Source organism: Xanthomonas sp. fls2-241-TYG-148 (assembly GCF_030208815.1).
GTDB lineage: Bacteria > Pseudomonadota > Gammaproteobacteria > Xanthomonadales > Xanthomonadaceae > Xanthomonas > Xanthomonas campestris.
This window is the reverse complement of record NZ_JARVTE010000009.1, coordinates 115,200-172,870: the sequence shown is the minus strand read 5'-3', so window position 1 is coordinate 172,870 and position 57,671 is coordinate 115,200. Positions and strand designations below refer to the sequence as shown.

Annotated in this window: 40 protein-coding genes and 2 other RNA genes (2 of these 42 cut by a window edge); 23 read left to right on the top strand and 19 right to left on the bottom strand. The window is 66.9% G+C overall.

Annotated features, from left to right (window positions below; genetic code table 11):
* The 7 genes from QRM60_RS11470 to QRM60_RS11440 all read left to right on the top strand — a co-directional run.
* Nucleotides 1-364: the 3' end of a glycoside hydrolase family 3 protein gene (locus QRM60_RS11470; protein WP_115557457.1), read on the top strand. The gene continues 2,303 nt to the left of window position 1, outside the view; only the last 364 of its 2,667 coding nucleotides appear in the window; the start codon falls outside the window, past its left edge; its stop codon occupies nt 362-364.
* A gap of 174 nt (nt 365-538) precedes the next feature.
* On the top strand, nt 539-1,969 hold the full coding sequence (locus QRM60_RS11465) for a glycoside hydrolase family 125 protein (RefSeq protein ID WP_161962936.1): 1,431 nt from the start codon (nt 539-541) through the stop codon (nt 1,967-1,969).
* Nucleotides 1,970-2,105: 136 nt separating this feature from the next.
* Complete coding sequence (locus QRM60_RS11460; protein WP_285446235.1) at nt 2,106-4,451, top strand: GH92 family glycosyl hydrolase; 2,346 nt, start codon at nt 2,106-2,108, stop codon at nt 4,449-4,451.
* Between the two features lie 250 nt (nt 4,452-4,701).
* Nucleotides 4,702-6,543: a beta-galactosidase GalC gene (gene galC, locus QRM60_RS11455; protein ID WP_285446234.1), complete on the top strand. Its 1,842-nt coding sequence runs from the start codon at nt 4,702-4,704 to the stop codon at nt 6,541-6,543.
* A gap of 469 nt (nt 6,544-7,012) precedes the next feature.
* Nucleotides 7,013-7,228: a hypothetical protein gene (locus QRM60_RS11450; protein ID WP_076038560.1), complete on the top strand. Its 216-nt coding sequence runs from the start codon at nt 7,013-7,015 to the stop codon at nt 7,226-7,228.
* 252 nt (nt 7,229-7,480) lie between these two features.
* Complete coding sequence (locus tag QRM60_RS11445) at nt 7,481-8,002, top strand: DUF695 domain-containing protein (protein ID WP_161962762.1); 522 nt, start codon at nt 7,481-7,483, stop codon at nt 8,000-8,002.
* Nucleotides 8,003-8,258: 256 nt separating this feature from the next.
* The gene (locus QRM60_RS11440; RefSeq protein WP_115556530.1) at nt 8,259-9,326 is read left to right on the top strand and encodes a sialidase family protein; all 1,068 of its coding nucleotides are present in this window, start codon (nt 8,259-8,261) and stop codon (nt 9,324-9,326) included.
* A 127-nt stretch (nt 9,327-9,453) separates the two neighbouring features.
* Here QRM60_RS11440 and QRM60_RS11435 read toward each other — a convergent pair whose 3' ends face one another.
* Nucleotides 9,454-10,197, bottom strand: coding sequence for a copper homeostasis protein CutC (locus QRM60_RS11435; protein ID WP_161962763.1), 744 nt, complete (start codon nt 10,195-10,197; stop codon nt 9,454-9,456).
* Nucleotides 10,194-11,258: a N(4)-(beta-N-acetylglucosaminyl)-L-asparaginase gene (locus tag QRM60_RS11430; RefSeq protein ID WP_119959258.1), complete on the bottom strand. Its 1,065-nt coding sequence runs from the start codon at nt 11,256-11,258 to the stop codon at nt 10,194-10,196. Before QRM60_RS11430 ends, QRM60_RS11435 begins: the two co-directional genes overlap by 4 nt.
* 597 nt (nt 11,259-11,855) lie before the next feature.
* Here QRM60_RS11430 and QRM60_RS11425 point away from each other — a divergent pair.
* The 3 genes from QRM60_RS11425 to QRM60_RS11415 all read left to right on the top strand — a co-directional run bounded on the left by QRM60_RS11425 (nt 11,856) and on the right by QRM60_RS11415 (nt 15,886).
* Nucleotides 11,856-13,340: a VWA domain-containing protein gene (locus tag QRM60_RS11425; protein WP_202975404.1), complete on the top strand. Its 1,485-nt coding sequence runs from the start codon at nt 11,856-11,858 to the stop codon at nt 13,338-13,340.
* Between the two features lie 87 nt (nt 13,341-13,427).
* Nucleotides 13,428-14,000, top strand: a complete 573-nt coding sequence (locus QRM60_RS11420) for a sigma-70 family RNA polymerase sigma factor (RefSeq protein ID WP_042594995.1) — start codon at nt 13,428-13,430, stop codon at nt 13,998-14,000.
* A 1,457-nt stretch (nt 14,001-15,457) separates the two neighbouring features.
* Nucleotides 15,458-15,886, top strand: coding sequence for a hypothetical protein (locus QRM60_RS11415; RefSeq protein WP_285446233.1), 429 nt, complete (start codon nt 15,458-15,460; stop codon nt 15,884-15,886).
* 241 nt (nt 15,887-16,127) lie between these two features.
* On the opposite strand, the gene QRM60_RS11410 is transcribed toward QRM60_RS11415, so the two are convergent.
* The 8 genes from QRM60_RS11410 to pilG all read right to left on the bottom strand — a co-directional run bounded on the left by QRM60_RS11410 (nt 16,128) and on the right by pilG (nt 29,201).
* Nucleotides 16,128-16,700 (bottom strand): GNAT family N-acetyltransferase, encoded by a 573-nt coding sequence (locus QRM60_RS11410; RefSeq protein WP_115557459.1) that lies wholly within the window; start codon nt 16,698-16,700, stop codon nt 16,128-16,130.
* 307 nt (nt 16,701-17,007) lie between these two features.
* A complete protein-coding gene (locus QRM60_RS11405) occupies nt 17,008-17,484 on the bottom strand; it encodes a chemotaxis protein CheW (RefSeq protein WP_012437706.1) in 477 nt (158 codons plus the stop codon).
* 34 nt (nt 17,485-17,518) lie between these two features.
* Nucleotides 17,519-18,700, bottom strand: a complete 1,182-nt coding sequence (locus QRM60_RS11400; RefSeq protein WP_115556534.1) for a chemotaxis protein CheB — start codon at nt 18,698-18,700, stop codon at nt 17,519-17,521.
* 7 nt (nt 18,701-18,707) lie between these two features.
* Entirely contained in the window at nt 18,708-25,700 is a 6,993-nt protein-coding gene (locus tag QRM60_RS11395; protein ID WP_285446232.1) for an Hpt domain-containing protein, read from the bottom strand.
* 113 nt (nt 25,701-25,813) lie between these two features.
* Nucleotides 25,814-27,850 (bottom strand): methyl-accepting chemotaxis protein, encoded by a 2,037-nt coding sequence (locus QRM60_RS11390; RefSeq protein ID WP_011038045.1) that lies wholly within the window; start codon nt 27,848-27,850, stop codon nt 25,814-25,816.
* Between the two features lie 39 nt (nt 27,851-27,889).
* Nucleotides 27,890-28,420, bottom strand: a complete 531-nt coding sequence (locus tag QRM60_RS11385) for a chemotaxis protein CheW (protein ID WP_014508568.1) — start codon at nt 28,418-28,420, stop codon at nt 27,890-27,892.
* Complete coding sequence (locus QRM60_RS11380; RefSeq protein ID WP_011038047.1) at nt 28,420-28,782, bottom strand: response regulator; 363 nt, start codon at nt 28,780-28,782, stop codon at nt 28,420-28,422. The genes QRM60_RS11385 and QRM60_RS11380 overlap by 1 nt, the downstream gene beginning before the upstream one ends.
* Nucleotides 28,783-28,799: 17 nt before the next feature.
* The gene (gene pilG, locus QRM60_RS11375; RefSeq protein WP_011038048.1) at nt 28,800-29,201 is read right to left on the bottom strand and encodes a twitching motility response regulator PilG; all 402 of its coding nucleotides are present in this window, start codon (nt 29,199-29,201) and stop codon (nt 28,800-28,802) included.
* A gap of 237 nt (nt 29,202-29,438) precedes the next feature.
* Here pilG and gshB point away from each other — a divergent pair, with 237 nt between their 5' ends.
* Both gshB and QRM60_RS11365 read left to right on the top strand, forming a co-directional pair.
* Nucleotides 29,439-30,389 carry a glutathione synthase gene (gshB, locus tag QRM60_RS11370; protein ID WP_285446231.1) on the top strand — a complete coding sequence of 317 codons (951 nt, stop codon included), beginning with the start codon at nt 29,439-29,441 and terminating at the stop codon, nt 30,387-30,389.
* A complete protein-coding gene (locus tag QRM60_RS11365; protein WP_115556537.1) occupies nt 30,386-31,261 on the top strand; it encodes an energy transducer TonB in 876 nt (291 codons plus the stop codon). The genes gshB and QRM60_RS11365 overlap by 4 nt, the downstream gene beginning before the upstream one ends.
* Before the next feature lie 219 nt (nt 31,262-31,480).
* Here the strand turns inward: QRM60_RS11365 and QRM60_RS11360 are convergent, their stop codons facing one another.
* The 6 genes from QRM60_RS11360 to mrcB form a co-directional block, all read right to left on the bottom strand.
* Nucleotides 31,481-32,404 carry an ADP-ribosylglycohydrolase family protein gene (locus tag QRM60_RS11360; RefSeq protein WP_115556538.1) on the bottom strand — a complete coding sequence of 308 codons (924 nt, stop codon included), beginning with the start codon at nt 32,402-32,404 and terminating at the stop codon, nt 31,481-31,483.
* Complete coding sequence (gene tsaB / locus QRM60_RS11355) at nt 32,404-33,123, bottom strand: tRNA (adenosine(37)-N6)-threonylcarbamoyltransferase complex dimerization subunit type 1 TsaB (protein ID WP_115556539.1); 720 nt, start codon at nt 33,121-33,123, stop codon at nt 32,404-32,406. The genes QRM60_RS11360 and tsaB overlap by 1 nt, the downstream gene beginning before the upstream one ends.
* Before the next feature lie 201 nt (nt 33,124-33,324).
* Nucleotides 33,325-33,399: non-coding RNA, sX9 sRNA (locus tag QRM60_RS11350), on the bottom strand.
* A gap of 198 nt (nt 33,400-33,597) precedes the next feature.
* On the bottom strand, nt 33,598-35,604 hold the full coding sequence (locus QRM60_RS11345) for an ATP-dependent DNA helicase (protein ID WP_115556540.1): 2,007 nt from the start codon (nt 35,602-35,604) through the stop codon (nt 33,598-33,600).
* 479 nt (nt 35,605-36,083) lie between these two features.
* Nucleotides 36,084-36,608: a hypothetical protein gene (locus tag QRM60_RS11340; RefSeq protein ID WP_115573392.1), complete on the bottom strand. Its 525-nt coding sequence runs from the start codon at nt 36,606-36,608 to the stop codon at nt 36,084-36,086.
* A 12-nt stretch (nt 36,609-36,620) separates the two neighbouring features.
* A complete protein-coding gene (gene mrcB / locus QRM60_RS11335) occupies nt 36,621-39,065 on the bottom strand; it encodes a penicillin-binding protein 1B (protein ID WP_115556541.1) in 2,445 nt (814 codons plus the stop codon).
* Nucleotides 39,066-39,160: 95 nt separating this feature from the next.
* Between mrcB and QRM60_RS11330 the strand changes: the two genes are divergently transcribed.
* A complete protein-coding gene (locus QRM60_RS11330; protein WP_285446230.1) occupies nt 39,161-41,260 on the top strand; it encodes a glycosyltransferase in 2,100 nt (699 codons plus the stop codon).
* Between the two features lie 74 nt (nt 41,261-41,334).
* Here the strand turns inward: QRM60_RS11330 and QRM60_RS11325 are convergent, their stop codons facing one another.
* Nucleotides 41,335-42,849, bottom strand: a complete 1,515-nt coding sequence (locus tag QRM60_RS11325) for a hypothetical protein (protein ID WP_161962766.1) — start codon at nt 42,847-42,849, stop codon at nt 41,335-41,337.
* 86 nt (nt 42,850-42,935) lie between these two features.
* Nucleotides 42,936-45,095 carry a bifunctional (p)ppGpp synthetase/guanosine-3',5'-bis(diphosphate) 3'-pyrophosphohydrolase gene (locus QRM60_RS11320; RefSeq protein WP_285446267.1) on the bottom strand — a complete coding sequence of 720 codons (2,160 nt, stop codon included), beginning with the start codon at nt 45,093-45,095 and terminating at the stop codon, nt 42,936-42,938.
* 305 nt (nt 45,096-45,400) lie between these two features.
* On the opposite strand from QRM60_RS11320, the gene pqqA reads away from it, so the two are divergent.
* The 10 genes from pqqA (at nt 45,401) to QRM60_RS11270 (ending at nt 55,176) form a co-directional block, all read left to right on the top strand.
* The gene (gene pqqA, locus QRM60_RS11315; RefSeq protein WP_002812057.1) at nt 45,401-45,481 is read left to right on the top strand and encodes a pyrroloquinoline quinone precursor peptide PqqA; all 81 of its coding nucleotides are present in this window, start codon (nt 45,401-45,403) and stop codon (nt 45,479-45,481) included.
* A gap of 65 nt (nt 45,482-45,546) precedes the next feature.
* The gene (gene pqqB, locus QRM60_RS11310; RefSeq protein WP_115556544.1) at nt 45,547-46,446 is read left to right on the top strand and encodes a pyrroloquinoline quinone biosynthesis protein PqqB; all 900 of its coding nucleotides are present in this window, start codon (nt 45,547-45,549) and stop codon (nt 46,444-46,446) included.
* Entirely contained in the window at nt 46,443-47,195 is a 753-nt protein-coding gene (pqqC, locus tag QRM60_RS11305; RefSeq protein ID WP_115530903.1) for a pyrroloquinoline-quinone synthase PqqC, read from the top strand. The genes pqqB and pqqC overlap by 4 nt, the downstream gene beginning before the upstream one ends.
* On the top strand, nt 47,192-47,470 hold the full coding sequence (gene pqqD / locus QRM60_RS11300) for a pyrroloquinoline quinone biosynthesis peptide chaperone PqqD (RefSeq protein ID WP_115530904.1): 279 nt from the start codon (nt 47,192-47,194) through the stop codon (nt 47,468-47,470). The genes pqqC and pqqD overlap by 4 nt, the downstream gene beginning before the upstream one ends.
* Complete coding sequence (gene pqqE / locus QRM60_RS11295; RefSeq protein WP_115530905.1) at nt 47,467-48,597, top strand: pyrroloquinoline quinone biosynthesis protein PqqE; 1,131 nt, start codon at nt 47,467-47,469, stop codon at nt 48,595-48,597. The genes pqqD and pqqE overlap by 4 nt, the downstream gene beginning before the upstream one ends.
* Before the next feature lie 62 nt (nt 48,598-48,659).
* Nucleotides 48,660-49,172 carry a hypothetical protein gene (locus tag QRM60_RS11290; protein ID WP_115530906.1) on the top strand — a complete coding sequence of 171 codons (513 nt, stop codon included), beginning with the start codon at nt 48,660-48,662 and terminating at the stop codon, nt 49,170-49,172.
* A gap of 261 nt (nt 49,173-49,433) precedes the next feature.
* Nucleotides 49,434-50,921, top strand: a complete 1,488-nt coding sequence (locus QRM60_RS11285) for a PhoPQ-activated protein PqaA family protein (RefSeq protein ID WP_115556545.1) — start codon at nt 49,434-49,436, stop codon at nt 50,919-50,921.
* 342 nt (nt 50,922-51,263) lie between these two features.
* Nucleotides 51,264-52,298: a glucokinase family protein gene (locus QRM60_RS11280; protein WP_285446229.1), complete on the top strand. Its 1,035-nt coding sequence runs from the start codon at nt 51,264-51,266 to the stop codon at nt 52,296-52,298.
* Nucleotides 52,299-52,403: 105 nt separating this feature from the next.
* Nucleotides 52,404-55,040, top strand: a complete 2,637-nt coding sequence (locus QRM60_RS11275) for a TonB-dependent receptor (protein ID WP_285446228.1) — start codon at nt 52,404-52,406, stop codon at nt 55,038-55,040.
* 61 nt (nt 55,041-55,101) lie between these two features.
* Nucleotides 55,102-55,176, top strand: a non-coding RNA gene (locus tag QRM60_RS11270) — sX9 sRNA.
* A 107-nt stretch (nt 55,177-55,283) separates the two neighbouring features.
* Here QRM60_RS11270 and hrpA read toward each other — a convergent pair.
* Nucleotides 55,284-57,671: the 3' portion of an ATP-dependent RNA helicase HrpA gene (gene hrpA, locus QRM60_RS11265; RefSeq protein ID WP_285446227.1), read on the bottom strand. The gene runs 1,728 nt beyond the window's last position; only the last 2,388 of its 4,116 coding nucleotides appear in the window; its start codon lies off the right edge, out of view; its stop codon occupies nt 55,284-55,286.

Here is a 57,671-nt window from a genome sequence, read left to right as displayed (position 1 = left end):
GCCGCGCCTGTCCGCCACCATGCTGCAGGCCGGCAGCCCGCTGCAGGTGACCACGACCGTGCGCAATACCGGTGAACGCGCGGGCGATGAAGTGGCGCAGGTGTATCTGCAGTATCCAGACCGCCCGCAGTCGCCATTGCGCAGCCTGGTTGGATTCCAGCGCGTGCATCTGCAACCGGGCGAGCAGCGCACGCTCACCTTCACCCTGGATGCGCGCGCCCTGAGCGATGTGGACCGTACCGGCACGCGCGCGGTGGAAGCCGGCGATTACCGGCTGTTCGTCGGTGGTGGCCAGCCAGACACCGGCGCCCCCGGCCAGAGCGTGGCGCTCACCATCCAGGGCCGCGCACCGCTGCCAAAGTAAGGCCATTCGCAGCGCGCCGGCGCAGTGCCGGCATGCGCGTCACGAACACCACGCGCCCGCAGCAAGGGCGCGGCATCAGGAGTATCCATGCGTAAGATCCCCACAGACAGCATCACCGAGCCAGCGCGCGATGACAGCACGCAACCCACCACCGCCGGCGTCTCGCGCCGCACGATGCTGGGCATGCTCGGCGCCGCCGCAGGCAGCGCGCTGATCGGCGGCATCCCCGGTGCACGCGCAGCGACCTCGTCGCCGGCCTCGGGCTTTGTCAGCAAGCGTCCGCCCAAGGCGCAGCGCCGCTTCGTCAGCACCGCGGTGGAGCAGCAGATCACCCAGATCAAGGCGCGCATCGCCGACCCGGAACTGGCCTGGCTGTTCGAGAACTGCTACCCCAACACGCTCGACACCACGGTGGAAACCGGCACCCGCAACGGCAAGCCGGACACCTTCGTCATCACCGGCGACATCCACGCGATGTGGCTGCGCGATTCGTCCGCGCAGGTGCATCCGTATGTGCCGCTGGCCAAGCGCGACCCCGCGCTGCGGCGCATGTTCCATGGCCTGATCCAGCGCCAGGCCGCCTGCATCAAGCTCGATCCGTATGCCAACGCGTTCCTGCCCGATGGCCAGACCCAGCGCCTGAAGTGGTCGCTCAACGACATCACCGAGATGAAGCCCGGCGTTGGCGAGCGCAAGTGGGAAATCGATTCGCTGTGCTACCCGATCCGCATTGCGCACGAATACTGGCGCGCCACCGGCGACACCGCGCCGTTCGACGACGACTGGCGCGAGGCGATGCACGTGGTGGTACGCACCTTCCGCGAACAGCAGCGCAAGGACAACCGCGGCCCGTACGTGTTCCAGCGCCCCTCGCCGCTGGCCACCGAGACGCTGGTGCTGGAAGGCTACGGCCAGCCGACCAAGCCCAACGGCATGATCCATTCGATGTTCCGCCCGTCCGACGATGCCTGCGTATTCCCATTGTTCGTGCCGGCCAACCTGTTCGCGGCGGCCTCGCTGCGGCAGCTGGCCAGCATGAGCACGCAGATCCATCGCGACAGCGCATTCGCGGCCGACTGCACCGCGCTGGCCGACGAAGTGGAAACCGCCACGCGCCAGTTCGGGCAGATGCGCGACAGCGATGGCCAGGCGTATTGGGCGTTTGAAGTGGACGGCTACGGCAATCAGTTGTTCATCGACGACGCGAACGCGCCCGGGCTGCTCAGCCTGGCTTACCTGGGCTGTTGCGATCGCGCCGACCCGGTGTTCCTGCGCACACGCCAGCTGGCCTGGAGCGAACGCAACCCGTACTTCTCGCGCGGCAGCGCGGCCGAAGGCGTGGGCAGCCCGCATAGCGGCATGGGCACCATCTGGCCGATGGCGATCGTGCAGTACGCGCTGGTCAGCGACGACGATGCGCAGCTGCGCCAATGCCTGCAGTGGCTCAAGACCACGCATGCCGGCACCGGCTTCATGCATGAGGCCTTCGACAAGGACAACCCAGCCACATTTACGCGTGACTGGTTCGCCTGGGCCAACACCTTGTTCGGCGAACTCATCATCGACCTGCATCAGCGTAAACCGCAGCTGCTGCGCAGTAGTTGATTGTCCGAAGCGCTAGATCTTCCTTTCCAGGCGGAACGACACCGCACTTGATCTTCCCTTCTCCCGCCGGGAGAAGGTGCCCGAAGGGCGGATGAGGGTGCCCCGGCATCGGCCCGCAAACTCCGAGACCAGACACATGGCAACACGACGCGGTTTTCTACAAGGCGCCATCGCAGCAGCCCTCTTCGGTAGCGGCGCTCTGGCCACAAGCCTCGCCCGCGCACGCGCCGGCTCCTACGCACTGCCGGCCGATGCGCGCACCCGCGCCGACCTCACCCGTCATGTCGATGTCTTCATCGGCACCGGCGGCCACGGCCACACCTTCCCCGGCGCGACATTGCCGTTCGGCATGGTGCAGCTCAGCCCGGATACCTACAACGCGGTGTGGGATTCGTGCTCGGGCTACCAAGAGTCCGATGGCTCGATCATGGGCTTTTCGCACACGCATCTGTCCGGCACCGGCATCGGCGACATGCTCGATGTGCTGCTGGTGCCGGCCACCGGCGAGGTCAAGCTGGTACCCGGCCCGCTGGATGATCCCGACGCCGGCTATCGCTCACGCTACGACCATGCGGATGAAGCGGCCTCGCCCGGCTACTACCGCGTGCGGCTCAAGGACAGCGGAGTGCATGCCGAACTCACCGCCACCGCGCGCGCCGGCCTGCACCGGTACCACTTCCCCAAGGGCAAACCTGCGCACGTGCTGCTGGACCTGTGCCATGGCATGCAGGACAAACCCGGCATCGCCACCCGCGTGAGCGATGCGCAGCTGCGCGTGGTCGACGCACAGACCATCACCGGCGGCCGCCGTGTCTATCAGTGGGCCAAGGGCCGCTATATCTACTTCGCCATGCGGCTGTCGCGCCCGTTCGAAAAGGCGCAGCTGTACAACGAAGACCAGCCCCTCGCCGCCGGGCTGCACAGCGCCGATGGCGTGCATCTCAAGGCCGCACTGCATTATCCGGATGCCTCCGAGGCGCCACTGCTGATCAAGGTCGGCATCTCGGCGGTGAGCGCGGACAACGCGCTGGCCAACCTGGATGCCGAACTTCCCGACTTCGACTTCGCCCGCGTGCATGCGCAAGCCGTGGCCGCGTGGGAAAAGGAACTGGGGCGCGTGCGCATCGACAGCGACGACGAGGCGCAACGGCGCATCTTCTACACCGGCCTGTATCACAGCCTGTTGGCGCCCACGTTGTTCAGCGACGTCGATGGCCGCTACCGCGGCATGGACCTGCAGATCCACACCGCACCCAAGGGGTATCACAACTACAGCACCTACTCGTTGTGGGACACCTACCGCGCCGCACATCCGCTGCTCACCCTGGTGCAACCCGAGCGCGTGCCGGACCTGGTGCAGTGCCTGGTGCGCGGCGCCAATGAATGCCCGGATGGCGTGGGCATCTGGCCGCTGCAGGGCGTGGAAACCGGCTGCATGATCGGCTACCACTCGGCGGTGGTGCTGGCCGAAGCGCACACCAAGGGCTTCACCGGCATCGACTACAAAGCCGCCTGGCCGGCCTACCGCAAACGCGCCATGGACGACACCACGCACGGCCTGGCGTATTACCGCGCGCTTGGTTACATCCCCGCCGACAAGGTGGACGAGGCGGTCAGCCGCACCCTGGAATACGCCTACGACGACTGGGCCTGCGCGCACCTGGCGCAGGCCGCTGGCGCCACCGACGATGCACGCGCACTGCGCGAACGTTCGCGCAATTACCGCAACGTGTTCAACCGCGACAGCGGCTTCGTGCAGGCGCGCCTGGAAGACGGCAGCTGGGCCACACCGTTCGACCCGCGCGGCATGGGGCACATCGCCAAGTGGCGCGATTTCACCGAGTCCAATGCCTGGCAGGCCACCTTCCTCAACCAGCACGATCTGTATGGCTATATGGATTTGTACGGCGGCCGCGATGGCTTCCTGGCCAAGCTGGACGAGCTGTTTTCCACCAGCTCCGAGTTGCCGGCCGATGCACCGCCGGATATCGATGGCCTGGTCGGCCAGTACGCGCATGGCAACGAACCCAGCCACCATGTGGCGTATCTGTTCGCCTACGCCGGGCAACCGTACAAGACCCAGGCGATGGTGCGCCGGCTGTTGCGCGAGCAATACCACGATGCGCGCAATGGTCTGTCCGGCAACGAGGATTGCGGTCAGATGAGTGCGTGGTTCGTGCTCAGCGCACTTGGCCTGTACGCCGTGGACCCGGTCAGCGGCAACTATGTGCTCGGCAGCCCGTTGTTCAAGCGCGCCGAGCTGGACGTGGGCAACGGCCGCACGTTGCGCATCATTGCCCGCGACACCAGCGCCAAGAACCTCTACGTACAGTCGCTGACCTGGAACGGCACGCCAATCACGCGCAGCTGGATGCGGCATGCCGATCTGGCCGCTGGCGGCACGCTGGAGTTCCGCATGGGAGCCACGCCCAACCTGGCGTTCGGTGCAAGCAAGGAGGACCTGCCGCCGTCGTTCGCCTGAGCACGCGCGATCGTTGCGTCAGCGCCACGCGTGAGCGGCCACACCTGGTGCGCTGCGCTCGGATGATCGCAGCGCAACGGCGCGCTCCTTCAAGCCGCTTCGCGCGCCATCGCGTCCTCCTGCATGGGGCAACGATAGGCAACCTGCGGTGCGCACGCAACACCGGCACTGCAGCCTGGCCCGCCATCCGTTCGTGTCACTCGCCCCACGTCATTCGTCATTCGTCATTCGTCATCGCCGAGAATTGCCCATGTTGCGTACCACGCTTGCCCCGCTCGTCCTGGCCCTGGCCATCGCACTGCCCATTACCGCCACGGCCGCTAGCGATGACCAGTGGCCCACCTTCGCTACCCAGGGCACGCAGTTCGTGCGCGACGGCAAGCCATACCAAGTGCTTTCCGGTGCCATCCATTTCCAGCGCATTCCGCGCGCCTACTGGAAAGACCGCCTGCAAAAAGCGCGTGCGCTGGGTTTGAACACGGTGGAAACCTACGTGTTCTGGAACCTGGTCGAACCGCAGCAGGGGCAATTCGATTTCAACGCCAACAACGACGTGGCCGCGTTCGTACGCGAGGCCGCCGCGCAAGGCCTCAACGTGATCCTGCGGCCCGGCCCGTACGCCTGCGCGGAATGGGAAGCCGGTGGGTATCCAGCCTGGTTGTTTGGCAAGGACAACATCCGCGTACGCAGCCGCGACCCGCGCTTTCTCGCCGCCAGCCAGTCCTACCTGGATGCAGTGGCGCAGCAGGTGCGCCCACTGCTCAACCACAATGGCGGCCCGATCATCGCCGTGCAGGTAGAGAACGAGTACGGCTCGTACGACGACGACCATGCCTACATGGCCGACAACCGCGCCATGTTCGTCAAGGCGGGCTTCGACAAGGCGCTGCTGTTTACCTCCGACGGCGCGGACATGCTTGCCAACGGCACCCTGCCGGGCACGTTGGCCGTGGTGAATTTCGCCCCGGGCGAGGCCAAGAGTGCGTTCGACAAACTGATCAAGTTTCAGCCTGACCAACCGCGCATGGTCGGCGAATACTGGGCCGGCTGGTTCGACCATTGGGGCACGCCGCACGCCAGCACCAACGCCAAGCAGCAGACCGAAGAACTGGAATGGATCCTGCGCCAGGGCCATTCCGCCAACCTCTACATGTTCATCGGCGGCACCAGTTTCGGCTTCATGAATGGTGCCAATTTCCAGGGCAATCCCAGCGACCATTACGCACCGCAGACCACCAGCTACGACTACGACGCCATCCTGGACGAAGCCGGCCGCCCCACGCCCAAGTTCGCGCTGATGCGCGATGCCATCACGCGCGTCACCGGCGTGCAGCCGCCGGCCTTGCCCGCACCGATCGCCATGGCCGCGCTGAAGGACGCACCGCTGCGCGAGTCGGCCTCGCTGTGGGACAACCTGCCCGCGCCCATCGCCATCGACACGCCGCAGCCGATGGAACATTTCGGCCAGGATTATGGCTACATCCTGTATCGCACCACCGTCACCGGCCCGCGCACGGGTTCGCTGTATCTGGGCGAGGTGCGCGACGTAGCACGCGTCTATGTGGATCAGCAGCCCGTTGGCAGCGTCGAACGCCGGCTGCAGCAGGTCGCCACCGACGTGGACATTCCGGCTGGCCAACACACCCTGGATGTTCTGGTCGAAAACAGCGGCCGCATCAACTACGGCCCGCGCATGGCCGACGGCCGCGCCGGCCTGGTCGACCCGGTACTGCTGGGCAACCAACCGCTGACCAACTGGCAGGCGTTCCCGCTCCCCATGCGCTCGCCCGACAGCATCCGCGGCTGGACGCGTAACACAGTGGAAGGCCCCGCCTTTCATCGCGGCACCCTGCGCATCGGCACGCCCACCGACACCTACCTGGACATGCGCGCATTCGGCAAAGGCATCGCCTGGGCCAACGGCGTCAACCTCGGCAGGCACTGGAACATCGGCCCGCAACGGGCGCTGTATTACCCCGCCCCGTTCCAGCACAAGGGCGACAACACCGTGGTGGTGTTCGACCTGGACAGCACCCCCAAACCGAGCGTGCGCGGCCTGCAGCAGCAGGTATGGATGACGCCGAAGGAGTGAGCGCGTCTGCCGTACGCGCTGCGTTGCTGCGTCGCGCGTACGCATTAGTCAGGTGATTGGTGATTAGTGAGTAGTGGTGGCGCTTGATCGTTGGCGATTGGCGATTGGCGGCAAGCGGTTGGCGGCTGATCGCTGGTGGCCACTCCCGCCGGCTAGTAGCTGACAACTCAGGCCAACGCGCGCCCGCGAACCCAGACGCCTCCATCCGCCACGCCAGCGATCAGGCCTACCACCGCCAACCCCACCGGCAGGCAAACGCCATCCAGCCGCCGGGCCACGGGCCCTTCAGAGCCCCGCAGCCCCGCCGTTAACTGGACATCCGGTGCTCGTGCACCGTCCGCAGCCCGCGTGGTATCGGACGGACCACATTCCAGGCAAGATCACCGGCTCACGTCGCTATACAGAGAGAGCGACGCATTCCCGTCGTCCGTTTGAACGGCGGTCAGTTGTTTGGTTCCAGGAGCGTTTCATGTCGTCGTCCACCGTTACGCAAGACCCTGTCTCCGCGGTTCCGGAGCAGACCCAGCACGCCTTCGCCGAACACGTCCACAGCAAGCACGCACCCAGCAAACCGATCGGCAGCACCGAAGCGGCGCACCTGATGACCTTCCTGGTCCAGACCCACGCGGCCAAACAACCGCAGACCCTGCTGCCCCCGCAAGGCCGCGACCAAGACGCCGCCTGAGCGCTGCGCAGCCGCGCGTTGGCGGCATGGCGGCAGCACTAATGCTATCGCCGGCGCGCAGACCGGTCCCCTTCACGGGTCACCGATCGCCGGCATCGCGAACACCACGCTCGCCAATGTCACGGTGGTGCACGCGCTCCTGCACGGTAAGGAAGACAGCGCATTTGGCGACAGCGGCTACACCGGTGTGGACAACTCGCTGAACTGCAAGGCTTGCGATGCAGTACTTTTAACCCATCAAGGATGGATGGAATGAAACGACGAATCGTTACTTTTCTTGCAGCTCTATCGACAACGCAGGCCTCTTCGCGGCCATCGCTGCCCGAGCAATGGTGGACATATATGGCCTCATATGATGACGGACCTGGCTCGATTCGTTTAAATCTTGCATTGCGCAAGGCCGCGCCTGAAGTCAAATATCCCAACCTAATCGTCACTGGAACAACTTATACAACCAGCCGGACTGACGCCCTTCCAGAGAAAATAGACGCCAAGCGCTTGAATGACTTGCAAGAACGGATCGTTGCGGAAATTGCAAAGCACACGCCTTATGTTTATGCGGGCACATTCACCCACAACTTTGAGCAGTTGCACTATGTCTACGTGAAGAGCCCCGATGGTATCCAGCACGCACTGTCGGATGTCTATGCCAGCCATTGCCCAGGCTGCAAGGTTTACACGAATATCAAGCAAGATCCTTCTTGGCACGACTACTCAGATTTTTTGTTTCCGAATGAAGCCACTCGCGAACACTATGGCTTACAGCTCGATTGATTGGCGTACCCGACGCTTGGCGGACGTTCACATGCTTCGGGTTCCCACCAGGAGGCTCTGAACTACGCAGCGCAGATCCTGGCTGACTATTCACAGCTTCTTTGGCTTTGGCTTGTCCTGAGCTTGGGCTGCGTTTGCAGCAACTGCACTCAGGTTTCTACTATCGCTTCTGCTTCTGCCACCTCGGATAACCACAGCAATGGCATTCAATAGCTGATAAATAGATATCTATAAATCCATCGAGAACTGAACCACGATGCGACCGGCACACCTGTTGACCAGTGTTGTCTTGAGCCTGGCCGCGCTATGCGCGCAGGCGCAATCACCCACGCCTGCCCCCCCGGCCGTGGTGCTGAGCGAGTTCATCGCCAACCCCGCGCCCACCGCGCAGGCACACGCGTCGACCTTGCTGGAAACACGCGATGGCACCCTGCTGGCCGCATGGTTTGGAGGCACGCATGAAGGCGCCGCCGACGTCGGCATCTGGCTGGCGCAACGCGGGCCGCAGCACTGGCAGGCACCGCGCCGCATTGCCGATGGCGCGCATGCTGGCCCCGATGGCGCGGCGTTACCAGCCTGGAATCCGGTGCTGTTCCAGCCCCGGCATGGCCCGGTGCAGCTCTATTACAAGCTCGGCCCCAACCCGCGCGACTGGTGGGGCCTGCGCATCACCTCCACCGATGACGGCGCGCAGTGGTCGCCCCCGCAGCGCTTGCCCAACGGCATTCTCGGGCCGATCAAGAACAAGCCTCTGCAGTTGCCCAATGGACGCATCCTGGCCCCAAGCAGCAGCGAGGACCGCGGTTGGCGCGCCCACCTGGAATGGAGCGATGACGACGGCGCGCACTGGCAGCGCGGCCTGCCGCTCAACGACGCCGCCACCATCGGCGCCATCCAGCCCAGCCTGTTGCTGCACGCCGATGGCCGCCTGCAAGCGCTTGGCCGCAGCCAGCAAAACAAACTGTTCAGTACCTTCTCCAACGATGGCGGGCTGCACTGGCAGCCAATGCAATTGCTGGACGTGGAGAACCCCAACAGCGGCACGGATGCCGTGATGCTGCGCGACGGCCGCGCCCTGCTCGTCTACAACCCGGGCATCGCCGGCAAGCAATGGTGGGATGGCCGCGGCACGCTGGCGGTTGCGGTGTCAGACGATGGCGTGCAGTGGCGCCGCGTGCTCACCCTGGAAGACAGCCCGAAAGATGAATTCTCGTACCCGGCCGTGATCCAGACCCGCGATGGCCTGGTGCACATCAGCTACACCTGGAAGCGCCAGCGCATCAAGCATGTGGTGATCGACCCGGCGAAATTAATCGTGCGTTGATTGGGGTTGGTGCGTTGAGCGAGCGCGTCAGCTGCGTAATAACTAACCGCTGCTGGTGCACCATGCTTCACCAAGCCAACATCAGGCAATCCCCATCACCCAATAGCAGCCCGCCTGCACCCGCCACTTACGCTGTCTGCAACAACTGCACGATGCTGCGCACGCGCGCCACGTCGGTGCGTTGATAATCGCCGCCCAGGTCAGTGATGTACGGATGCGGTGCGTGCACCTGCGCCGCCACCGGGCCGCGCGCCGAGGCATGAAATTCGCGCGCACCGGTGCCTGCGCGCAGTGCCTGCACATTGGCCGCCGAGACACCCGCACCCGGCATGATGCTGATCCGCTCGCCGGCCTGTCGCACCAGGGCAGCAATGGTCTCTACACCTTCAAGCGCGCTCGCACGCGCACCCGAGGTCAACACACGCTCGCAACCCAGCGTAATCGCATCCTCCAGCACGCGCGCAGGATCGGAGCTGACATCGATCGCGCGATGGAACGTCACGCCCAGCGTCCCTGCGGCCTCGATCAACGCACGCATCGCCGGCAGGTCGACTTGCCCCTGCGGATCCAGCGCGCCCAGCACCACGCCGTCGCAGCCCAGCCGTACGCACTGCTCCACGTCGCGCCGCATCACCTCCACTTCCGCGGCGTCGAAAACAAAATCGCCTACGCGCGGGCGGATCAGCACATACAGCGGAATCTGTAAGCGTTCGCGCACCACTGCCAAGGTGCCGAACGAGGGCGTCAGCCCACCGCCATCCAGCCCGCCGCAGAGTTCGACTCGGATCGCACCGCCATCCTGCGCGGCCAATGCCGAGCCCACCGAATCGGCCGCCACTTCCAGCCCCACCACGACGTCTGCCGCACTCATGCGGCTGGCTCGTTGCGGTAGTGGCTCTCACCGGGCACCAGCAGGTCCTGCCGCTGCGCATCGCAGACCGCGTAGCTGAAACCCTTCTGGATCGCGAACGCGCCGACCTCGCCGCGTTTGTTCATCGCCAGAAAGCCCACCTGCAGCGTGCGCGTGAGCTCGGGCTTGCGCCGCACCAGCCGCATCACCACCTCGCGGCAGGCCTGCGCCGGCGACTTGCCCTGGCGCATCATTTCCACCACCGCAAAGCTGCCGACATTGCGAATCACTTCTTCGCCCACACCGGTGGAGGTGGCGCCGCCCACGTCGTTGTCCACATACAGGCCCGCACCGATGATCGGGCTGTCGCCGACCCGGCCGTGCATCTTCCACGCCATGCCACTGGTGGTGCACGCGCCGGACAGATTGCCGTGCGCATCGAGTGCCAGCATGCCGATGGTGTCGTGGTTGTCCTTGCCACCCGGCAGCTTGGCATCGCGCCAGGCGCGGTTCTCGATATTGGCTTCGGGCGAATACTTGGACGTCTTCAACCACTCCTTCCACGCCGCCTCCGAACTGGGCGTCAGCAGCTTGGTCTTTGGGAACCCCTGCTCAAGCGCGAACTGCCGCGCACCATCGCCCACCAGCATCACGTGCGGTGTTTTTTCCATCACCGCGCGCGCCACGGAGATGGCGTGCACCACATCTTCCAGCGAAGCCACCGCCCCGCAATTGCCGAGGTGATCCATGATGCAGGCATCCAGGGTCACCCGCCCGTCGCGATCCGGATAGCCACCCAGGCCCACGGTGGGATTGCTGGCATCGGCCTCGGGCACGCGCACGCCCGCTTCCACCGCATCCAGCGCCTTGCCGCCGGCTTTCAGAATGTCCCAGGCCGCCTGATTGGCGGCGATGCCGAAATCCCAGGTGGAGATCACCCGCGGCGCGCCAGCGGGCAGGACCGGCACACGTGCGGTGGTAGCCACACCCGCAGCTGCCTGCGCACGCGCGCCCCACCCGGCCAGCCCGGAAGCAATGGCGCCCAGCGTGGCGCTCTTGAGGAAGTGACGACGTTGGATCATCCAGATGCACTCCGTGACGGAAACAGGTGACCGCGCGATCAGCGGCAGCCTCCCATGATGCGACAGCGGGGCGCGCCGATAAACCACAACGCCACTGCCGTGCATGCGGATCCGCGCACAACGGGAACCACCGCAGCGCGAACGCAGCCGCCAAGTCGGCGAAAAAAATCTCGCATCGGTTAACCCCGTTTCCCATCCTGGCCCGTTAGACGTTCAGAGGCGCAGTGCACGGCGACCTCCGGACCTCTTCTCTCGCCACGCTTGTTCTCGACAAGCAAAGGACGTTGTATGCCGCGCCACAGCCTTCTTGCGCTCGCCCTGCTCCTGGGCGCCTGCAGCAGCAATCAGCCCACCACCCCGTCGCTCACCCACGACGCTGCCAAACCACGCGAACAGCAGCCGCCTGTAGCGGACTCAGCGGCAAACCTGCCGTTACCCGAGACCAGCATGGTGGCGCCCCAGGTCGAAAGCTCACTGCGCCAGCGCGCACAAGGGAACGTGCAGGCCTCCAAGACAGCCTCACGCCCAATGCTGCCTGCACCGCCGGTGCTTTCCACCCCCGCAGCCCCTGTCCCGGCGGCCGCACTCGCAGCGCCGATGCACATGCACGAGCGGCTGATGCCAATGCCGGCCAGCCCGCCCACCGAGAACCGCGAGACCTATCAAACGCTGAGCGACAACCCGATCGTGCAGGCCGCCGAACAGCCGGTCTCCACCTTCAGCATCGACGTGGATACCGGCAGCTACAGCAATGTGCGCCGCTTCTTGAATGCCGGCACCTTGCCACCGGTGGATGCAGTGCGCGTAGAAGAACTGATCAACTATTTCCGCTACGACGATCCGGCGCCGACGGATGGCACGCCGTTTGCGGTCCGCACAGAACTGGCTCCCACGCCCTGGAACACCGACACGCTGCTGCTGCGCATCGGCGTGGCCGGCCGCGATGTGCCAACCGCCGCGTTGCCGGCCGCCAACCTGGTGTTCCTGGTGGATGTCTCCGGCTCGATGGACGCGCCAGACAAGTTGCCGCTGCTGCAGTCATCGCTCAAATTGCTGGTGCGGCAACTGCGTAAGCAGGACCGCATCACCCTAGTGACCTACGCCGGCAGCACCGCCGTAGTGTTGCCGCCCACATCCGGCGACCAACAAACGCGCATCGTCGAAGCCATCGACAGCCTGCAATCGGGCGGCGGCACCGCCGGTGCCAGTGGCATCGAGCTGGCCTACAAAGCGGCCCAACAGGCGTATCTGCGCGGCGGCATCAACCGCATCCTGCTGGCCACCGATGGCGACTTCAACGTGGGCGTCACTGACTTCGACCAGCTCAAGGGCATGGTGGCCGAAAAGCGCCGTTCCGGCGTGGCACTGAGCACGCTCGGCTTTGGCACCGGCAACTACAACGACACGCTGATGGAGCAACTGGCCGACGCCGGCGATGGCGCCTACGCCTACATCGACTCGGCGCTGGAAGCACGCAAGGTGCTCACCCACGAACTGGGATCGACACTGGCCACCATCGCGCGCGACGTCAAGATCCAGGTCGAATTCAACCCAGGCACGGTCAAGGAATACCGCCTGATCGGCTATGAAAACCGTGCCTTGCGCCGCGAGGATTTCAACAACGACCAGGTCGACGCCGGCGACATCGGCGCCGGGCACACCGTCACCGCACTGTATGAAATCACCCCGGCACAGGGCGCCGCCTCCGTCGACCCGCTGCGTTACGCCACCACCGCGGCGCGGCGCCCGCAGCCTACGACCGGCAACGAGCTGGCGCACGTCAAGCTGCGCTACAAGCTGCCGGAGGCGCAGCGCAGCCGCCTGCTCGATACCGTGGTGCGTGCCAACCAGCAGCAAGCGCTGGCTGCCACCAGCGATGCGTTCCGCTTTTCGGCAGCGGTGGCCGGCTTTGGTCAACGTCTGCGTGGCGGCAGCCAGCTGCACGGCTGGGATTACCCGCAGCTGCGCGCATTGGCGGCTGGCAGCCTGGGCAGCGACCGGCACGGCTACCGCGCCGATTTCCTGCAACTGCTGCAGCAGGCAGACGCATTGAGCAGCCGGCCGCTTGCCACTAACGACTGATCCCCAGGACGTTCCTCGGAAGATGGCATGCGCGCTGAGCTGGCAATGAGCCATTGCACCACGCAGCACGCGCTCTACACTGCGCTCATGCCATCGACCGATCTTGCGCAACTTCCCGACGAGGAGCTCATGCTCCTTGTCGCCAATGGCTTCATCGAGCAACCGGCAAGCATGCTGTTCCAGCGTCACAACCGTGCGCTGTTCAATTTTCTGGCCTGGCTCTGCGAGGGCAACCTCAGCGAGGCCGAAGACCTGGCGCAGAAGACCTGGGTCAAGCTGATGACCCGATGCAGCGACTACCGGCCCGGGCAGGCCGCGTTCACCACATTCCTGTTCCAGATCGGCCGCAATGCGTGGATCGACACGCGCCGCAGCGCCCACCACACCACCTCGACCGCGCTGGACGACGCGCATCTGCAACTACCCGATCAGGAGTTGTCGGGCGAGCAGTTGGCGATGCTTGGCCAACAGCAGCACCGCGTGCGCGCGGCCGTCATGGCCTTGCCGGATGCGCAGCGCGAAGTGGTGGTGCTGCGGTTTTTTGCCGAACTTGGTGTTGAAGAAATCGCCCACGTGGTGGGCGAAGGCTTCGAGACCGTGAAAAGCCGCCTGCGCTATGCATTCGCCAAGCTGCGCGTCAGCCTGGATGCGGTGCAATGAGCACACTGTTCGAGCAGTTCCTGGCGGGCGAAGACGGCATCTCGGCGCTGCTGCGCGCACTGCCTGCGTACGCGCCCCCGGCGGGGATGGATGCGTGGTTTGTGCAGGCGGCACGGGCAGCAGCAGCGAATGCGGCAACCACAGCAGGAGCCGCAGCAGAAGCACTGCAGGCGCAAGCCGGGGCGGCACCAGTGATCCGCGCTGCGGGAGCGCAGACGTTTGATTTCGAGCCACCAGCCAGCCTGCATAAGGCATTTGCCGCAGCCGCCGCGCAGGCCGATCAAGCACAGGCGTCGCAGCGACAGGCAGTGCAGACGCAACTGGCACAGGGCGGCGACGCCGTGCAGGCAATCGGTGCGCCATTGAGCGCGCAAGCGCGCGCGTGGATCGACGCGCAACAGCACGTGGAGCTGGCGGAGCGGCCCACTGCGTTTGTTCGCAGCGTTTCATCGCGCGGCGATGTGCCGTCGGATTCGGAGCCCTACACGGGAGCGGCTGCACCTGCTGCGATAAATGATCTCGCGGAGGCTGCCTCAGCACGTCGGTTTGAAATCAACAGCAACAACAAAACCGACAGCGACAGCGACAGCGACAGCGACAGCGACAGCGACAGCGACAATCATCGCCTGGGCAAGCATGTGCACGCACATGCGGCACAAGACTCCAGCGCACCTGTTCCTCAGCCCGCCTCCGAACGCGATACGCGCGAGGTGGCCGCAGCGGCAACGACGCAAGCACCGCAGCCTGCCATGGCTGACACGCATGTGCCCGCAATGCCAGCCCTCAGGAGCACACGGCGGCGGCGCTGGATGCCGACACTCGCATTTGCCGCCTCGATCACGCTCGCCGTCGGTGTGGGGCTGCAATGGCAGGCCCATCAACCCGTGCCCGATGCTGCGATGGACGTAGCGCCAGCCCCCACACCGGACGCACAGAAGGTAGCGAGAGATTCTGGCCAACCGCCACTTCCGATGGCACAGCTGATCGATGCCCCCGCAGCGTCTTCGATGGCCGTGCAGGCGCCCATCGATGCACCTGCATCTTCCACTGCATCTGCCCCTGCATCTGCGCAACCTGCTCCGCCCTCGCCTGCCGAAGCGCCCGCAGGCACGGCCAAATCGCTGCCGGCCCCTGCGCCTCCGTTGGCGCCTGCTGTTGCACGACCGGCACCGGCACCCGCGCCCTCCGACGTTGCAGTCGCAGCGGCGCTGTCGTTGCCGGAACCGATGGCCGAAGGCAATGCTGCAGCCGAAGCCGCACCCACCGCAGCGCCACCAGCGGCTGCACCGATCGCCGCGAGCCGGGCAGATGCGTCTGCCGATGCATCGCTTGCACAGACAACACCGATGCGCCCTGCTGCGATGCCTCGCACAACGGCCGCGGCAGAGGCAGAGGTAGAGGCATCATCCTCGGTGATGGACCGCAGCAAATCCCCATCGTCCGTATCGCCCGCCGATATGGCGTCCGTCCCGGCTGCAACCGTGGTCGGTGAGTTCAGCGCGCCGGCGCGTCGCGCACCGCTCATCCATAACGACGCGCGGCGCGATATCCAGTCAGCACCGCTGCCCACCGAAGCGTCGCTTGCGATGCAGGCCCCCGCCAAACCATCCCCGGCGCCACGACCCGCAGGCGAGGCCGTCGCACTTTCGGTACGCCCTGCCGCGTGGTTCGCCCGACGTGCGCCCAGCACTGCGCCGCCGCGCATCCGTCTGTGGGCTGCAGCGCCCGACGCACCGGCTGTACAACGCTGGGCCGCGGGTTTGCGCAAGCAGATTCAGCAACGCGGCTGGACCACGCGCGTGGACGTTTTGCAGGACACGCAGCTGGCAGCGGACCAGCTGGACCAGCTGCGCGTGGACGTCTCTTCCAGCAACGCGCAGGAATGATGCCAGCGGCCTGTCGAGCAGCCGTAGCCGCTGGGCCGCAAAGACTTTGACGCTCACACGGGCGTCGGTGTCCACCGCACTCCATGTGGCTTTCGCCGTCCCCAGACGTCATTAAACGGCGCGATGCATCCAGATGCGCGTTATTCCGCAACGCCGTCATCAGCACCAACTCAACAACAACCGGGAACGTCACCGATCAGGCGCATGCAACCGAGTGCAACGGTTACTCAAAGGCCATCCATCACTCCTCGGCCGGAAACCCATCCTCACGCAGCAGGCTCGTCAGCACATGGTCGCGCCAGACGCCGTTCAACTGCAGATAACGGCGCGCCTGCCCTTCCACCTGGAAGCCCAGGCGCTGCAGCACGCGCGCACTGCGCTGATTCTCGGGCACGTACTGCGCCATCACCCGGTGCAGGCCCAGCGCCTCGAATACAAAAGCAATGCCCAGGGTGGCAGCCCAGTGGATCAGGCCACGGCGCTGCTGCTGCGCATCCAGCCCGTAGCCCATGTGGCAGGCCTGAAACGCACCGCGCTGGATCTGGGTAAAGCCCAGCGTGCCAATCACCTGGCTCTCCATCAGCAACACCAGCTGGAGTTCGCGCTCGCCCGGCACTGCGGTGCGGTACGCGATGCACAGGCGCCGCCAGCCATCGGTGGTGTAGAACGCCGGCGGCCGTGCCGGCATGGCATCGGCCAGGTGAGCGCGATTGCGGGTGTGGTACTCGGCCATGGCTGCCGGGTCCACCACGGCCAGGTCGCACAACACCACGCCGTCGGCATGCCGTAGCGGTGCAAACACCGGGATGCTCACGGTGGCGCGCTCGAACAACACGTCCTGCCCAAACGCGGCACGCTTGCGCCGATCAACTGCATCGCTGACGACAGCGTTTCAGGCAGGCCATCCGCACAATGCGTAGCCGCAGCAACAAGGGCGACGCCCGCACGCAACCGCAGCATGCGCGGCTCCTCTGGATAGAAAGAACGACGGCTGAAACAGGGCACTGGTGGCCGCTCTGAACGAGCAGCGCTGCAACGCATCCATCGCGTCGCTACGTTCGCTACCGGAGGCAATGGCACGCATGGCTGCGTGGCGGTCACACAGCCGTGGGGCGTTGGTGTCAGGCGGCCGCGGCGGCGAGCGCCTGGCCCACCTGCGCCTCGATGGCGTCCAGGTCGGGCAGCAACGCGCTCTGTTCGCCCAGCAGCACGCGCATGTGCACGCCGTCGGGCAGCACATCTTCGGAGGCGTCGGCCAGCAGGCCATCGCGCGGTACCGAAATCAGCTGCGGGAACGAAGCAGTCAGCAATGCGAAATACGGCAGCACCGGGTTGCCACCCAGCGCCTTCAGCACGATCACCTTGTTGTTGAGCGCGGTGGGCTCTTCGCCCATGCCACTCAGGCGCGCGAACGACAGCAGCGGCACCTTCCAGCCGTACCAGTCGATGCGGCCGACCATCCAGCGCGGCATGTCGGCCAGCGGCTCCACCGCCACGCGCGACATCACCTCGGCCACCGTGGCGTTGGGCAGCAGCACGCGCTCCTGCCCGGCCTGGATCAGGACGCCGCGGATTTCGTCATTGTTGGCGTAGCTCATCGCTTGTCTTCCAATCTGGGTGGGAACGCCCGGCTTACGCCGGCCAACGCTGCGCCAACGCCTGCGCCAACTGCGCCGGGTCACCGGAAAGCATGCCTTGCTGCGCCAGGCGCGCGGCGGCGGCCGGGTCGTAGCAGCCATCGGCGGATTGCCCGGCTACCCAACCACCCTGCCCGGCCAGGGCCAGCGTGGCCTCAACCAGTGCTTCGTTGGCACCACTGAGCATCAGCACCGCGCTGTCGGCCGGCGGCAACGCGGCCACCAGCGCCGCCGGGTCGGTCTGCGCGGCAAAGGCCAGTGCACCGGCCTGCTGCTGCACGCCGACCTCGTCGGACAATACATAAACCTTGCCAGCCTCGATCGGCTGGCCAATCTCTCCCAGCTCCACCGGCAACGCCGACACCCGGCCCATCTGCCGCACCAGGTTGCCGTACTGCCCGCCATCCAGGGCCATGCGCACCAGCAGCGGGCGCGGGAAGGCCGGCGGCAGCGCGGCCAGCAGGCGGCGGATCGCATCCGGCCCGCCAATCCCGGCCATCACCAGCACCGCACCCTTGCTGGCCGCGGTCTGGTCCAGATCCACCAGCGACAGGCTGCCCGTGGACAGCGCGGCCATATCCGGCTCGCTGCGCGGACGCACCACCACGGCCACCTCATCGACCAGGCCCCAGGTGCTGGAATCGCCCAGCGCCGGTGTCGACGCAGACACCGCAGGCGCGGCCTCGGCTACGTGACTGAACATCCCATCGCCAGGCACGCGTTCGAAGGCATGCGCAGCCGCTTCCAGGTGCTGATCCAGCTGCAGGTCCGAATCCTGACGATTGGAGACGAACGCCAGGCCCGGCTCCGGCTGCAGCGATGGCTCGCTTTCGGTGCCGGGCGGCAGCACATCGGCATGGCCGTGCAGCTTGGCCGCCAGATGGCGCACCCAGCGCTGCGCTTCCCAGCCCTCGCGGCGCACGGTCAGCTCGGCTTCGTCGAAGATCACCGTGACACCGGGCATGTTGAAGGCCGGCTCCAGGGCTTCGAGCGCATCTTCGATTGCCGGCTCCAGCGCGACCAGCACCGCGACCGGCTCGGCATCGCGCAGCATCTGCACGTCGACCGCTGCCGGCTCGTCTTCCAGCACGACCTGCGCACCGGCCAGTGTCAGGGCTTCGCGCAGACGCTCGCGCGCCTGCCCGGGCCGGCCCAGCAGGGCCACTGGAGTTCCCATAGCGCCATTATTCTCGGACACGGGCGATCCCCAGCAGGTCATACACGTTTCGCATCAGATCCAACTCTTGGTAAGGCTTGCCCAGGTACCGCTGCACGCCAATCTCGAAGGCGCGCTGGCGATGCTTTTCACCGCTGCGCGAGGTAATCATCACGATCGGCACGGCCTTGAAGCGCGGGTCTGCACGCATCGCGGTGGCCAGCTCGTAGCCGTCCATGCGCGGCATTTCGATATCCAGCAGCATCAGGTCCGGCACGCGCTCTTCGAGCAGTTCCAATGCCTCGACACCATCGCGTGCGGTGGTGACATCCAGGTTGTGACGTTCCAGCACGCGGCTGGTGACCTTGCGCATGGTGAGCGAATCGTCCACCACCATCACCAACGGTACCTGGCGCTGTGCTTCGGCCGGGGTTTCCAATGCCGGACGTGCCGGCTGGGTCAGGTAACGGCGCACCAGCGGCGCGACGTCCAGGATCACCACCACGCGGCCATCGCCGGTGATGGTGGCGCCGTAGATGCCCGGCACCGAGGCAATCTGCAGGCCCACCGGCTTGACCACGATTTCGCGGTTGCCTAGCACCTGGTCGATCGCTACGGCGGCGCGCAGGTCACCGGCACGCACCAGCAGCAACGGCACCTGCGCCTGGCCATCGGCACGCGCAACCGGCTGGCCGACCAGCGAGCCGAGGTCGTGCAGCACGTACTCCTCGCCGGCGTAGTGGTAACCGCCCTCGCCCGACTCGTAACGGGTGCGCGAGATGCGTCCGATACCGCTGACCGAACCCACTGGCACCGCGAAGGTGGTTTCGCCGATCCGCACGAACACCGCCTGGGTGACCGCCAGCGTCTGCGGCAGGCGCAGGGTGAAGGTGACGCCCTGGCCGCGCACCGAGTGGATGTCCACCGAGCCGCCGAGCTGACGCACTTCGTTGCGCACCACGTCCATTCCCACGCCACGGCCGGCCAGCTGGCTGACCTGGTCGAAGGTGCTGAAGCCGGACGCGAAGATCAGGCCATCCAGTTCGGCCTCGCTGAGCTCCTGGCCGGGCTCGATCAGGCCGCGCTGTTCGCCACGGCGACGGATCGCCTCGCGGTCCAGCCCGGCGCCGTCATCGGCCACTTCCAGCACGATTTCCGAGCCTTCGCGGCGCAGACGGATCGCGATGCTGCCCTCTTCCGGCTTGCCGGCGTCGCGGCGCTGCTCGGGCGTTTCCAGCCCGTGCGCCACCGAGTTGCGCAGCATGTGTTCCAGCGGCGCGACCATGCGGTCGAGCACGTTGCGATCCAGTTCGCCCTGGGTGCCTTCCAGCACCAGATGCACCTGCTTGCCGGTTTCGGTCGCCGCCTGGCGCACCACACGGCGCAGACGCGGCACCAGGCCATCGAACGGCACCATGCGCGCACGCATCAGGCCGTCCTGCAGTTCGGAACTGACGCGCGACTGCTGTTGCAGCAGGCCGTCATATTGACGCGAGAGGTCTTCCAGCACCCCTTGCAGGCCACCCAAGTCGGCCGCCGATTCGTTCAACGCGCGGCTGAGCTGCTGCAGCGTGGAGAAGCGGTCCAGTTCCAGCGGATCGAAGGTGCGATCGCCCTGGTCCTGCTCACGCTGATAGCGCGCAACGATCTGCGCTTCGGTTTCCAGATCCAGACGGCGCAACTGGTCGCGCAGACGGGCGTTGGTGCGATCCAGTTCGCCCATGGCGCCGCGGAAGGCACCCAGCTGCTGTTCCAGCCGCGAACGGTAGATCGCCACTTCGCCGGCGTGGTTGACCAGACGGTCGAGCAGATCGGCGCGCACGCGCACCTGCTCCTGCTGCACGCGCGGCAGGAAATCCTCTTCGACCTGACCATCCACCGGGATCGGTGCCGACAGCGGTGCCGGCTCGACCGAGGCCTTGGCGATGGCACGCACATCGGCATCGGTTTGCGGCGCGGTGCTACGGCCACGGGTGCGGGTTTCGAAGGCTTCCACCAGGTCGACCGGCATCGCCACGGCGCGGTGCATGCCGGTGCGGGTCAACAACTGGTGCAGGCGATCGAAGCCGCGCTCGAACAGGCGCACGTCATCGCGATCGATGTCGGTGCGGTTGGCGGCCACGGCTTCGAGCAGCGATTCGATCGCGTGCCCAAGATCGCCGATGGCGTTGATGCCGGCCATGCGCGCGCCGCCCTTGAGCGTGTGCAGATCGCGCTGCAGTCCGTTGAGGACATCGCGGTCTTCCGGCACTTCGCGCATGCGGGCGATCAGGCCATCGCAATGGTCGAGCAGGTCGCGGCCTTCCTCGACGAAGATGTCGACCAGTTCGCCATCGAGCTCGTCGAAGTTGAGCGGGCCGATATCGAAGGCAGCGCCGGCATCGTTGGCGGTGGTATCGGCCGGTGCGGCCTCTTCCACCGGCGCACTGAAGGCCACCGGCGCGGGGTCTTCTTCTGCGCTGGCTGCTGCGTCTTCTGCGGTGACGGCGGGCTCTTCCTGCGCGTCCTGTTCGACGTGCTCGTCATGCTCGACGTGCTCGACGGGCGTGGTGTCGTGCAGCTGTGCGGCGTCCTGATCGCTGCGGCCATCGGCAGCGTCGGCGAATTGGTCATTGCTGCTGTTGGCATCGCCAGCGGGTGCATCCTGCGCCGGTGCAACGTCGGCAATCTCCTCGCTCGGCAAGGTATCGGCCAGCGGATCGCTGGCTTCTTCCACACGGTCGGCGACCTGCGCCATCTCGAACGCCTGCACCGACTCGATGGTCTGCGCCGGCACGCTGTCGCTTGCTTCTGCGTGCTCCAGCGGTGCGTCGTCCAGTTGCGCTGCGTCGGTCTCGCTCGATGCGGCAAATGCATCGAGTGGCTGCGCGCCATCCACCGCCAGCAACGCGGCCTCGTCAGCCACCTGCTGGTCGTGATCGTGGGCGGCGGCGCCGTCCTGCGTGTCGAAGTGCTCGGACGGCTGCACGTGGTCGTGCGGCAGTTCGTGCTGCTCCTGCTGCTGCTTGAAATCCTGCATCGCGTGTGTGGTGTCCACGCTATCCAGTGCAGCGGTTTCCGGTGTCCATTCTTCGGCTACCGGGGCATAGGCACCATCGTTCGCGTCGGTCCCGGCGTGCACCGCTTCCAACGCGTCGATCGTCTCGACCGACGTATCGGCCGCGTGTTCGTCGCGATCTTGATCTTGCTGTTCGGCATGCTCGCCAAGTGCATCGGCATCGGCGTGCGTCTGCTCGGAGGGCTGTTCGCCCTGCTCGGCCTGCAGATCGCTCGACGCGTGCTGCTCGGCCTGCGCCTCCTCCAGCGACGGCACGTCCAGGGTCTGCGCATCGCCCAGGCGTGCTTCGGCTTCGGCGAGTTCATCGACGGCCACCGCATCGCTCGCTGCAAAGGTCGCGGCCTCTGTCTCGGCGTGCGTGGTGTCCTCGGCCTCGTCAGCGGCGCGGTCCGTCGTCGCATCCTCGTGCGTCCGATCACCAGCATGCGCATCGACATCGGCCGGCGCGGTGGTCTGCAGATCGGTCGCGTCCCAGGCATCGGCGGCAAGCACCGGTTCGTCGGCAACCGTGTCCTGCGCGGCGGTCAGCGCAGCATCGGCATCGCTGTCGGCCTGCTGGGTGTTCTCCAGAGAGGCATCGGCCGACATCGGCACCGCGTCGATCGCTTCACGCAGTTGCTGTTCGAGCTCGGCGGTGTCGCTGATCGCTTCGCGCGGCGCGGCGTCGTCCAGCGACAGCGCGCTGCTGTTGTCGGCTTCGGCCGTGGCCAGTTCGTCGACTGCAATTGGCGCGTCGTCTTGCGGCTGGGCGTCCAGCGTCGCCTCGCCAGCGGCCTGTGCAGATACATCGCCGGTGGTCGCCAAGGCATCCGCATCGACGTAGCGCGACAGGTCTTCCACACCCGTCAGTTCGATGCCGGCGGTGTCCTGCGCGGCATCCACCTCTTCCAGTTCGTCCAGGAACACCTGTGGCGGCCACTGCGCTTCCGGCAGCTCGTCCACCAGCCCGCGCAGGCGCTCGGTGAGCGGCGCGAACGACGGAATCAGCGGCGCATCGGCGCGCAGCGCGGTCACGGTGGTGGCAATCGCCGCCGCGGTGGCAGCCAGCGCTTCCACGCCCTCTGCAGACGGCGTGGCCGACGCGCCGAGCAGTCGCTTCACATAGCTTTCGGCCGGCGTGGTGACCAGGGTGATTTCCGGCACGTCGGTCATGGCGAACGCGCCGCTCATGGTGTGCACGGCACGCAACAGTTCTTCGGTTGCCAACTGCGGGCCGTGCTGGGCGGCCTGCAGCCAGCCATGCACGGTTTCCAGATGGGTGGCGACTTCCGCTTCCAAAATTTCGCGCAACACGCTGTCCACCGACGCGGGCGTGCCTTCGGTGATCGGCGCGGTGCCGGCGGGCAGCGCCGGGATCACCGGCGCCTCGGCCACGGCCTGCACGGCGGGCACGTAATAGGCTTCTTCGCCAGCGGCCACGCGCTCGGCCACGGCCTGGATGTCCGGCAGATCGGCGCTGATGCGGCCCTGGTCGCGCAATGCGGCGTTGAACTGCGGCAGTACCTCGTAGGCCAGTTCGACCATCGCCACCACCGCCGGGCTGGCCGGCCGGGAGTTGTCGAGCACGCGGTTAAGCATGCTCTCGATCTTCCAGCTGAACTCGCCGAGTGTGCTGGCGCCCACCAGACGGCCACTGCCCTTCAGGGTGTGGAAGACACGGCGGATCGGGCGCAGGTTTTCCTGGCTGTGCGGCGCAGCGCGCCACACCGGCAGCAACTGCCCCAGGTTGACCAGTTCCTCGTCGAATTCCTCAAGGAACACGTCGCGGATGTCGTCATCGATATCGCTGTCGCCGAAGCCGCCGAAAATCCCGGCCTCTGCCGCGACCGGCGCAGGTGCGTCTGCAACCGGCGTCGCTGCCGCATCGGCGGTTGCCGGCGTGGCGGGTGCGCCATCGACGTCGAACTGTTGGGCAGCGGCATCCAGCTGCGCCAGGAACGCGGCAGACGCATCGTCCAGCTCGAATTCGCTGACCGTGGCCTGCTGCACGCGCGGGCCCGCGGCCTCGGTGGTCGGTTCGGCCGGTTCCGGCGTCGGCTCAGGCGCCGATTCCACGAACGGGTTGTCGTCTTCCTGCGGGGGCGGCGGCGGCGAGAACGCATCTTCGAGACTGCCGGCACGCTGCGACTGCACCGGGGTGATGAACTCCAGCGGCGCAATGGTGTCTTCGCCCGGCAGGTCGATCTGCTCGATCTGCAGCGGCGCGTCCTCAGCCACCACCGGCGCGACAGGCACGTCCTGTTCCAGCGCACTCAGATCGACGGTATAGCTGACCTGCGCGGCCTCGGCATCGCTGCCGTCCTGCTCGGCCGAGACCGGGTCGAACGCCGACAACGTCGGCGGTGCGCTCTGCTCGGTGGTGTCCAGCTGCCAGCTGCCCGGCGCCTGCGCGCCGTCATCGGACAAGGCCACCGGGGCAATGGTGAACGGCACGTGCGACTGGCCGGACACGGTTTCTTCCGCAGCCACCGGGTCGAACGAGAACACGCTGTCGGTTGCAGCAGCGCCGGTGTCCTGCACCGCGCTGTCGGCAAACGGCGCTTCATGCACGGTCTCGTTGGCCCATTCCAGCGACGCAGCGGGCGCGGCGTCGTTGGCGGCCGGGTTCGGCTCGCTGAGCTGCTGTGCGAACGGCACCACTGCAGGCTGCGGTTCGGCCGCGCCAGGTTGGTCGGCACCCACCGGCAGTTCGGACGGCTGGCCCGACGGCAACGGCCAGTAACGCAGGGTTTCCAGGCTGTTGCGGGTGATGTCGAGGATTTCCTCGCGGCCGGGACGGCGCTCGCGCAGGGCTTCCAGGTAGTACTCCAGGCTGGCCATGGCATCGGCCAGGGTGTCCAGCTGGCGACCACTGGGGACACGCTGCTTGCCGATCAGTTCCAGATCGACATAACGGCGCACGCCTTCCAGGTAATCGGCGGCCTGCGGCAATTCCAGAATCCGCAGCGCACCGCCCACTTCGCCCAGCAGATGCGGCACGTCGGTGAGGCGGGCGTGGTCCCAGTTGGTCTCGATGAAGGCGACGAAGTGTTCGCGCGCGGCACCGAAGTTGGCAATCGCTTCCTGCGCCAGCACGTCGACCGTGCGACGCACTTCCGAGGCACTGGCACTGGTGCTGGCTTCATCGCCGGCTTCGCCGACGTCGGCACCGAGGCTGGCGACCTGATCGTCCAGCGAGGCATCCACGTACAGCAGCGCGCCGGCGATATCCAGCAGCACGCCTTCGTCCATCTGCACCTGGCCATCGACCACACGGGCCAGCGCGTCACGCTGCTGCACCACCACGTTGCGTGCAACACCCAGGCCCATCATGCCCAACGTGTCGGCCACGCTGCCGAGTTCCTTGACCTGGGTCTGCAGCTCGGCGATGTCGCCGCCGGTGCGCAGATGCAGGTCCAGCGCGTCCTTGACGCGCAGCAGTTCTTCCTTGACCGCATTGCCGACGGTGTCGAGCAATTCGCGGTTACGTCCGCTCAGGCTGCCGCGGGCGTGATCCAGCTCGGCCTCGGTGGCAACACCGGCCTGCGGATCGAAGGCGAACAGCACGCTCTCGTTGAGGCCCGGCTGGCCGCGCGTGGCACGGATCTCGTTGAGCAGCGGCAGCAGCACGATCGGAATGTCGCGGTGGCCGTTTTGCAGGCGCTCCAGGTAATCGGGCAGCAGCACGGTGCCGCGCATCAGCATCGCGCAGGCCTCGTCGCGGTCGCCGACCTCACCGGCCTGCACCGCGTTGGCGAGCAGTTCCAGTTCTTCGGCCACCATCGCCGGCGCGTACAGCTCGACCATCCGCAACGTGCCCTGCACCTGGTGCAGATAGCCCGCGCAGAAACGCATCCGACTGGTGTCGGACGGTTCTTCGGCGAAGTACTCGATCTCGTTGCGCGCCTGGCGCAACGTTTCATCCAGCTCCGGCTTGACCCAGCCCAGTGCGGCGTGGCTCATCGCATCGCGAAGCGCACTCATTGCAGCCCCCTGACAACGACCGCACGACCGCAATTGCGGCGCTTGGCCCATTCCTGCATCGACGTAACGCGACTACGCGCCATCTGCTGATCCTTTCCCGTTCCGCGTCGTGGTCACGCCGGCAGCTTGAAGTCGGCAACCGAACGGCGCAGATCGGCCGCCAGCTGGGCCAGATTGCCGATCGACGCGGCCGTCTTGCCTGCACCCTGCGAGGTCTGACTGGTGATCTGACGGATCACGCCCATGGTCTGTGTGATGTCCGCCGCCGCAGCGGACTGCTGGTGCGCGGCGATGGAGATGTTCTTAATCAAGTTGTTCAGTGCGTTGGACACGCGCTCGATTTCGGTCAGCGCGGTGCCGGCGTCTTCGGCCAGGCGTGCACCGGACACTACTTCGGAGGTGGTCTGCTCCATCGAGCTGACCGCCTCGTTGGTATCGGCCTGAATGGTCTGGACCAGGCCTTCGATGCGTCGGGTCGCACTGGAGGTGCGTTCTGCCAGGCGTTGCACTTCGTCGGCCACGACCGCGAAACCGCGACCGGCCTCGCCTGCCGAGGCGGCCTGCACCGCGGCGTTGAGTGCCAGGATGTTGGTCTGCTCGGAAATGTCGTTGATCAGTTCCACGATCGAGCCGATCTCCTGCGAAGACTCGCCCAGGCGTTTGATGCGCTTGGAGGTTTCCTGGATCTGGTCGCGGATCTGGTCCATGCCCTGGATCGTCTCGCGCACCACGCCGGCACCCTCGGCGGCGATCACCACCGAGCGCTGCGCCACTTCGGCCGACTCGGTGGAGTTGCGCGACACCTGCTCAATACTGGCGGCGATTTCGCTGATGCGCTCGGAAGCGGTGGTGATCTGGTTGGCCTGCTGGCCGGCCGCATCGGCCAGCTGCATTGCCGTGGCCTGGGTTTCCTCGGTCGACACGGCCACCTTGGCCGAGGTGTCGTTGATCGTGGTCACCAGGTGGCGCAGCTCGTCCACGGCGTAGTTGATTGCGTCGGCAATGGCGCCGGTCATGTCCTCGGTCACCGAGGCCTTCACGGTCAGGTCGCCCTCACCAAGCGAGCTGATTTCGTCCAGCAACCGCATAATGGCCTGCTGATTACGGCTGTTGAATTCCACCTGCGACTGGTAGCGCACGTCCTGCTCGCGCGAGCGCGCACGCACCGTACTCCACACGAATCCGATAATCGCCAGCAGCGCCAGCAAACCGGAGACCACGCCCAGCCAGAAGTTCGGGAACAGGCGCGTGTCGCGCACCGAACCGAACGCGGAGAACGCATCGAACAGCTTCTTGCTGTCGTCGAGCATCTTGCTCGAGCCGGCGGTCAGCGCCGCGGCCGAGGACTGCGCGGCGAACAGATTGCGCGAGCTGGCCAGAATGGCGTCGACGTCCTTCTTCATCGTCGTCCACTGCGCCTGCGACTGCTCCAGTGCCGACAGCGCGGCCGGGTTACGCACCGCGGCAATGCCCAGTTCGTCGTTACCGGCGCGCAGGCCTTCGAGCATCTGCGTGAACACCACCGAGTCGCGTGCCAGCGCGTCGCCCGAGGACGCCGCATTGGCGCCACCGGCGCGCATTTCGGTCACCCGGCGCGCCATGGTGCCGGCGACCACGACCTGCTGCAGCGTGTTGTAGATCTGCGAGGCGGGCGCGCCGCTGACAGTCATTGCGCGCACCACTTCGTTCAACTGCGCCTGCAGCTGCGGCACGCTGCCGGAGAAGCGGTCGGCATTGCCGGCCAGGCCGAGCACGGCCGGTTCGCTGGCGATCACCTGGTCGGCGTTCTTGCTCAGCGGCACCCAGGTCGACTTGAGTTGCGCCATCGCGCCAGAGACCGAGCCTTCCTGGCCGTAGCGGCCATCCAGTTCGCTGACCGTGCTGTCGATGCGGCCCTTGGTCTCCTTGAACGCGGCATAGGCCTTGGCGTCACCGGAGACCGCTTCGCGGCCCTGGTTGGCCAGCTGTTGCGAGAGCACCTGCAGGTCGGCCGCGCCGGTGCTGGCACCAGCCAGGCGGCTGCCTTGCCAGGTGGCGACGCCGGTATTGGCGCCGAACACGATCATCGACAACACCAGCAGGCCAAGCCAGAAGCTGGTGCTGACGCTGCCGAGCTTGTTGGTCTTGCGGGCGTCCGGGGCGGTACTCATGGTTCGACCTCGATCTGTATGACGTGGCGGGGTCGCGGCTTAGGCCGCGGCCTGCCGGAATTCAGGAGTGCGTGACAGCAACGCCAGGGAGAACACACCCCAGTCCTGCGTCTCGTTGCGGAAAGCACGATCGATGAAGTGGGCATAGCGGCCTTGCGCCAACTCGCCCGGTTCGACCGCCTGCGCCTGTTCGAAGCTGCGCTGGCCGTACAGCTCATCGATGGTCAGCGCGACGTCGCCGCCGCTCTGACGCATGATCAGTACGCGTTGGCCTTCCTGCAGCACCGTGCGCCGGCCCTCCAGGAACTGCTTCAGATCGATCACCGGGAACAGGTTGCCGCGCAGGTTGCCCACGCCCAGCAGCCAGGGCTGCGCGCCCGGCACCGGCGTCACCGGCGGCATCGGCACGATTTCGGCGACTTCGCGGAAATCCGAGACCAGCCGGCGAGTGCCGACGCGATACCCCACGCCACGCCAGATATCGGCCGAGAACTGACGTTCCGGCAGCGGCGTGGCATGCGCAAGGCTACGGCGCTCGTAGTCTTCGAGAATGTCGAATGGAGAACGCATCAACGCACCAGTTGTTTGATGCGCGCGATCAGATCGTCCTCGCGCGGCGGCTTGACGATGTAGTCGCTTGCACCCTGCCGCAATCCCCAGGCCTTATCGGTTTCCATGCCCTTGGTGCTGACCAGCAGCACGGGGATGTCCTTGGTTGCCTGATCGCGCGCAAGTGCACGTGTGGCTTGGAAGCCGCTCATGCCGGGCAGCACCACATCCATCAGCACCAGATCGGGCGCCTGGCTGCGAATCAGCTCAAGTCCTTCTTCGGCGTTGTCGGTGGCGACGACCGTATGGCCAGCTTTTTCCAGCCATTGACTGAAGACTGCCCGGTCGGTGGGCGAGTCCTCGATCAATATGATTCGAGCCATGTTGCCTTTCCCCCTGGTCAGGCGTTGACGTACGTACGGATCGCGCTCAGTAGTTCTTCACGGGTGAATGGCTTGGTCAGATATTGCTCGGAGCCGACGATGCGGCCGCGTGCCTTGTCAAACAGGCCATCCTTGGAAGACAACATGATCACCGGCGTCGACTTGAAGAGCTGGTTGCCCTTGATCAACGCGCACGTCTGGTACCCATCCAGGCGCGGCATCATGATGTCCACGAAAATGATCTGAGGTTGCTGGTCCGCAATTTTGGCCAGTGCCTCGAATCCGTCCGTCGCTGTCACCACTTCACAGCCTTCGCGCTTGAGCAGCGTTTCGGCAGTGCGGCGAATGGTCTTCGAATCATCGATAACCATCACCTTCAGTCCTGCGAGTTCCCCACCCGCAGCCATGTTTTCAGTCATGCAAATATCCCCGGGCGCGCGACGCTTCATCCCTTCCGACGTCGCTACGAAACTACATGTATATCCCAAGACCCGCATCGACTGTCAAGGGTGCGTTGCCGGGGCCCCGCCAGGCGGACGTTCCGACCGCAGCAGGGCGCCCTTGGACCGGCAAGTCGCGCATTCGCAACCCGCCGGGCGCGCCATCGCCCACCGCTTGAAGTTACCATCGGCAGCTTGTTCTAAAGGTTTAGCCCCATGTCGCTCGACGTCGTTGTGGTGATGGATCCCATCGCCTCCATCAAGATCGCCAAAGACACCACCTTCGCCATGTTGCTGGAAGCCCAGCGCCGTGGTCACCGGCTGCATTATGTGCGCCCCGGCGGACTCAGCCTGCACGAAGGACGCGCCGTGGCGCAGGTCGCGCCGCTGAGCGTGCGCGAGGACACGTCCAGCTGGTTCACCCTGGGCGCGTTCGCCGAGCTGGTGTTCGGTCCCGGCCAAGTGGTGCTGATGCGCAAGGACCCGCCGGTGGATGCCGAGTTCATCTACGACACCCAGGTGCTGGCCGTGGCGCAGCGCGCCGGTGCCCAGGTGGTCAACGACCCGCAGGGCCTGCGCGACTACAACGAGAAGCTGGCCGCGCTGCTGTTCCCGCAGTGCTGCCCGCCGACCCTGGTCAGCCGCGATGCGGCCGCACTGAAGGCGTTCGTGCTCGCGCATGGCCAGGCGGTGCTCAAGCCGCTGGACGGCATGGGCGGGCGCTCGATCTTCCGCAGCGGCACCGTCGACCCCAATCTCAACGTGATCCTGGAAACGCTGACCGATGGCGGCCGCAAGCTGACCCTGGCGCAGCGCTTCATTCCCGACATCACTGCCGGCGACAAGCGCATCCTGCTGGTGGACGGCGAGCCGGTGGACTATTGCCTGGCACGCATTCCGCAGGGCGACGAGTTCCGCGGCAATCTGGCCGCCGGCGGCCGCGGCGAAGGCCGCCCGTTGTCCGAGCGCGACCGCTGGATCGCCGCGCAGGTGGGCCCGGAAATGAAACGCCGCGGCATGCGCTTCGTGGGCCTGGACGTGATCGGCGATTACCTCACCGAAGTCAACGTCACCAGCCCCACCTGCGTGCGCGAGCTGGATGCGCAGTTCGGGCTCAATATTGCCGGGCTGCTGTTCGATGCGATCGAGGCCGGCACCGCGCAATGAGCACGGCCGCGGCCTTGCCTGCACCGATGGACGAACGCCAGCGTCTGACCGCGACGCTGGTGATCTCGCTGCTGCTACATGGCCTGCTGATCCTGGGCGTGGGCTTTGCGGTGAGCGAAGACGCACCGCTGGTGCCGACCCTGGATGTGATCTTCAGCCAGACCAGCACTCCGCTGACGCCCAAGCAGGCCGACTTCCTGGCCCAGGCCAACCAGCAGGGCGGCGGCAACCACGACACCGCGCAGCGCCCGCGCGACAGCCAACCGGGCGTGGTGCCGCAAGACCGCACCGGGCTGGCGCCGCAGGCGCAGCGTGCCACCACCGTGCAGGCGCCCTTGCCGACGCAGACGCGGGTGGTGTCCAGCCGCCGCGGCGAACAGGCCGTGCCAACCCCGCAACCCAATCCGCAGACCGACCGGCTCTCGCCTGCCGACGCGCAACGCGTGCAGCGCGATGCCGAGATGGCGCGGCTGGCGGCCGAGGTGCATCTGCGCTCGGAGCAATACGCCAAGCGTCCCAACCGCAAGTTCGTGTCCGCCAGCACCCGCGAGTACGCCTACGCGAATTATCTGCGCGCGTGGGTGGACCGCGCCGAACGGGTCGGCAACCTCAATTACCCTGACGAAGCGCGCCGCCGCCGGCTGGGCGGCAAGGTGGTGATCACCGTGGGCGTGCGCCGCGACGGCAGCGTGGAAAGCAGCCGTGTACTGGTCTCCAGCGGCACCCCAGTGCTGGATGCGGCCGCCTTGCGGGTGGTGCAACTGGCGCAGCCGTTTCCGCCGCTGCCGCGCAGCAAAGACGATGTCGACATCCTGCAGGTCACCCGCACCTGGTTGTTCCTACCCGGCGGCGAATTGCACGACGACCGCTGAGCGTGCATACGCGCGGGGCTGCATGGGCACTGCCTGGGCACGCGCTGCTGGTGAATCGGTAGCGTATTGAGAGGTGCCCACGTTGCGCGCAGGAGTGCAGCGCGCGTCGATGTGTGGCGACCGGCCGCCCAATCAATCGCTGCGCACACGCACACGGCGACGATGCAGCACGCCGGGCGATCGATCGCCTCGTTGGCTACCAGCGCTTCGCAACCGCGGTCAGAGCGCCTGCGCTGCTTCGTAGAGGCGATCGGCCAATGCGACGATCTCGGCGGCATCCTGCACCCGTTCACGCCAGGCCGCCGGAATGCCGTCGATGCCGTAGAACGCGCCGGCCAGTTGCCCGCAGATCGCGGCGGTGGTGTCGGCGTCGTCACCGAGGTTGGCGGCGCGCAGCACTGCATCGGCAAAGGTGTCTGTGGTGGCGAAGCACCACAACGCCGCCGACAACGCATCGACGACGTAGCCGGTGCCGCGGATCTGCGCACGTGCCACGGATGCGTGCACGCGCACCAACAGCGCGCCAATTGCAGGCGTCACCAGCGATTGCGACGGCAACGCTGCTGGCTGCAACACCTCATCGCGGCCGCTGCCGAGCAGCGCAGCACGCAGCTGGAACGCAAACAGGCGGCACGCATCCAGCGCCTCTGGCGCGGCATGGGTGGTGCGTGAGCTGTCTGCGGCGCGCTCGCCCAGCTGCTCGGGACGCCGCGCGTAAAACATCGCCACCGGGGCCAGACGCATCAGCGAGCCGTTGCCCGCCGCGCGCGGGTCGTCGCTGCCGCTGAAAGCCGGGCCGCCATCCAGATAGCGCTCCAGCGCCTGGCGGACGGTACCACCGATATCGAAACAGGTGCCGGTGCTGCTGAGATAGCCGTGCTGGTACCAGTTGCAATAGCGGTTCATCTGATCGGCGGCGTCGAAGCCCTGCCGATACAGCAGGCTGTGCGCCAGGCACAGCGCCATGGATGTGTCGTCGGTCCATTGCCCGGCGCGCAAGGCGAACGGCCCGCCGCCGTGCATGTCAGTGATCGGGGTGAAGCTGCCGGGCGCGCAGAATTCCAGCGTGGTGCCGAGTGCATCGCCCACCGCCAGCCCCAGCAGGCAACCGCGGAAACGCGCCTGTGCCGTTGCGCTGTCCATCAACGTCGAACCTCCGCCGCCTTCGCTGCGCGTGCGGCCTGCTGTTCAACCAAGGTGAGCGCGACGTTGTCACGCAGATAGGCCGGCTCCACCCGCTCCGGTGCCACGCCCTCGCCGCGCAGCGCTGCAGGCAGCGCCAAGGTCAGCAGGTCCGCGGCATGTGGCAGCGCAGCCGCATCCATGCTGGACAGCCGGCCGGCGAAGCGTTGCTGCAGCGGCATCTCGCCGGCAGCCAGGCCGGTACCGACGCCGGCCCACTGCGGCGCGCTCTGCGGCAGCAGCACGGCCTCCGGCGCGCAGACCACTTCGGACCCGAGCGTCAGCAGCGCATCGCCCTGACGCTCGAACAGCCCGGCATACACCTCGCCCATCCGCGCATCGATGCAGGCCAGCACATGGGTGGCCTCGGCCGGTGCGCGCAGTGCCAAGACCTGCAGGGTGGAGATGGCGAGCACCGGCAGATCCAGTGCCAATGCAATGCCCTGCGCGATGCCGATCGCCAGGCGCACGCCGGTGAACGCACCGGGCCCGCGGCCCACTGCAATCGCATCCAGCTGGCGACGGCTGATGCCGGCTTCGGCAAGCAGCTGCTCGGCCCAGGGCAGCGCCAGCTCCGCGTGCCGGCGTGGCGCGAGTTCGAAGCGCTCACGTACGGCTCCATCGACATGCAGCGCGACGGAGCAGGCCTCGGTGGAGGTTTCGAATGCGAGGATTTTCATGGGCGAGAACCGTGAATCAGGGACCGGGAATCGGGGCCCGGAGAGACGCAAAGCTTAACTGATCGACCTGGGGCGCCCGAGTCGGGGCGTGAGCCGGGTCGTAGCGGGTTGGCGGCGGCCGACATGCGACGGGCGTCTGTGTCGATGGATGACGCCACGTGCTGCGGTGACGGGAGGCTCGCAGCAGCACTGATTAAGAGCGGCTAACAAAACGTAGCGAGCAGTAGTCAGGTCGGTGCGGACGGCGCGGAGGAACCGGAGTGAACGGGGGCACATGCCGATTCCGAGCACCGGCCGCGCCCGCCTAGCGGCTGCGCAGTCGTTTTGATAGCTGCTCTAAGATTTGCATCAGCGGCGACAGTGCTGCACTGCCGCTGTCGGCAGCGCCTTTGGCACAGTTCGGCATGCGTACTTGCAGCAGTCTTCGCAGCGAATCCATCCACGCGCAGCGACGCAATCGCCACTAACCGCTGCTCAGTCGGGCAGCAACGTCGCAACCTCTGATCCGGCCTGCCCAGCCTCGGGCCCCGCGCCGAAAAACGCACGCACATCATCGATCTCGCGAGTGCGTGAAAACGGCGGCAACGAATTCAGGAAGGTACGCCCGTAACCCTTGTTCAACAGCCGCGGGTCGCATAACACCAGCACGCCGCGATCGGTTTCGCTGCGGATCAGCCGGCCCACGCCCTGCTTGAGCGCGATCACCGCCTGCGGCAGTTGTTCGTCGCGGAAGGGATTGCCGCCATCGCGGCGGATCGCATCCAGGCGTGCCTCAAATACCGGGTCGTCGGGTGCGGCGAACGGCAGCTTGTCGATCACCACCACGCTCAACGCATCGCCAACCACGTCCACGCCCTCGCGGAAGCTGGCCGAACCGAGCAGCACGCCATTGCCCGAGGTGCGGAAACGCTGCAGCAAGGTCGCGCGCGGCGCCTCGCCCTGCACGAACAACGGCCACGGCCCATCGCGCAGGGCTTCGGCGGCTTCACGCAGCGCACGGTGAGAGGCAAACAGCAAAAACGCGCGGCCATTGGAGGCTTCCAGCACCGGATGCAGTGCGGCGATCAGCGCCGTGCCGAAGCCGCGTGCGGCCGGGTCCGGCAGATTTGGCGGCAGATAACACAGCGCCTGACGCGCCCAATCGAACGGGCTGGGCTGCAACAAGGTGATCGGGTCGTTCAAGCCCAGCCGCAAGGCGATGTGGTCGAACTCCCCGCCCACCGCCAGCGTGGCGGAAGTGAACACCCACGCCGCCTGCGATTTTTCGCGGTGCTCGCGCAACGGGCCGGACACATCCAGCGGCGTGCGCTGGCAACGAAAGCCACGCGGGCTGAGCTCGTACCACAGCACGTCGTTGTCCACCGTTTCCGGCAGGTCCTGTTCGAAATCCGGCACCGGCACGTCTTCGCCCAGCCAGCGCGACAGGCGATTGAGCGCCTCCTGCGCACGCGCCGTGCAGCCGTCAAACCCCGGCGAGGCCTCGCGCAGCGGCAGCAACGCCTCGCCCAGGCGCGCCAGCGCGGACAGCACCGCATCGAAGCCCTCGCGCACCTGCGGCTTGGCCAGCGCGCGCCATTGCGTACCGCGCGGCGGCAAGCCTTCCATGCCTGCGCGTAGCCCGCGCAGGGCGTCGTCCAGCGCCAGGATCGGCGCCTGCAGGCTTGCCTGCGCGCCGGCCACCAACCGCGCCTCCACCATGCAATCGCGGGCCAGTTCCTGCCACGGCCGCATGCCGAAACTCTCGCCAAAGAAATTGGCCGCCAGTTCCGGCAGCTGATGCGCCTCGTCGATCACGAAGGCCTGCGCGCCCGGCAGGATCTCGCCAAACCCTTCCTGCTTGAGCGCCAGATCGGCCAGCAACAGATGGTGGTTGACCACCACCAGATCGGCCGCCTGGGCGCGCTGCCGGGCCTGCACCACGAAACATTCCGAATAGAACGGGCATTCCGTGCCCAGGCAGTTGTCGACGGTGGAGGTGACCATCGGCAGCAGCGGCGAATCGTCCGGCAATGCATCCAGCTCGGCCATGTCGCCGAACTGGGTGCGCCCACTCCAGGCGACGATGCGCTGGAACTGGGTGACCTGCTCGGGGCTGGCAAACCGGGGTTCACCCCGCGCCTGCTGGGTGCGGTACTTGCACAGATAATTGGCGCGTCCCTTGAGCAGCGCACTGCGCAGACCGATGCCGAGCGCGGCGCGCACGCGCGGCAGATCGCGATGGAAGAGCTGGTCCTGCAGCGCGCGCGTGCCGGTGGAGACGATGGTCTTCAGCCCGGACAACAACGCCGGCACCAGATACGCATAGGTCTTGCCAGTGCCGGTACCGGCCTCGGCCAGCAGCACGTCGCGCTGTTCGAAGGCCTCGGCAATGGCGCCGGTCAGGCGCAACTGCGCGGCACGTGGCGCGAACGCGTCGAGCTGGCGCGCGAGCGCCCCGCCTTCGCTAAGCGCCTCGATGCTGGCAGTGGCAAGTTGGGACATGACGGACGACGAGAGCGTGGGGAACGCAACAGCCTAACGCGTGTACGCGGCCGCTGCCTTGGCGGGGCATGGCGGATCGCACCCGAGGCGACGCTGTTGAAGGACGGCCCTGGGCGCGGAGCCTGCTTCGGGCGGCGTGACACCAAGCCACTGCCGGCCACGCCGTGGGGCGCTAATCGTTGGCGGCCACGGGCCCGGCTTGGAGGTTGAATGCGCACCCGGCTGCCGACGCCGCGCCTTGGGGCGCCGCGGTCCTCAGAACCTGCCGGCTTACCGGCAAGGTTTCGAACCAGCCACATGACATGCCAGGCAGCCACGAGCGAACGAGACAAATAGCAGGCCGTTGACTGTGCGCATCCTCAAGGCTGTGAGCAGCACTTCGCACATGCCCACCTAACCGCCCTCACGCATCAACGCAGCACATGCAGCGGCGCGCGTTGCACCCCACTCCCAGGCCGGCTACCCGCCCTGCAGCTCGATCAATACCGCTTCACACCCGGCACCGTGCACCCGACGATCTGCGCCTTGGCCGAGGCCGCGTTTTCTTTTTCGCCACGCGCCAGGCGCGCCTGTTCGATGGTCGCCCAATGGCGGCGGCACAGCGGGCCGGTCTTGGAACCCAGTTCGACGGCCTGCTTGGCAAAGCGCTCGGAAGCATTCCAATCGCCCTGCAACACGGCCACTTCGGCGCGTTCCTGCAGAATCGCCGGGTCACCGGAGACCAGGCCCAATGCCTGATCGAGCGCCGCCGCCGCCGCCGCCAGGTCGCCGATCTGCCGCTTGGCCTTGGCGGTTTCGCGCAGATCGTCCACTTGCGGGTCGCGCAGCGGCTGCACCGACAGCTCGGTGTCGTCGACGCCGGCTTCGCGTTCGATCAAGGCCAGCCGTTGCGCCGGGGTGGTGGTGTCCACCGGCGCCGGTGGTGGCGCGGGCGGCGCGCTGATGCAGGCGGTCAGGGCGGCAAGGACGCCAACAAGGGCAAGCAAACGGTGCAATCGGATCATGAGTCGTTCCTGTCAGTGCGCAGGTGGGGGCGAGGCAGGTGCGGCCGCGGGCGTTTCGGTCTTCTTGTCCAGGCCGAAGAACCGGCGCCAGCCGCCGCCGCTGGATTGCTCGGCCGGTGCGCTGCCGTCGGCAGGCGCCTCTTCGATGGACGGTGCGTTGCCGGCGCACGACGCGTATGCCGGGGTGAAGCCGACCACGAACGGGAACTGGCGCGCACCTGGGCAACCTGCATCGGTCACGCCAGTGCCGCTGGCGTCCACCCACTGCCAATCCAGGCCCTTGCCGCTGACCTTCAACGGCGCGCTCGGCAGCCGCGCGAAGATGCTCGACCACACCCGCATCGAGCCGGTGGCGCCATATAGGCCGGTTTCGGCGTTCTGGTCGTTGCCCATCCAGATCACTGCCAGATGGTCGCCGGTGTAGCCGGCATACCAGCTGTCGCGGCCGTCGTTGGAGGTGCCGGTCTTGCCGGCCGGCGACAACCGCCCCAGGCCATCGCCCAGCAACTGGCGCGCGGTACCACCGCTGACCACCTGCTGCAGACCGATGCTGATCAGGTTGGCGGCGACCGAATCGCCTTCCTGCGCCGGCGCCGGGGTCTTGTCGTAGCGCTTGAGTAACTTGCCCTGCGGATCGAGCACGCCGCGCACCGCATGTAGCGGCTGGATCTCGCCGCCGGCGGCCAGGAACTGGTACAGCTGCGCCATGCCGTACGGGCTCTGGTCGGTGGCGCCCAGGATCAACGAAGGATTGGTCTCGGCCTTGATGCCGGCCAGCACCTGGATCAACTGCGCCACGCGCTCCGGACCCACCTGCATGCCCACCCGCACCGTGGCCTGGTTGTACGAGTGCGCCAGCGCATCGATCAGGCGCACCGTGCCATGGCTGCGATTGTCCGAATTGCCCGGCGACCAGGTCTTGCCGCGGGCAAGCTGCACGGTCACCGGGGAATCGTCGACCCAGCTGGACAACGCCCAACGGTCAGGCGAGGCCAGTGCCAGCAAGTAGACGAAGGGCTTGAGCAGCGAGCCGACCTGGCGCTGCGCTTCCACGGCACGGTTGAACCCGGGCTTGGCCACGTCGCGGCTGCCGACCACCGCCAGCACATCGCCGTTATGCACGTCGGTCAGCACCAGGCCGGCCTGCAACGGCGGGCGCTTCTTGTTGTCCAGCCGCTTGATGGTGCCGGTCACCGCACCTTCGGCATACGCCTGCGCAGACGGCGACATGCCGGTGAGCACGCTCATGCCAGCGCCTTGCAGCACGCCTTCCGGGTAGTCATGCGCCAATTGCCGGCGCACCAGATCCACGTAAGCCGGGAAGCGATTGGCGGCGACCAGGCCCGGCTCCTTGGGCACGCCGAGCGGCGCGGCCAGCGCGCGCTTGTACTCGGCCTCGTCGATGAGATTGTTCTCGCGCAGTTTGCCCAGCACGAAGTTGCGCCGGTCCAGCGCGCGTGCGGGGCTGCGTCGCGGGTCGTAATACGACGGCCCCTTGACCAGGCCGATCAGCAGCGCGACCTGTTCGGTGGTCATCGAGCCCAGCTCGCGGCCGAACCACAGCTCCGCACCGGACGACACGCCGTGCACGGCCTGCCCGCCGCGCTGGCCCAGGTACACCTGGTTGAGATACGCCTCCAGGATGGTGCGCTTGTCGTAGCGCGCCTCCATGATCACCGCATACAAAATCTCGTTGAACTTACGGGTGACCGTCTGTTCCTTGCCGATGCCGAGCAGGCCGCTGCGCGCGAGCTGCTGGGTCAGCGTGCTGGCACCCTGGCGCACCTGGCCGCCGGAGCGCGCCATGATCCAGGCCGCGCGCACCATGCCGCTCAGGTCGATGCCGTGGTGGCTGTTGAAATCGCGATCTTCCACCGCCTGCAGCCCGGTGACCAGCAGCTCGGGCACTTCTTCCATGCGCACCAGGCGGCGCTCTTCCTGCTTCTGACCGTACAGCGTGGCAATGCGTGCCGGATCCAGCCGCGCGCTCTTGAGCGTCTTGCGGTCGGCCGCATCGCGTACGCTGGCCACCCGTCCAGCGGACAGCGCAACCTCGATCCGACGCGCCGGCACCTGCCCGTCCACGTCGATATAGCCACGGCTGGCAATCACGAAGCGGCTGACGTCCTGCTGATAGGTGCCCGCCAGCTTGCCCAGCCCATCATCACGGTAGGACGCCGCGTCCAGCTCGGTCTTCAGCGTGGCTGCGTCCAGCGCCTTGCCCGGCACCAGCACCAGTGGCCGGCCGTACACGCGCGTGGGGATCTGCCAGCGCAGCTCCCCGAAACGCTGGGTCACCTGCTTGTTCAGATACATCGTGTACGGGATCAGGAAACCGAGCGCCAGCGCGAATGCCGCCAGGCCCCAGACGATCAGCCTGCGTTGCCAGCGGGAGCCTTGCTCGGTGGAGTCGTCCTCGAAATCGTCGGGAGCGTCGTGATCGTAGCGTCGGGGCACAGGGATGCGAGAATGTAGAGTCCGGCGAGTCTAGCGCAGCCCTGTCGTGGCTGCGGCGTGCCGGACCCTGTGGCTTAAGCTGGAGTTCCAACGGAATGTCGATGTCCTTGGCCGATGCGCGCTATCTGTTCAATCGCGTGCTTGGCCTGATCCACCGCAGCGTCGCCAGCATGCGAACCCGCGGATGGCGCGCCACCTGGCAGCGCATCCGCGTGCACACGCAGGCGCCGCCGGTCGCGCTCGGCACGCCGCTGTGGTTGCCCGAGGCTGCGCCAGTTGCGGCATTTGCGGTGCCGCACAGCGCCACGCCGCAGGTGACGGTGGTGATCCCGGTGTACAACCAGATCGCACACACACTCGCCTGCCTGCGTGCACTGGCCGCGCATCCACCGGCGCTGGGCATCGAGATCGTGGTGGTGGACGACGGCAGCAGCGACGCCACCGCCATCGATCTGCCGCACGTGCAGGGCCTGCACTACCACCAGCGCGCACGCAACGGCGGCTTCATCGCTGCCTGCAACGACGGCATTGGGCTGGCACGCGGCGACTACGTGGTGCTGCTCAACAACGACACCGTGCCGCAGCCGGGCTGGCTGGACCGGTTGATCGGCACCTTTACCGCGCATCCATCCGCCGGCCTGGTAGGCGCACAGCTGGTGTATCCGGACGGGCGCCTGCAGGAATCCGGCGGCGTGGTGTTCGGCGATGGCAGCGCCTGGAGCTACGGGCGCTTCGAGTCCGCTGAGGATCCGCGCTACGCCTACGTGCGGCAGATGGACTATTGCTCCGGCGCGGCGATCGCGCTGCCGCGGGCGCTGCTGCAGACCTTGGGTGGGCTGGATCGGCGCTACATGCCGGCGTATTACGAAGACACCGACCTGGCCTTCGCGGTACGTGCCGCAGGCCACAGCGTGCTGGTGCAGCCGGCAAGCGTGGTGGTGCATGACCTCGCACATCGCCCACAGCTCACGCAGCAAGATCGCAATACCCAGCACGACGCGCATCGCGCGTCATTTGTAGCCAAATGGAAGCGGGCATTAAGCGCACAAGTCGCGCTGCCCTGCGCCCTGGTGCCAGCGCTCGTCCACCGCCACCAACGCCAGGTACTCATCCTGGACGAATGCGTGCCGCAGCCGGACCGTGACTCCGGTTCGTTGCGGCAGTTCAACCTGATCCGCCTGTTGTGCGCCGAAGGCGCACACGTGGTGTTCGTGCCCACCCGTCGCGAGCATGCCGGCCGCCACACGCAGGCCTTGCAGCAACTCGGCGTGGAAGTCTGGTATGCGCCGTTCCTGGACGGCATCGGCACCTGGCTGCGCACGCACGGCCCACGTTTCAGCGCGGTGCTGCTGGTGCGCCACCACGTCGCCCATGCCTGCCTGCCGCTAGTCAGGCGTTACGCGCCGCAGGCACGCACCTTGTTCGATACGGTGGATCTGCACTATCTGCGCGAGCGCCGTGGCGCCGAGCTTGCCGGCGACGCCAACCTGCTGCGCAGCGCCGAACGCACGCGCCTGCGCGAGCTGGAGATCATGGCGGCCACCGACGTGACGGTGCTGGTGTCGGCGGCCGAGCAGGCGCAGCTGCACGCGGATGCACCGCAGATCCGCACCGCCCTGCTCTCCAATTTGCACGAGGTTGCCGGCAGCGGCCAGCCGTTCGCGCAGCGGCGCGATCTGGTGTTTGTCGGCGGCTTCCGGCATCCACCGAACGTGGATGCGGTGCAGTGGTTCATCAGTGCGATTTTTCCGCTGGTGCGTGCGCAGTTGCCGGACGTGGTGTTCCATTGCATCGGCGCCGACGTGCCCGCCGCGCTGCAGTTACTGGCCGATGAAACGCCAGGCGTGCAGCTGCATGGGCACGTGCCGGATCTGGTGCCGTACATGGACACGCTGCGTATTGCAGTGGCACCGCTGCGCTTCGGTGCCGGCGTCAAGGGCAAGATCAACCTGAGCATGGCGCACGGCCAGCCGGTCGTAGGCACCACCTGCGCGGTGGAAGGCATGCACCTGCACGACGGCGAGGATGTGTGTGTGGCCGATGAGGCAGATGCGTTCGCCGCCGCCATCGTGCGCCTGTATCAGGACGCCGAGCTCTGGCAACGCCTGGCCGACAACGGCCTGCGCAACGTTGCGCAGCATTTTTCGCTGGATGCGGCACGCGCGACGGTGCGGAACTTGTTTATAGCGAAGTGAGGCAAAGGGGCGTGCATGCGCCGGTTGGTGCACCGCATCCGCGTCCACAGGCAACGCCTCAACCCATCATGCGCTCAGCGCTCTTCACTCACCGCTTTGACGCGCCGGCTGAAGTCCGCCAACTCTGGCAACGAGGGATCCAACTGACGGGCCTCGTTCTGCGCGCGGCGCGCAAAGGCCGCGTCTTCCTGGCCCAGCCGCTCGCTGCCCACCGCCACCCAGCGCTGCGCCAGACGCCGGCGCGCGCTCGCCAGAGCGTCGCCGGTGGGCATCAGGGCCTGCCAGGCATCCAGACAGCCGCGCGCGGCGCGTAGCCGGTTGTTGCGTAACTCGTCCTCGAAACAGCGCTGGCTGGCCGGCGCCACGCGTGCGGCGGCCTGCAGCACGCGCGGGTCGCGGGGTGCCAGCGCTTGTGCGGCGCGCACGGCGTCGTAGGCGCTGGCGCCAGGCGGCGTCATCCATTGCTGTTGCGCTTCGGCTGCGGCGACGCGTTGCAGCAGGCTGCGCAGGCGGCGTTCGCGCGCCCCCCGCGACAACCCGGATTCCGGCCCGCGCTGCGCATCGCGCGCGCGCGCAATCGCCTGCTCGGCCGCGGCGATGGATGGGCCAGAGGGAACCAGAGCGCGCGCCTGCTGCAGCGACTGTGTGGCCGCATCGAACTGAAAATCCGCGGCCTGCCGGGTGGCCTGCGCGGCATATTCGGCGGCAACCCGCTCCACGCCGCGTTGCGCCTGCGCATCGCCCGGCTCGGCAGCCAGCACGGCAGTGAAGTCGCGCACCGCAGGCGCCAGCCGGCCGCGCCGCAACAGCGTATCGGCGCGCTGCCGGCGCTGATCCAGCAGCCGGTGGTACTGGCCCTCGGTCGAAGGAACATCGGCATGCCCGGCGTCGTAGCGCTTGGCCGCGGCCAGCAAGGCGGCCGCCTCAGCGAGTGCATCGCGGGCCAGCGCGTGGCGGGCATGTGCCAGCAGGTCGGTCAGCGCATCTTCGCGGCCTTCCAGGGCATCGGTGCGGTCCGGGGCCAGGGAGAGCACGCGCTGATACAACGGCAGTGCACTGTCGGGCGTGCCATCCAGGCGGCCCTGCTGTTGCGCGGCGACGGCCTGGGCCACCAGCGCATCCAGGCCGGCCCGGCGCGCCTGCAGTTGCCGCAGGCGCAGCTCGACCGGCGCAATCTGCGCCTGCGGCACTTCCAGCGCGCGAGCCAACGCAACCCCGCGCTGGGCCGCCGGCACATCGCCCGCAGCCAGTGCCGCACGCGCCTGCTCCACCGCGGCCGCACCGGTGCGGGCCAGGCCCTGCCGCGCTTCGCTACGGTCGCCGTCCAGTGCCAGTGCCGCGGCAAAGAATTCGCGCGCCCCGCTGCCATCGGCAGCACTCAATTGACCACGTGCCAGCGCCGCGTCGCCGCGCTGCAGGAGTTGCTGGATGCGGCTGTCCGGCCACAGCAGATCGGCCAGCGGGCGCCGGAACACGATGACACTCAGCAACAGGCACGCGGCGAGCACCAGCACCACGCGCCACAGCGCACGGCTGCGCAGCGGCGCCCAGAGGCGCGGCGATCTGGCCCAGCGCGGAAGCGGGAACATGCGGTGGCGTCCGTCCTTGGCGCGACCTGACGGGGACGCGTTCACCGCGCCATGGTAGCCGCCCCGGCTGCGAAGACTGCGTGCGCTCAGCCCAGCCGGCGCACCTCGTTCACCCCGGGCAAGGCGTCCAGCTTGCCCAGCAATGCGGAGAGCTGCTCGTAATCGCTTACTTTCAGGCGCAGCCGCAGTTGCGCGCGGCCACTGTCGCGCACGTTGTCGCTGTTGATTTCCAGCACATGCGCGTCTTCCTGCGCGATCAGGTTGGTGATGTCCTTGAGCAGCCAGCGCCGGTCCACCGCCCGCACCTGCACGTCCACCTCGTAACCGCTCCCGGCCTGGCCCCACTCCACCGGCAGCACCCGCTGCGGGTGCGCGGCAGCCAGACGCGACAGCGCCACGCAGTCGGCCCGGTGCACGCTGATGCCGCGGCCGCGCGTGAGATACCCGGCAATCGGCTCGCCCGCCACCGGGTGGCAGCAGCGCGCCAGCTGCACCAACAGGTTGCCCACGCCCTGCACAGTGAATTTGGATTTGCCCAGCCCGTCGCGGCGCGCGGTCGGGCGCGGCGGCGCCGGGACGGCCGGCTGCGAGGCCGCACGCTCGGCTTCCAGCAGCGCGCGGCTGACCTGGTTGGGCCCGGTATCGCCCAGCGCCACCTGGATGTACAGGTCGTCGATGCTGTCGGCGTGGAACTTGCGCGTGGCCACGCTCAGATCGGCATGCTGCAGCCCCAAGCGCTTGAGCTCGCGATCGAGCACGTCCTTGCCAGCCTGCACATTGCGGGCGCGGTCGAGCTTGTGAAACCAGGCGCGTACCTTGTCGCGCGAGCGCCCGCTGGCCAGGAATCCGTTGGAGGCCAGCAGCCAATCGCGGCGCGGGTCGGCTTCCTTGGCGGTCATGATTTCCACGCGATCGCCGCTGCGTAGCCGGTAGGTCAGCGGCACGATGCGGTTGTTCACGCGCGCGCCGCGGCAGCGGTGCCCCACCATGGTGTGCACGTGATACGCAAAATCCAGCGGCGTGGCGCCTTGCGGCAGGTCGATCACCTCGCCCTTGGGCGTGAGCGCATAGACGCGGTCTTCGATCAGCTCCGCATCCAGCGCGCCAGCCAGTTCGCCGTGCTCGCCATCCTGCACCTGCTCCAGCAACTGCCGCATCCACAGGATCTTGCGATCGAACGCCTTTTCCGCGCCCTTGCCGCCTTCCTTGTACTTCCAGTGCGCAGCCACGCCGAGTTCGGCCTGGGCGTGCATCTCGTGGGTGCGGATCTGGATCTCGATGGTGCGCCCCTCCGGGCCCACCACCGCGGTATGCAGCGAGCGGTAATCGTTGGCCTTGGGCCGGGCAATGTAGTCGTCGAATTCGCTCGGCACCGGTGCCCATAGCGCGTGCACCGCACCCAGCGCGGCATAACAGGCGGCCACGTCGTCCACCATCACCCGCACCGCGCGCACGTCGTAGAGCTGGTCGAAGGAAAGCCGCTTTTTCTGCATCTTCCGCCAGATGCTGTAGATGTGCTTCGGCCGCCCGCTGACATCCGCGCGCAGGCCCTGCTGTGCCAGCCCCGCCGACAGCGTGCGCTTGACCGCCTCGATGTAGCGCTCGCGCGCCACCCGGGTTTCGTCCACATCGCGGGCGATGCGCCGGTAGGTATCCGGTTCCAGGTGCCGGAACGCCAGATCCTCCAGCTCCCACTTGACCTGCCAGATGCCCAGCCGGTTGGCCAACGGTGCGTGGATGTCGCGGGTGAGCTGGGCCAGCGCGCGGCGTTCTTCCTCACTCTGCCGGTCGGCCACGCGCATGCGCGCCAGCTGGCGGGCCAGCAGGATCGGCACCACGCGCAGGTCGTGGATGATGGACAACAGCAGGCGGCGCAGGCCTTCACTGTTACGCCCCGCCTCACGCCCGGCATGCAGCGCCCAGACCTGGTCGGCGGCATCCAGACCATCCAGCAGCCCTTCCACCACGCCGCGCCGTTCCGCCGGCTGCCATGGCAGCGTGGCGACACCTGGGCGTAGCGCCGGAATATCGAACAACAACGCGGCCACCAGGGTCGCTTCGTCGGCCGCCAGGTGCGCCAGGGCGTCCAGCGTATCGGTGAGCAAGGCCCACGGCACGCTGTCTGCCTGCGCCATTTCGGACGCAGCCCAGGCCTGGGCCAACGCATCGCGCAAGGCGGGCGCGATCGATGCGAGGGCGGGACGCTGCAACACGGCATGCAGGCGGTCGGGGGCGGAGCTGGTCACAACGGTGGACACGAAGGCGGCAGGGACAGGGGGGCTGACAGCTACGGTAACGTGCGCGTCACCATCTCCACAACGCGTGTTTCCTGCGCCCGCACGCCCATGCGTACCTGCTGCGCTTACGCACGGTTCACCCGGCAACGCCTTGATTGGCAACCTATCGCGGCGCCAAGCCCGTGCAAAGCGCGACGTGGCCCAAGCTTTTTACATGCTCTTTACAACTGGCCCAAACCGCGTGCCTATGCTCCCTGCACGTCGTCGCGGCGCAATCTGCGCCGGCGTTACTCCAACCAACTGCGAGGTAGCCGATGAAGACCTGGAAGAAGCCTGTTGTACGTGAAGTCAATTGTGGCGCCGAGATCAACTGCTACGTTTCCGGCGAGTTCTGAGCGACCCTGCCGCCCTCCTTTCGATGCATGACCGGCTGTTGCCGGCAGACAGGTAACAGTTCTCCATGCGCATCATCGTTTTGGGATCGGCGGCCGGCGGTGGGCACCCGCAGTGGAATTGCCACACACCCGCGAGCCAGCGGGCATGGCAGCAAGCGGACGGTGCCCAACGTCGTACCCAGGCCAGTATCGCCGTCAGTGCCGACGGCCAGCGCTGGGTCCTGATCAACGCCTCTCCCGATTTTCGCCAACAGATTCTCGCCACGCCCGCGCTTTGGCCACAACACGGCCTGCGGCATTCACCGATCGAATCGGTGCTACTGACCAGTGGTGAGATCGACCATATTGCCGGCCTGCTCTCGATGCGCGAAAGCCAACGCTTTTCGTTGCATGCCAGCAGCCGCGTGCTTGACCTGCTTGCGCAGAACCCGATCTTCGATGCGCTCAATCCACAGTCCGTGGACCGGCATCCGTTCGCGTTGAATACCCCGCTGACCCTGTGCGACCTGCAGCTGACGCCGTTCTCGGTTCCCGGCAAGGTGCCGTTGTTCATGGAATCGCACAGCGGCGGCGACCTGGCCGGCTCCAACGAAGAGACGCTTGGGCTGACCATCGACGACGGCCATCACCGCGTGCACTACATTCCCGGCTGCGCGGCCATGACCGATGACCTGCGCGCGCGCCTGCATGGCGCCGAGCTGGTGTTCTTCGACGGCACGCTGTGGCGCGACGATGAAATGGTGCAGCTGGGCGTGAGCCAGAAAACCGGCCAGCGCATGGGCCACATGAGCATCGACGGCGCCGACGGCACCCTGGCCGCGTTCGCGCCGTTGCAGGTGGCGCGCAAGGTCTTTATCCACATCAACACCACCAACCCCGTCCTCGACGCGCACTCGCCGGAGCACGCCGCCGTACGCGCGGCCGGCTGGGATGTGGCGCACGACGGTCTGGAGATTTCCCTGTGACTGCCCTGCTCTCGCCCGACCAGCTGGAAGCGGATCTGCGCGCGATCGGCGCGCGCCTGTATCACGACCAGCATCCTTTCCATGCACTGCTGCACCACGGCAAGCTCGATCGCGGCCAGGTGCAGGCCTGGGCGTTGAACCGTTTTGAATACCAGCGCTGCATTCCGCTGAAAGACGCGGCGATCCTGGCGCGGATGGAAGACCCCGCATTGCGCCGCATCTGGCGCCAGCGCATTCTCGACCACGATGGCAACAGCCCCAGCGATGGCGGCATCGCGCGTTGGCTGCACCTCACCGACGCGCTGGGCCTGCCACGCGAGTTGGTCGAATCGGGCCGTGCCCTGCTGCCGGGCACGCGCTTCGCAGTACAGGCCTATCTGCATTTCGTGCGCGAAAAGAGCCTGCTGGAAGCGATCGCCTCTTCGCTCACCGAATTGTTTGCGCCCAACATCATCGGCCAGCGCGTGGCCGGCATGCTGCAGCACTACGACTTTGTCTCGCCAGAAGCACTGGCGTATTTCGAGCACCGCCTGACCGAAGCGCCGCGCGATTCGGATTTCGCGCTGGACTACGTCAAGCAACACGCCGACACCATCGAAAAACAGCAGCTGGTGAAAGCCGCGCTGCATTTCAAATGCTCGGTACTGTGGGCACAACTCGACGCATTGCACGTGGCCTACGTCAGCCCCGGCATTGTCTGGCCGGATGCGTTCGTGCCGGAGCGCAACAGCAACCGGGCCGCCGCGTGAGCACCATCAGCCGCGACAGCTGCCCTGCGCTGCGTGCCGGCGTGCGCCTGCAGCACGACCGCGCGCGCGGCCAGTGGGTATTGCTGGCGCCGGAACGCGTGGTGGAGCTGGATGACATCGCACTGGTGGTGGCCCAGCGCTACGACGGGTCGCAGTCGCTGGCGCAGATCGCGCAGACGCTGGCCGCCGAATTCGATGCCGATGCGAGCGAGATCGAGACCGACGTGATCGAACTCACCACCACCTTGCACCAGAAGCGCTTGCTGCGGTTATGAGCACTGTGCCGCCACCGCTGTCGGTACTGCTGGAGCTGACGCATCGCTGCCCGCTCGCCTGCCCGTATTGCTCCAATCCCATCGCGCTGGCGGCCTTGCGCGAGGAAATGGACACCGCCGGCTGGCGCTCGCTGCTGGAACAGGCTGCCGAGATGGGCGTGCTGCAGGCGCACTTTTCCGGCGGCGAGCCGATGCTGCGCAAGGACCTGCCCGAACTGGTGACGCATGCACGCGCGCTGGGCCTGTACAGCAACCTGATCACCTCCGGCGTGGCCGGCGGCGAGCCGATGCTCGACCAATTGCAGGCCGCCGGCCTGGAACATGTGCAGCTCAGCGTGCAGGACGTGGACCCGGCCGGCGCTGACCACATTGCCGGCTACCGCAACAGCCTGTCCAAGAAACGTGCCTTCGCCGCCGCGGTGCGCGCGCGCGGCCTGCCGCTGACGCTCAACGCGGTGATCCACCGGCACAACGCCGAGCGCGTGCCCGGCATGATCGCGCTGGCGCTGGAATGGGGTGCCGAGCGCATTGAAGTGGCGCATACGCAGTACTATGGCTGGGGCCTGCGCAACCGTGCCGCCTTGATGCCGAGCCGCGAGCAGCTGGCCGCGACCATCGTGGCGGTGGAGACCGCGCGGCGCAGCCTTGGCGACCAGCTGGCCATCGACTTCGTCACCCCCGATTACTACGCACGCCAGCCCAAGCCCTGCATGGGCGGCTGGGCGCAGCGCTTCGTCAATATCTCACCGCGTGGCGACGTGCTGCCGTGCCATGCGGCCGAAACCATCGACGGCCTGCAGTTCGACAACCTGCGCGATCGCTCGCTGGCCGATATCTGGAATCACGGCGAGGCGTTTGCGCGGTTTCGCGGCACCGCGTGGATGCCCGAGGTCTGCCAGGGTTGCCCGAAGCGGGAGATCGACTGGGGCGGTTGCCGCTGCCAAGCACTGGCCCTGGCCGGCGATGCCGCCACCCTGGACCCGGTCTGCGAACGCTCCCCGGCCCATGCCGGGATCCGCGCCACCGCCGAACGTGAGGCCGCATCGCCGGCACCGGACTTCATCTATCGCCGGCCGGAGCGTCCTGCCGCCGTCGCCGCCGAGGCCGCAATGAGCGACACCGAATGAGCCGCTGGCGGCACGCGGCCGAGCGTCTACACTAGCGGCCTCTCTCTCTCCGGGTTGCCTCCATGTCGTTCGCGCGCCGCGTTCCCCTCCTGGTTTGCCTGACCCTCGCCTTACACGCCACGCCAGTCCTGGCGCAGCGCGCCGTGCAGGGCGACCTGCAGTCGCAGATGAGCGCTGAACAGTTCAAGGCCGCCGGCCTGGACAAGCTCGATGCCCGCGAACTCGCCGCGCTCAACGACTGGCTGCAGGGCAAGGTAGCCAAGGAAGCGGCGGTGGTGGTGGAGCAGGCCAAGGAAGCCGGCCGCCAGGAAGTGATCGTGAAAAATCGCGGCTTCTCCGATTTCGGCATCAAGGACCCAATTGAAAGCACCGTGGTCGGTGAATTCAGGGGCTTCTCCAAGGGCCGCACCTACACCCTCGCCAATGGGCAGGAGTGGGAGCAGACCGACAGCGTGACCTTGCCCGGCGTGCGCAAGAATTCGCCCAAGACCAAGATCAAGCCCGGCCTGATCGGCGTGTGGTACATGCAGATCGAGGGCTACAACACCCAGGCCAAGGTGCGCCGGGTCAAGTAAGCATTTGCGAGATGGGTGCCGGCGGCGGCGATTCAGTACCGATCACCCGGCGGGAGCACACCGTTCCCAAGCCCGCGCGCACAGCGGCGTCGCCTGCTGGCGCGCCGCACACGCCCTGGTCTGAAACTCATGCACACCGCAGATGCGTTTTTGCTGCAATGGGTTCGCAGGGCCGGCCATCGCCGATCAGCGCTGTGACATGCTGGCGCGCCTGCTCACTGCAGACCCGCTAGCTCCGCATCCTGCGTCTGGAGATATGCAATGACGTCCTTCGCTCGTCGCAGCGTTCTACTCCTCGCCCTGTTCGCTGCAGGGTCGGCCTGTGCATCGCCCGCAACGCAGCGCTGCGCCACCGATCCCGCCGTGGCGTTCGGCGAGGCGTTGGTGTGTTACCACGATGCGGTAGAGGCGCAGCCGCTGAGCTACCGGCGTACTGCCACCAGCAGCGTGGCCGGAGTCGAACGCCGCGACTATCTGCTGACCTCGCAGGACTGGTCACCGGAAGACCTGGTCCAGCCGGCCAGCTGGCAGCACGACGTCACGCTCTACGTGCCGCCCGATGCCCTGCCCACGCGTGCGCTGCTGATCTCCAGCAATGGCACGCGCCAAGCCGTCGATGGTGGCCCGGCGCAGCCATCCAGTGAACTGACCGCCGAGGCGATCGCGGCCCTGGCGCAGCGCACGCGCACCGTTGTGATCGTGCTGAGCGACCTCCCCAGCCAGGCGCTGACGTATCGCGATGACGGCACCGCACGCCGCGAAGACGACAGCGTTGCGCACACCTGGTCGCTGTTTATGAAAGCGCCGGCGCAGCGCAAGACCTTGCCGCTGCATGTTCCGATGGCCGCGGCGATCGCGCGCACAATGAGCCTGGCCGAACGCGAACTGGCGCCGCTGCGGATTCACCGTTTCATCCTGGCCGGCGCGTCCAAGCGCGGCTGGGCCAGCTGGCATGCGGCCATCGCCGACCAGCGCGTGGAGGCCGTGGTGCCCTTCGTGATCGACATCCTGAACATGCCGGCCGTGCTCACGCACATGGCCAAGGTCTATGGCGGGAACTGGCCGGTGGCGTTCAACGCCTACGCCAAGGAAGGCATTACCACCCAGCTCACCACGCCTGCGTTTGCGCAGCTGGTCCAGATCCAGGACCCCCTGCAGTACCTGCACACGCGCTACCGCAAGCGGCTGTCCGTGCCCAAGTACATCGTCACTGCCAGTGGCGATGACTTCTTCGTGCCAGACAACACGCAGTTCTTCTACGACGCACTGCCCGGCGCCAAAGCGCTGCGCGTGGTGCCCAATGCATCGCACGGTGGCATCCGCGCATCGGTGGTGGATACGCTGGTGCCGTTCGTCAACCGGCTGCAGCAGCAGCGCCCGCTGCCGGACCTGCGCGGCAGCCTGCGTGGCGGCGCAACGCCTGCCATCCGGGTGCGTTCCAGCGAGCGCCCGGTACAGGTGAAGGTATGGAGCGCGAGTAATCCGCAGGCGCGTGACTTCCGCTTTGCCTGTGGCATCCGTTACACCGCCACGGCGGTGAGTTGGAAGCGCGGTGCGGTGACGGTTCCTGTGCAGGTTCCTGAGGCCGGCTGGCGCGCCTATTTCGTGGAAGCCACCTACGCAGACGGCTTTGTCGCCACCAGCCAGACCTATGTACTCGGCAAGCAGGACTACCCGACCCAGGCGCCGCCCTCGGACAACGCCGCCTGCCGGACCTTGCCTGCGGTCGCGCCGCCGCCCGCCACCTGAGCACGCCGGCAGGACTTGGTCGCTGGAGCAGGACAGGAATTTGGCCTGGGCGTCCCTCATGGCCGCCTTCGACCGTCGCGATAGACCCCAGCCGTGGGTGCCACACCGCAGGCACAACGATGTCATGCACGGCCGTTAGATCCCTGCAAACGATTGGTATGGCTTCGACAGTTTGCGCAATGAACTCCGCACAAAGCTCATCACGGAGCTGTTTTTGCGCTTGAGCCTGTCGACAAGATCGATCCAACCCGACTGGACCATTGACAGCGTTGTCATCGGCTCCTAAACAGGCCACTACGCGCTGACGGCATCGGCCGATCCAGGCGTCCCAGAGGACTGACCGTGGCTGCGACCTCGCACTCTGCTTGCGCTTCTGCTCTGCCCGTTGTCCCCGCTCCCACCACGTTTCTGGCTGCCGATGTTGGCGGCACGCATGTGCGTGTCGGACGGGTCTCGCATGGCGCGGGTGCGCCGATCGAGCTCTCGCAGTACCGCACCTACCGCTGCGCCGACCATGCCAGCCTGGACGCGATCCTGGCTGATTTCCTGCGCGACAGCCGCGCCGTCGATGCAGTGGTGATCGCCAGCGCCGGTGTCGCGCTGGACGACGGCCGCTTCATCAGCAACAACCTGCCCTGGACCATCGCGCCGCGTCAGTTGCGCGACACGCTCGGCGTGCGTGCGGTGCATCTGGTCAACGACTTCGAAGCGGTGGCCTATGCCGCGCCGCAGATGGAACAGCGTGCGGTGGTGCAACTGAGCGGCCCCACGCCGCGGCATGCGCAGCCCGGTGGCCCGATCCTGGTGGTCGGCCCGGGCACCGGGCTAGGCGCCGCGGTGTGGATCAACGGCCCGCGCCAGCCGACCGTGCTCGCCACCGAAGCCGGCCAGGTCGCACTGGCCAGCAATGACCCCGACACCGCGCAGGTGCTACGCATCCTGGCGCGCGACGCATCGTATCTGCCGATCGAGCATGTACTCTCCGGCCCCGGGTTGCGCAACCTGTATCTGGCGCTGTGCGAACTGCACGCGGCCACGCCCATCCACCCGTTGCCCGCCGACATCACCCACGCCGCGCTCCACAGCGACGATGCACTGGCGCGGCGGTGCCTGGAGCTGTTCTGCGCGCTGCTCGGCAGCGCGGTCGGCGACATGGCGCTAGCGTATGGCGCCTCCGGCGGCGTGTATCTGGCCGGCGGCATCCTGCCGAGCATCGGCCAGTTTCTGGCTGCGAGTGATTTCCGCGAACGCTTCCTCGCCAAGGGCCGCATGCGCCCGGTGCTGGAGCGCATTCCGGTCAAGTTGGTCGAACATGGGCAACTCGGCGTGCTCGGCGCGGCCAGCTGGTATCTGCAACACCACTCCGAGGTGTCGTAAGCGCTCCACCACTCGCGTCTCCCGACCGCGAGCGGCGTGTACCCCCGTGCATCCGGCGAGCGCAGGCCCGCCGTCCATCCCTGTTGCGTGATGAGGAGAGACATCATGAGATACCGCACTTCGCTGCTGTCCAGCGCCATTGGCATGTCGCTGGTGTTCGCCGCCCAGGCACAGCAGACGGCCGACCCACAGGCCACCGAACTGGATGCCGTGCAGGTGGTCGGCATCCGTGCCAGCCTGGAAAAATCGCTCGACACCAAACGCAACAACGCCGGCATTTCCGAAGCGATCACCGCCGAAGACATCGGCAAGTTTCCAAGCACCAACGTGGCCGAGGCGCTGTCGCAGATTCCCGGCGTCACCCTGGACCGGCGCTTTGGCCAGGGCGAGCGGGTCAGCATCGACGGCACCGACCCCAGCCTCAATCTGTCCTTCCTGGACGGCCACCCGGTGGCGCAGGCGATCTGGCTCTACGGCGAGCAACCCAGCCGCGGTTTCGACTACACCTTGCTGGCGCCGCAGATCCTGGGCCGCGCGGAAATCCTCAAATCCTCCGAAGCGCGCCTGACCGAAGGCAGCCTGGGCGGCACCGTGTTGATGCACACCCGGCAACCGCTGGACCTGGACGTCAACGAGGTGGCCGCCTCCATCGGCTACAGCTACAGCGCCCAGGCAAGCGAGGGCAAACCGAACGCGGCGCTGCTGTATAGCTGGAAGAACGCGGCCGACACCTTCGGCATTGCGGTGTCGGCGCAGCATTACGAAGAACGCGTCGATCGTCGCGGCATGGAAGTGTTCGGCTACGCGCCGGCCAGCACCTTCGCCAATGCCGCAGGCGGCGTGCCCGCCGATGCGGACGTGCCCAACTCGATCAACGCGGCCTGGTTCCAGCAGGATCGCGAGCGCGACAGCGCCGTGGTCAATCTGCAGCTCAAGCCCAGCCAGGCGCTGGAATTCAACCTCAGCGGCCTGTACATCAACGAGAACTTCGACAACTACAACCAGTCGATGTACAGCTTTTTGACCTGGAATGCCGGCACGGTGGCGGCGGTGGACCAACTCGGCGGCCTGCGCAATGGCGTGGTGACCAGCGGGCATTCCGGTGCCAATGCCGACCCGCTCGGCGGCACCGTGATCTACGACAACAACGTGCGCGAATCGGAAGTCACCACCAAGGGCCTGGACCTGCGCGGCGCATTCCGCGGCGATGGCTGGGGGTTGAATGGGCAGGTGGGCCAAAGCAGATCCGAGAACAAGGACCTGTCGCAGTATTTCATCGAGCCGTTCTACAACGGCGGCTTCAGCTGGGACACGCGGCGCGGCATCCGTTTCGACGATCCGGCGCGCGCGCGCGATCCGGCCAACTGGGGCTCGGCCGGCGGCTGGTTCGGCAATAACGGCATCTTTTCCACCGAAAGCAAGGACACCTACGGCCAACTCGATCTGAATCTGCAGTTCGACAGCGTGTTCAACCAACTGCTGCTGGGCGTGCGCCATGGCAAGCATGAGGAGCGCTTCGAGCTCAACGTCTATGGCGGCGTGACGCCGGGCACGCTGGCCGATGTAGGCACGATCGGGCTGACCGATCTGCAGGATTTCTATCCGGACCACGGCCGGCATGTGCAGGCAGGCCGCAACAACGTACTGAACTGGATCCGCAACAGCCCGGTCGACTATGGCGCGCCGGATCCGGCCAGCTACCTCAACAACACCTGGGCGCTGCAGCAGACCAACAACGCCGCCTATGCGCAATTGAACTTCTCCGGCGGCGGCCTGCGCGGCAATCTCGGGCTGCGTTATGTCGATTCGAAAACCGAGGGCAGCGGCTTCGTCTACAGCGGAACGCCCACACTGCAGAACGCCGACAGCCTGTGGCAGACCCGCACGCGCAAGGAGGATTTCCTGCTGCCTTCGCTCACGCTGTCCTACGAGGCGGCCGACGATTGGGTGTTCCGCTTTGCCGCAGCCAAGGTGATCGCCTGGGCACCGTACAACCAGATGGTCAACAACACCTTCCTCAACGACACCACGCTGACCGGCAGCGGCGGCAATGCCGAGCTGTCGCCGTACGAATCCTGGAACTTCAACCTGTCGGCCGAGTATTACTTCGCGCAGCAGTCGGTGGTGGCGTGGTCGCTGTTCTACAAGAAGATCGACAACTACATCGACACCAGCGCCAGCGTGGAGCGCCAGTACAACGCGCTGCGCGATACCGCGCCGCAGAGCTGGGCGCAGTTGCTCGGCAGCAACGGCTGCAGCGCAGATGGTTATTGCGATTACAGCATCCAGCGGCCACGCAACGCCGGCGATGGCAAGGTCAAGGGCTTCAACATCGCGTTCCAGCAGCCATTCGGCGACAGCGGCTTTGGTTTGACCGCCAACTACACCTACGCCAATGGCGAAAACAACACCGGCGATGCCCTGCCCTACCAGTCGCGCAACAGCGTTGCAGTCAGCCCGTACTATGAAAAAGGCCCGCTCAACGCACAGCTGACCTACAACTGGCGCGACAGCTATCTGGCCGGCGGTTACGTGGCCGGCGCCGCGCCAGCAAGCGTGGATGACTACGCCGAACTCGGCGCAAGCATCGGCTATGCGTTCAGCCCGAACTGGTCGCTGCAGATCGACGCGCAGAACCTGCTGGATGAGCAATACCTGCAGTATCTCGGCGACACCGACCATCTCGCCGGCCGCTACAGGAGCGGGCGCCGCTACATGGGGAGCCTGCACATGAAGTTCTGACAGCGGCTGGCAACCGAACGGCGCGCACCGCCAGGCGGTGTGGCCGGTGCCCGGAACCGGCATGTACCGGGCGTACACGCCGGTTCCGGGCACCGGCCACGCCCAGCTGACCACTGCGCGCTGCGTTGCGTTCACCGCTCAGAGCGCAGTGCTCGGCCTGAGTAACCAGCCGGTGGCAAGACCTGCGCCGACCCAGCGCTGGCGATGGCGGCAAGCCGTCGTCACCAGCGCCTCCGGCACCAGTCAGTTGCGCAACGCGGCCACCCGCTGCGACAGCTTCTTCGCCGACACGCCTGATTTGGCACCCAGCTCCTGCGCAAACACCGATACGCGCAACTCCTCCAGGTCCCAGCGCAGCGACTGCCATTCATCACGTTGCTGCAGACCGCGCGCAGCCGCCTGGTCCAATGCGTCCACGAACAGCTTGAGTTCGAGCATGCGCGCCTGGTCGCGGGCCGGATCGCGTTTGGCGCGCTCGGTTCGCAGGATCATCGCCTTGAGATAGCGCGGGTAATTGGCCAGCGCCTCGGCGGGTGTCTCGCGCAGGAAGCCGGCGTGCACCAGCGCGCGCAGCTGCTGCTCCATATCGTCCAGGTTGCCGCGCGCCCAGCCCATCAACGGCGCTTCCAGCAGGGGCTTGAGCTCGGCTACCGCAGCAAGAATGCTTTCAGCCAGCTTCAGCCGCTCCATCGCCTCGCCGAACAGGCGCTTGATCGCCTCGTCGCGGCGCTGCGCAAAGGCGCCGGGGTCGCGGATCGCGCCCAGACCATCAGCCAGCACCGCGTTGAGCGCGGCATCGACCAGATCGCCGCGCAGGCGCTCCTGCGATTCGATCGCCGCGTACAGCAGGCCGGTCTTGGGCGACACCGGCAACTGCTTGCGCGCCTGCTTGATCTTGTCGGCCAGCGCGATTTCCAGCAGCCGGCGCACGCCGCGCGGATGCGCCTGCGCCGCCTCGTTGCGGTCGGCAAAGATGCGCAACGCCGCGTCGTCGCCCTGATCCACCAGCGCCGGATAGGCCGGCACGCCGGCTTCGCCGGCAACCTGTTCGGGAATCGGCGTGGACGGAAAATCGCGCAAGCCCTCGGCAGCCAGCGCACGCCCTGCACGCGCGGCGAAGGCCTGGCCGGCACGCTCGCCAAAGTGGGCGCGCAATCCATCCAGATCGCGCGACTCGGCCAGCACCTTGCCGTCGTCATCGCGCAGGCGCAGGTTCATCAGCAGATGCGTGTCCAGCGACTCTTCGTCAAAATCCAGCGCCGCCACCTGGGTGCCGGTGGTCTTGGTCAGAAAGCGCGCCAGCTCGCCGCGGATGTCGTCGGCCGAGGCGATGCTGTAGGCCTCGTAGAACGCGCGCCCGAAATCCGGGGCCGGCACGTAGTTGCGCCGCTGCGCCTTGGGCAGGCTGCGGATCAAGGCCGATGCCTTGTCGGCAACGAAGCCCGGTGCCAGCCACGACAGCCGCGCCGGATCCAGCGCGTTGAGCAGGTGCAGCGGCACCTCCAGCGTCACCCCGTCATCGATGGCGCCCGGCTCGAAGCGGTAATGCAGCGGCAACCGCGCATCGCCCAGCGGGAAATACTTCGGAAAACGATCGGCCTCGCTGCCTTCGCCCGGCAACAGGTCGTTCAATGTCCAGTGCAGGCTGCGGCGCTTGTCCGGCGGCAGGGTTTTCCACCACGCATCCAGCCCGCTGGCCGAATGCAGTTCGGCCGGGATGCGGTCCAGGTACCAGCGCGCCTGCCAGTCCTCGTCGGCCACGATGCCGGCGCGGCGCAGCTTGGCTTCTTCTTCGCGCGCCTGTTCCAGCACCTTGAGGTTGTCGGCGATGAACGCCGCACGCGTATTGATCTCGCCCGTGACCAGGCCCTGGCGCACGAACAGGTCATGCGCGCCGGCCGGGTCGATCTTGCCGAAATGGACCGGCTTCTTCGGTGCCAGCACCAGGCCGAACAGGCTGATCTGTTCGGACGCCACCACCTGCCCCTGCGCACGCGACCAATGCGGGTCGAAGTGCTTGCGTGCCAGCAGATGTCCCAGCTCGGCGATCGCCCAGTCCGGCTCGATCGCGGCATTGGTCATGCCCCAGACTTTCTGGGTGTCGAGCAAGGTCGCCGCAAGAATCCACGGTGGCGGCTTGCGTGCCAACGCGGAGCCCGGAAACGGCACGAAACGGCGCTGCCGCGCGGCCAGGTAATCGCCTTTTTCAGTGCGGTGGCCAATCTGCGTCGGCAGGCCCGCCAGCAGTGCGCGATGTAATGCCTGGTAGGCGGCAGCACGTTCGCGCTCGGTAGTGCGCACCGCCGCGTCGGTGGCATCGGCAGGTGGGCTCTTTGCAGCCGCCGCCTTCCCCTGTGCGGGCGGCGCCGCCGGATCCGGCTTGCCTTCGCGCGCCAGCCGCGCGGCGCGGTGCAGCTGCCCACGGGTGGCGCGGTGCGCCTGCCCATCCTCGCGCACCGGCGCGCTGGCACCTGCCAGCAGCGGCGCCAGCATCGCGCCGGCCGGTTCTTCGCTCCAGCCCAGTTCTTCGCACAGCAAGCGCAACTGGCGATGCAGCTCGCGCCACTCGCGCATGCGCAGGAAGCCGAGAAAATGCCGGCCGCACCAATCGCGCAACTTGGACTGGGTGAG

Coding starts and splice junctions, on each gene's coding strand:
- QRM60_RS11465 (WP_161962936.1), top strand. CDS start 539: ATGCTGGGCATGCTCGGCGCCGCCGCAGGCAGCGCGCTGATCGGCGGC.
- QRM60_RS11460 (WP_285446235.1), top strand. CDS start 2,106: ATGGCAACACGACGCGGTTTTCTACAAGGCGCCATCGCAGCAGCCCTC.
- galC (WP_285446234.1), top strand. CDS start 4,702: ATGTTGCGTACCACGCTTGCCCCGCTCGTCCTGGCCCTGGCCATCGCA.
- QRM60_RS11450 (WP_076038560.1), top strand. CDS start 7,013: ATGTCGTCGTCCACCGTTACGCAAGACCCTGTCTCCGCGGTTCCGGAG.
- QRM60_RS11445 (WP_161962762.1), top strand. CDS start 7,481: ATGAAACGACGAATCGTTACTTTTCTTGCAGCTCTATCGACAACGCAG.
- QRM60_RS11440 (WP_115556530.1), top strand. CDS start 8,259: ATGCGACCGGCACACCTGTTGACCAGTGTTGTCTTGAGCCTGGCCGCG.
- QRM60_RS11435 (WP_161962763.1), bottom strand. CDS start 10,197: ATGAGTGCGGCAGACGTCGTGGTGGGGCTGGAAGTGGCGGCCGATTCG.
- QRM60_RS11430 (WP_119959258.1), bottom strand. CDS start 11,258: ATGATCCAACGTCGTCACTTCCTCAAGAGCGCCACGCTGGGCGCCATT.
- QRM60_RS11425 (WP_202975404.1), top strand. CDS start 11,856: ATGCACATGCACGAGCGGCTGATGCCAATGCCGGCCAGCCCGCCCACC.
- QRM60_RS11420 (WP_042594995.1), top strand. CDS start 13,428: ATGCCATCGACCGATCTTGCGCAACTTCCCGACGAGGAGCTCATGCTC.
- QRM60_RS11415 (WP_285446233.1), top strand. CDS start 15,458: ATGGCGTCCGTCCCGGCTGCAACCGTGGTCGGTGAGTTCAGCGCGCCG.
- QRM60_RS11405 (WP_012437706.1), bottom strand. CDS start 17,484: ATGAGCTACGCCAACAATGACGAAATCCGCGGCGTCCTGATCCAGGCC.
- QRM60_RS11400 (WP_115556534.1), bottom strand. CDS start 18,700: ATGGGAACTCCAGTGGCCCTGCTGGGCCGGCCCGGGCAGGCGCGCGAG.
- QRM60_RS11395 (WP_285446232.1), bottom strand. CDS start 25,700: ATGAGTGCGCTTCGCGATGCGATGAGCCACGCCGCACTGGGCTGGGTC.
- QRM60_RS11390 (WP_011038045.1), bottom strand. CDS start 27,850: ATGAGTACCGCCCCGGACGCCCGCAAGACCAACAAGCTCGGCAGCGTC.
- QRM60_RS11385 (WP_014508568.1), bottom strand. CDS start 28,420: ATGCGTTCTCCATTCGACATTCTCGAAGACTACGAGCGCCGTAGCCTT.
- QRM60_RS11380 (WP_011038047.1), bottom strand. CDS start 28,782: ATGGCTCGAATCATATTGATCGAGGACTCGCCCACCGACCGGGCAGTC.
- pilG (WP_011038048.1), bottom strand. CDS start 29,201: ATGACTGAAAACATGGCTGCGGGTGGGGAACTCGCAGGACTGAAGGTG.
- gshB (WP_285446231.1), top strand. CDS start 29,439: ATGTCGCTCGACGTCGTTGTGGTGATGGATCCCATCGCCTCCATCAAG.
- QRM60_RS11365 (WP_115556537.1), top strand. CDS start 30,386: ATGAGCACGGCCGCGGCCTTGCCTGCACCGATGGACGAACGCCAGCGT.
- QRM60_RS11360 (WP_115556538.1), bottom strand. CDS start 32,404: ATGGACAGCGCAACGGCACAGGCGCGTTTCCGCGGTTGCCTGCTGGGG.
- tsaB (WP_115556539.1), bottom strand. CDS start 33,123: ATGAAAATCCTCGCATTCGAAACCTCCACCGAGGCCTGCTCCGTCGCG.
- QRM60_RS11345 (WP_115556540.1), bottom strand. CDS start 35,604: ATGTCCCAACTTGCCACTGCCAGCATCGAGGCGCTTAGCGAAGGCGGG.
- QRM60_RS11340 (WP_115573392.1), bottom strand. CDS start 36,608: ATGATCCGATTGCACCGTTTGCTTGCCCTTGTTGGCGTCCTTGCCGCC.
- QRM60_RS11330 (WP_285446230.1), top strand. CDS start 39,161: ATGTCGATGTCCTTGGCCGATGCGCGCTATCTGTTCAATCGCGTGCTT.
- QRM60_RS11325 (WP_161962766.1), bottom strand. CDS start 42,849: ATGTTCCCGCTTCCGCGCTGGGCCAGATCGCCGCGCCTCTGGGCGCCG.
- pqqA (WP_002812057.1), top strand. CDS start 45,401: ATGAAGACCTGGAAGAAGCCTGTTGTACGTGAAGTCAATTGTGGCGCC.
- pqqB (WP_115556544.1), top strand. CDS start 45,547: ATGCGCATCATCGTTTTGGGATCGGCGGCCGGCGGTGGGCACCCGCAG.
- pqqE (WP_115530905.1), top strand. CDS start 47,467: ATGAGCACTGTGCCGCCACCGCTGTCGGTACTGCTGGAGCTGACGCAT.
- QRM60_RS11290 (WP_115530906.1), top strand. CDS start 48,660: ATGTCGTTCGCGCGCCGCGTTCCCCTCCTGGTTTGCCTGACCCTCGCC.
- QRM60_RS11285 (WP_115556545.1), top strand. CDS start 49,434: ATGACGTCCTTCGCTCGTCGCAGCGTTCTACTCCTCGCCCTGTTCGCT.
- QRM60_RS11275 (WP_285446228.1), top strand. CDS start 52,404: ATGAGATACCGCACTTCGCTGCTGTCCAGCGCCATTGGCATGTCGCTG.